Raw genomic sequence first — 56105 nt, 5'->3', positions numbered from 1 at the left:
GCGGGCAAGACGACCACCACCGAGCGGATCCTCTTCTACACCGGCGTCAGCTACAAGATCGGTGAAGTCCACGACGGCGCTGCCACCATGGACTGGATGGAGCAGGAGCAGGAGCGTGGCATCACGATCACCTCTGCTGCCACCACCTGTCACTGGCCGCTTGAGGACAACGACTACACGATCAACATCATCGACACCCCGGGCCACGTCGACTTCACGGTCGAGGTGGAGCGCTCGCTGCGCGTCCTCGACGGTGCCGTCACGGTGTTCGACGGTGTCGCGGGTGTCGAGCCGCAGTCCGAGACGGTGTGGCGTCAGGCCGACCGTTACGGCGTGCCGCGCATCTGCTTCGTGAACAAGCTCGACCGCACCGGTGCCGAGTTCCACCGCTGTGTCGACATGATCTCGGACCGCCTTGGTGCGCAGCCGCTGGTCATGCAGCTTCCGATCGGCGCCGAGGCCGACTTCAAGGGTGTCGTGGACCTGGTCCGCATGAAGGCGCTCGTGTGGTCCGCCGAGGCCGCCAAGGGCGAGATGTACGACGTCGTCGACATCCCGGCCACGCACGCCGAGGCCGCCGAGGAGTGGCGCGGCAAGCTGCTGGAAGCCGTCGCGGAGAACGACGAAGAGCTGATGGAGCTGTACCTGGAGGGCCAGGAGCCCACCGAGGAGCAGCTGTACGCGGCGATCCGTCGCATCACCATCGCGTCCGGCAAGTCCAGCGACACCACGGTCACCCCGGTGTTCTGTGGCACCGCGTTCAAGAACAAGGGCGTCCAGCCCCTGCTCGACGCGGTCGTGCGCTACCTCCCGACCCCGATCGACGTCGAGGCCATCGAGGGCCACGACGTCAAGGACCCCGAGGTCGTGGTCAAGCGCAAGCCGTCCGACGACGAGCCGCTGTCCGCGCTGGCGTTCAAGATCATGAGCGACCCGCACCTCGGCAAGCTCACCTTCGTCCGGGTCTACTCGGGCCGCCTGCAGTCCGGCACCGCGGTGCTGAACTCCGTGAAGGGCAAGAAGGAGCGCATCGGCAAGATCTACCGCATGCACGCGAACAAGCGTGAGGAGATCGAGTCGGTGGGCGCCGGCGACATCGTCGCCGTGATGGGCCTGAAGCAGACCACCACCGGTGAGACGCTGTCCGACGACAAGAGCCCGGTGATCCTGGAGTCCATGGACTTCCCGGCGCCGGTCATCCAGGTCGCGATCGAGCCCAAGTCCAAGGGTGACCAGGAGAAGCTGGGTGTCGCCATCCAGCGTCTCGCGGAGGAGGACCCCTCCTTCCAGGTTCACTCGGACGAGGAGACCGGCCAGACCATCATCGGTGGTATGGGCGAGCTGCACCTTGAGGTGCTGGTCGACCGTATGCGCCGTGAGTTCAAGGTCGAGGCCAACGTCGGCAAGCCGCAGGTCGCTTACCGTGAGACCATCCGCAAGGCGGTCGAGCGGGTCGACTTCACGCACAAGAAGCAGACCGGTGGTACCGGCCAGTTCGCCAAGGTGCAGATCGCGATCGAGCCCCTTGAGGGCGGCGACGCGTCGTACGAGTTCGTGAACAAGGTGACCGGTGGTCGTATCCCGAAGGAGTACATCCCTTCGGTCGACGCCGGTGCGCAGGAGGCCATGCAGTTCGGCATCCTCGCGGGCTACGAGATGACGGGCGTCCGCGTCACGCTCATCGACGGCGCCTACCACGAGGTCGACTCCTCCGAGCTGGCGTTCAAGATCGCCGGTTCGCAGGCATTCAAGGAGGCCGCGCGCAAGGCCAGCCCCGTGCTCCTTGAGCCGATGATGGCCGTCGAGGTCACCACGCCCGAGGACTACATGGGCGACGTCATCGGTGACATCAACTCCCGCCGTGGCCAGATCCAGGCCATGGAGGAGCGTGCCGGTGCCCGTGTCGTGAAGGGCCTGGTTCCGCTGTCGGAGATGTTCGGCTACGTCGGCGACCTCCGCAGCAAGACGTCGGGTCGCGCGAGCTACTCGATGCAGTTCGACTCCTACGCCGAGGTTCCCCGGAACGTCGCCGAGGAGATCATCGCGAAGGCCAAGGGCGAGTAACGTACCCCGTTCACACGCTTTAGGCTTGACGTCGACCGCCGGGGAGACTCGGACACCAGGGAGACCCGGAAACGGAGAACCCCGGCGGGCGGCACCCCAGCAAAGATCACCTGGCGCCGATGAGTAAGGCGTACAGAACCACTCCACAGGAGGACCCCAGTGGCGAAGGCGAAGTTCGAGCGGACTAAGCCGCACGTCAACATCGGCACCATCGGTCACATCGACCACGGTAAGACGACCCTCACGGCCGCCATTACCAAGGTGCTGCACGACGCGTACCCGGACCTGAACGAGGCCTCGGCCTTCGACCAGATCGACAAGGCTCCTGAGGAGCGCCAGCGCGGTATCACCATCTCCATCGCGCACGTCGAGTACCAGACGGAGACGCGTCACTACGCCCACGTCGACTGCCCCGGTCACGCGGACTACATCAAGAACATGATCACGGGTGCGGCGCAGATGGACGGCGCCATCCTCGTGGTCGCGGCCACCGACGGCCCGATGCCGCAGACCAAGGAGCACGTGCTCCTGGCCCGCCAGGTCGGCGTTCCGTACATCGTCGTCGCCCTGAACAAGGCCGACATGGTGGACGACGAGGAGATCCTGGAGCTCGTCGAGCTCGAGGTCCGTGAGCTCCTCTCCGAGTACGAGTTCCCGGGCGACGACCTGCCGGTCGTCAAGGTCTCGGCGCTCAAGGCCCTCGAGGGCGACAAGGAGTGGGGCAACTCCGTCCTCGAGCTCATGAAGGCCGTCGACGAGAACATCCCGCAGCCCGAGCGTGACGTCGACAAGCCGTTCCTGATGCCGATCGAGGACGTCTTCACGATCACCGGTCGCGGTACGGTCGTCACCGGCCGTATCGAGCGCGGTGTCCTCAAGGTCAACGAGACCGTCGACATCGTGGGCATCAAGCAGGAGAAGACCACCACCACGGTCACCGGCATCGAGATGTTCCGCAAGCTGCTCGACGAGGGCCAGGCCGGTGAGAACGTCGGTCTGCTCCTCCGTGGCATCAAGCGCGAGGACGTCGAGCGCGGCCAGGTCATCATCAAGCCCGGTTCGGTCACGCCGCACACCGAGTTCGAGGCCCAGGCCTACATCCTGTCGAAGGACGAGGGTGGCCGTCACACCCCCTTCTTCAACAACTACCGCCCGCAGTTCTACTTCCGTACGACGGACGTGACCGGCGTCGTGACCCTCCCCGAGGGCACCGAGATGGTCATGCCGGGTGACAACACCGAGATGAAGGTGGAGCTCATCCAGCCCGTCGCCATGGAAGAGGGCCTGAAGTTCGCCATCCGTGAGGGTGGCCGGACCGTGGGCGCCGGCCAGGTCACCAAGATCAACAAGTGAGCTTGTCGACCTGACCTGGTGGCTCCAGCGTGAGCTGAGCTCCTGAAGGGGCCCGTACGACTTCGGTCGTACGGGCCCCTTCGCTGTCCGGGCGGACGCCTGCCGGTCCGCCGGTCCGTCGGTTCCGAAAACTACTCGACGCCGCCGACCCATTCCCCCCACGAGAAGCTCCCTCCACCATTTGTCACGCCGCTGAGCAAATTCGGGACGACGCGTTCGAGGGGTGTGGCTCGTCGGCCCCGCGCCTGGAGTACGAGGTCAGCCTGCTGTCGACGGGGGCGGCGGGGCCGACGAGGGAGGTGACGATCTGGGCGTACGTGTCGCCGAGGAACCCGGCCCTGGCCACGGACGGCCTGCGCTACGCGGTTTCCTTCGACACCGACACCCCGCAGACGGTCGACATCAACACGGTCACCGGCGCCGACGACGGGGGTCGCCTGTTACTCCAGCAGCAGGCGGACCAGCTGGTCGAGTTGCTCGGCGTCCGGGAGTCGGGGTCATTCCGTGACGCTCGCCGAGTCCCCGCTGCGGGCGGCAGGGATCGTCCCGTCGGCGATCAGTTCGCCCACCGCGTCGGCGCGCTCGCGGACGAGGTAGTCCATGGCATGCTCGGTCGAGGACTGGTACTCCAACTGCTCGCCGTAGAAGCGCAGCCGTTCCTGGCAGTCCTCGATGATCTCGCCCCACGTCTTGACCCAGATGCGGAACCTGGGCTGGGAGAGTGCGCACCCCGGCATTCGGTCGTGCTGGTGGGCCAGTTGCCGCAGCCCCTCGTCCATGCTGTGGCCGACCAGCCAGAAGTCCCAGGTCACGGCTGTATCACGGAACCTGTCGGCTGTCACGACGGCTTGGGCGTAGCTGTTGATCTGCCCGAACTCGGTCATGGTCAGGAGCGTTCTCGGCCTCTTCAGCTCGACGACGAGGTGGTGCCGCTCACCCTTCCCGCGCCTTGCCGACTGGGAGAGCATGAGGTCGACCCGGCCTCGACGGCCGCCCTCCCGCAGTACGGTCTGTTCCGGTACGAGATCCTCGCGCCCGAGAAGGGCAGTGCTGCCGCAGGACCTCATCCAGGCTGCGGTCGCTGGCGTGCAGACCGTATTCCTCGCCGAAGACCCAGCACTCCTTCTCCAGCATGCGGTGCAGTTCGCCGTGCTCCCTCACCTGCTGCCTGGCCTCCCTTTCGAAGACCAGGTGCTCCAGGGCGGCCAGGAAGTCCAGTCGGTTGGTGGCCGTCGTGGACGCCTTGACGAGGGCGGACAGCGGTGTGCGGTCCAGCAAGCGGGCCAGTTCGTCCTGTTCCTGCTTGGAGAGGGTGAACAACTCCTCGGCGATCCGCAGCACGTCCCCTGGCTCGTGAGCCAGCACGGACCGCAAGAACGCAAAGGTGGTCTTACGGGCGCCCGTGAGCTTGGGCAAGTGCCGGACGACGGTGGTGGCCACGGCGTCGAAGGTCTCTCGCTCGGCCTGCTCGCGTTCGTCGGCGGGCTCTCCCACGTACGGGTAAATGTGCTCCTGCTGCCACTGCCGGACCTGCTCCTGCCGACGTTCGTCCCCGCGTGAATGGAAATGCGCCCTCAGACGTTCGCGGGCTGCCGCGACGACCTCCGCAGGTGCGCCGTCGGGGGTCCACTCGGCGAAGGCGAGTTCGTCGGCGTCGAGCTCGTCGAACCCGGACCAGCTGAGATGAGCGGTGAACTCGAAGCCCGGGGCCTGAATGCCCGGTTTCAACTTGACCCGTGACATCCCCTCGCCGTCGCAGAGGAAGAGAGCACGGGTCACCGGCCTGCGCCACTCGATGACCTTCAGGTGAGCGGGCTCGCTGTCCCGCTCCTCGCACACCGGCAGGGTGTGGTTGCGTACGTGGAGTTGTTCCGACGAGGGGTCCAGCTCGCGGCCGTCGTACTCGATGCGGACATCCGGATACTTCTCCAGGTACGTGGCGAACGCCGTGGTCAGCGATGATCTGGCGCGATCTTCCGCGAGCACGTTCAGGCCCTCGCCGCCGAACGCTTCGAAGAGAGTGCCGACCGGATCGCTGGTTGCCTCCGATTCACTGATGTCGAACTCGTCCATGGAACGCCGATCGGCCTCGATCAGCAGCCGCTGCCGCGTTCCCATGCCCTCGCTGATACTGGTCCAGCGCACCTGGCTGCCCAAGGCGAAGGCGCGGACCCGACCCCTTTCGTTCTTGCCGTGCAGAGCACGCTTTTTCACCGGCGTGCCCTGCGCACGCTTCTTCCAGGAGGCGCCAATGGGACGGAAGTACTCCTCGCAGTGCTCCGGGGACATCCCACTGCCGTCGTCCTCTACGCGGACCCTCTCCACGCCACCGAGGTCGTTGCGTTCCAACGTGACGACGATGCGGCCGGCGTCGGCGTCGAGGGCGTTCCAGATCAGCTCCTCGACGGCACCAACCGGATGGTGCAACCGTGCCCGCTCCGCGATGTGCTCCCGGCTGGTCTCCAGCCGTACTTTCACCATGGGCTCGGACCCTTCTGCCATGTACGCCCCACTTGAGAGGTCAGTCTGCCTTCCCGACGTGGTGTTACGCCCGCGACTGCCGTGAAATCACCCGGCGGCCGGTCCCCGTACTCCGCGAAGGGCGCACTCAGTAACTGAGCCGCGCCCCCAGCACCACCAACAGCCGCTCCCTCAGCAGGCGCCGGGCCGGTTCGTGTGACATCCAGAGCAGCTTGTGACGGGTGCCGTCGGTCATCCGGACCGCCATGCCGGACGTGGTGATGCCCCCGTGCAGGCGAGCCTGCGCTATGTCGGCGAGCGGGATCAGCTTATTGGTGCGGTGGCCGGTCAGAACGGCCTCCGGGTCGTAGGCGGCCAAGCGGTACGGGTCGGGGGCCGTCACGCCGGCGCCGCCAAGAGAGTTCACCACCGTGGCCATGAACCCGCTGCGGACGCGGACCAGGGCGTCCGGGAGCAGCCAGAGCTCCCCATGGATCCAGTCCAGCCAGCCGGTGGTGCAGGAATTCGCCAGCAGCCGGGCGGGGAGCAGCCGGACGCGGGAGGCGCGGACGGCGGCCTCGTCGAGAAGGCTGCTCCACTCGTCGAGGGACCTGACCCGGTGCCCCTCCGCCAGGCCCTGGGAGTCCGAGACGAAGTGGATGTGCGCCCAGCCTCCGTGGTGCACCTCGACGACCAACTCGACCCGCCAGCCGGGCGAGGCGACCTGGGCACCCACACGATCCCCGTCTTCTCCCCAGAGGACGGGAGACACCCGGAGCCCGGCAGCCAGCCACTGGTGTCTGTGCGTCTCCAGTCGTGCCGCGGCCTCGGCCAGGTCCATTCGCTGTCTCACCCCGCCGATCATGCCGGAGCCGTCCAGGGACTGACCGGCGCGGGAACGGGGACCTTGGGCCCGGGACTCATCCATGACGCGCTGGAGCGGATCACCGAACGGCGGGCGGAACTCGATGCGGCGCGCATTCTCCCTACGGCACTTCACCGGACCGGTCCGGAAGCCACCGGGTGGATACGGAGCCGATACCGGCCGCTGCCCGTGCCGCCCCAACAGCACTGTTCCGCACATGAGTTGGAAACCCGAACCGGACGTCTCCGGCGCGCCCTGGCCCGAAGCTCAAGGAGTCAAGAAAATTCCTTTACTTCGCCTGCCGCTGTGTAAAACTTGAGCCGAGCGCTCACGGGGGGCGCTCTTTTTGGGGTATTCATGGCTCGAATACATTCGATACGCACGCTTGCTGTGGCCGGACTCGCCGCGACCGTATTGACCAGCGGATCAGCGGTGGCCGCCCAGCCCTCGGAGGCCACGGCCAGCGCGAGGACGGCAGGCGGGGCAGAGGCCGAGGCCGCCGAGGTGACCGAGGAGACCGCCAGACTCTTCAAGACGATGGCCGAGGCAGTCATCGAGCGGCGGACAGCGGCGCTGCTGGACACGCCGGCAGCCGCCGCTCTCACCGCCCCGCTGGCCACCAGTACGCGTGGGCCGGTGCACCTCAGCGCCGCCTCCGTTCTGGAGGAGAACGCCGTCCTCGAGGAACTGGCCGACTTCAAGGAGGAGTTGGCGGAAATCCCGGAGGCTTACACCGCCGCCGAGACTGTGACCGACATCGACTCGGTCACGGTCGTCGGCGACACCGCCACGGTTCTGGTGACCGAGGACACCGCCCTCACCTACAAGCAGATCCACGGCGACGAGCCGCCCACCACGGAGTTCCAGGCCGAGCACCGGTTCGTCTACACCCTCGGCGCGGACGGCACCTGGGCGCTCACCGCCACCGAACCTCAACACGAGCGGGCCCGCCCCCGTCAACCAGGTGGCGGTGGCACCGGCCGACTTGGACATGCCGTATCCGGCCGAGGAACCGGACGTCGAGGACGGTACGGAGGAGCCGGACGACGAGCTGGAGCCCCTGCCCGGCACCGGCGAGAAGCCGACCGACACCGCCGAGGACCCGGCGCCGCTGGCTGGCCCGGTCTCCGCGGCTACCCGGAGAGAATCCGCGGGGAACGGCGTCGCGGAGTCGAAGCAGGGCACCGTCAGTGCGGCTCTGGCCGCCGGGTACAACTACTCGGCGATGGCCAAGTACGCGGAGAAGTACTGGAAGAACTACAACTCGGCCTACCGCAGGTTCAACGGCAAGGGCGGTGACTGCACCAACTTCATCAGCCAGTCGCTGCGGGCCGGTGGGTGGAAGAACAAGAGCGGCTGGTACCGCAACGCCAAGTACTGGTGGTACAACTCCGGCAACCAGACGTACTCCTGGACCGGCGTCGACCACTGGGCGACCTTCGCCAAGAAGAGCGGCCGGACCTCCATCCTCGGCAATGTCTACAGCATGGGGATCGGGGACATCCTCCAGATGGACTTCAACCGGGCCGGTGGCAAGGACCACTCGATGATCGCCACCTACCGGGCCAACGGGCAGCCGTATCTGACGTACCACAGCAGCAACACCTACCGCCGCTCGATGGACAGCATCGTCAAGGCGTACCCCAAGGCTACGTACTACGCGCATAGGACATGATGTGACATCCCCCCACACCCCCCGCTCCCGCCGGACGTCTCGCGCCCCGGCCGTCCTGGCGCTGGCCTGGGGGGTGGTGGCCGTCGCCGTCACCGGATGCTCTTCCGGTGACGGCGACGGGTCGGACGGGCCCGACACCGATGCCCTCGAAACCTTCCTGACCAGCTATGTCGACGAGCTGAACACGGAGGACACCGAAGGGCTCGCGAAGCTGCTCGGACCGCCGCACGGCGAGACGGACGCGCGGGCCCGGCTCGCGGAGTACGGAGGGCGGGACTGGCAGGTGACCTGGAGCCACCGCAGTGAACTGGCGGGGGTCTACAAGGTCCGGATCAAGGGCACCGCCCGGAAGGACCGCCGGCCGGTCGACGTGAGCGAGGTCTTCGTCTGGGAGGACGACCACTGGAGCATGGCCCCGCTGGCCGACGGCTCGACGCCCCCGGGGTCATCGAGCACGGAGCGGCCCGCCTCGTGATCCCGTAGACCCGCGAGCCCGCGAGCGCACAAGACGCCATCCGCCGGTCGATCGATCGAAGGCGACTCCCGCGAAGGCGACTCCTGCGTCGAGATCGCCACCGCCACCCCCACCACCGTCCACAGCCGCGACTCCAAGAACATGGGCGGCCCTCAGCCCACGCTCACCCCGGACGCGTGGGCGGACTTCGTCACGTACACGTCCGAGGGCCGGCCCCATCGCTTCGTCCGCAGGCGTGTGCAGCGGGTGCCGAGGGCCGTCAGGAACGCGGTGGGCAGGAAGACCGCGTCGCAGGCGACCATGGCCAAGGAGAGGAAGGGGATGCCCATCACCACCGCGATCCCCAGGTGCTCAAGGACCATGACGGTCAGCAGCACGTTCTTGACCTTGCGGTGGGCGAGGGTGAAGGGGAAAGCCACCTGCACGATGACCGTTCCGTAGGTCAGCAGCAGAACCACCACGGTGTTGGCGGCGAGGATCGCGGAGAGCCAGGGAAACGGCGCGAAGTACTCCAGATTCAGGGCGTAGTGGAGGGCGCTGCCCTCCTGCCACCGTGAGCCCTGCACCTTGTACCAGCTGGCTGTGGCGTAGATCAGGCAGACCTGTGCGGCGATCGTCAGCATCGCCGCGTTGTGCAGCATGGACGCGGCCGCGTCCAGCAGTGCGCGGCCCTCGGTTTCGGGGAACCACCGGTTGGCGGCGTACCACAGCCCCTGGACACCCCACAGGGTCCAGAGCACGAGGGGCCATCCCGTTTCCGGGCCGAACGCCACCAGCAGGAACAGACCGGTGGCCGCCCACAGGGCGACTCCTGTGCGGTCGTCGGACGGGGAGTCCTTCTGCCGTCCGGCGCGGGCGCGCCGTGCGTCCAGCGACCAGACCTGGGCGCAGCGAGTGAAGACCAGGTAGATCACCATGATCCGGAGGATGTTGTCGCCGCCGTCACCCAGCAGGGGGTTGCGGTTCTCCAGCGAGAGCGTCCCGACCATCAGCAACACGCACATGGTCCTGGTGCGCCAGCCCACCAGCACCGCGAGGGCCGAGGCGATGGTCAGGACGTAGACGATCTCGAACCAGGCCTGTCCACCGGACCAGTGCAGCACGCTGAATGTCTCGTCCAGGTGCCCCAGTTCAAGTGCCCTCTCGTACGAGAGGGGGCTGCGGTCGCCGTACATCACACGGCGGTGTGGCCATTCCCGGAGCAGGAAGGCGGCGATGACCAGGGACAGGCCGATACGGAAGACGGCGGCCTGATAGGGCGCACGGGTGGTGCACGCGAAGTGTCCCCATCGCGCGACGGCCTCGCGGACGCGTTCCGCGAGAGACCGCCGACGAGGTGCCGGTGCCTCGGGTCGGCTTGTCACGGGCGTTACGGTGCTCAACTCACAGCCCCTTGTAGTCCTGGTCGGTCACCGGCCACCACGGAAGTACGCGGTAGGCGGTCGTGTCGGACGGCTCTTCCGTACTCCACGACGGGGGCCGCACCATCGTGTAGCGACCCGCGATCTGCACACCGACGATCCGCTCGCCCCGCCACGCGCGTCCGACCCGCTGGAGCACGATGCGCTTCAGATAGTCGACGGCGATTTCACCGCGGGCGTTCTTCGGCCGGTCGTCCGAGCCCAGCCGGGAGTCGACGTTGTCCCACGCCCGGCGAACCATGTCCTGGTGCACATGGCTCGGTGCGAGGCTGCCCTGGATCTCGGCCACGTCCTGGGCCGTGATGTTGATCCACTCCGAGAGCCGAGGGGAGGCGCCGTCGTCGCCGACGGTCCGCAGCCGGGCACCGATGGCGTCGTTGCGCTGCTTGGGGTTGGGTGCGAACAACTTCCAGTCCTGCCCGAACTCGGGCTGGACATAGGACCGGATCACTTCTCCGTACTCGGCCTTGACGGCGTTGGGCGGAGCCAGGGTCAGGAAGATCATCGTCAGGTGCACCAGCAGGGCGCCGACCAGGCCGACGGCCGTTGCCGCCAGTACGGCCACCGACGCTTTCGACCACCGGTGCTCGGTGCCGCTGTCCGTCGAGAGGGCCGGGGGGCCGCCTTCGGGGGAGTGGGCTCCCTCGGCTCCTGACGTGGGGGCAGGGGGAAAGCCCCCGCCGGCGCCGGGGCGTGGAGGGGGCAGCTGCGTCAAAGCCGCACTCGTCGAACGACGGGCGGCGGGTTCGCTGGAGGGTTCCATCACGTTCCTTCTGGTGGTCGGCCCGTGTGGCGGGAAACCGGTCGCCACACGGGCCGCGCCTGACGCGCCGCGTGTGAATTCTTGAGCGGCGTCAGGTGGAGCTGGGCGATTTCAGCAGTGGCCGCTGGGCGATTCAGCGACCGCTTTTCGCTCAGTCCTCGTCGAAGTCACAGTTGTTGACGCGCTCTCCGGTGAAGTTGATGTCGGGGTGCGCATCGCTCAGTGCGTCGGCGATGTCGTTCAGAACTTCGCCGCGAGGGCGCACGTAGTACATGGCGAACTCGTTTGCGTTCTGGGGATCCCAGATGTCCACCAGTCGTGGGTCTTCCGGCGCGCCCGCGTCGATACCCGCCTGAGTCCGCGCGAGGGTGTCGGAGTACGGAGGCGTGGGCAGGTCGCTCCAGGTCGGGGTCGCCGGGTCGAACCCGGCCTCCTGCCACCGGCCCTGCAGAATCCCCTGGTTGAACCAGAACCCGGGCGAACACCACTCGGGCTCGCCGTTGCCGTTGATGACGCCGTTGTCACCGCCGTCGACCAGTCCGATGAGCCCCGTCGTCAGCCCGATGTCCCCGATGATCTTCGGTGCGAAGACCAGCTTCTGCGTGCAGAAGCCGAAGTCGTGGCCCTTGCAGCTGTGGATGAGCTGGTACCTGTTGCCCTTCCCCTTCTTGCCCTTCTCGTGCTCCCTCTCGTGCCCGTCGCCGGATGCCGGCGACAGCGTGCTGCTCTGGGCGTGCGCCGCCCAGGGCCGCTCCCAGCCCATTGCCTGAGAGGCGGTGACGGTGCCCAGCGTGACGGTGAGCGCCGAGGCGCCCACGAGCACAGCTCGAATGGCCCGCATGTCACTCCTTTCCCTGTTTTCCGCGCGGGATTTCAGCTCCCACGCGTTCATGCGGCGAGAGCAATGCGGGTCAGGGAAATCAAACAATGCGGCGGGGGTGCGCCTATAAGGAAATAAAGAATGCGCCAGGTGGGCGGTTTCTCATCACATTTACTGATCGCATATGTGCCTGTCGGGTGATAATTGAGTGGTCAATTGTCTATGCGTTCGCCACGCGCGGGATCGGAAAGCCGGCGGCGTTGGAGGCGCACGGTGTGGGTCGTCCGCCGCGCAGTCGACCGTGCTCGGTGCGTGCCCCGGGTTTGCCCCATGTCACTCTCCGGGTACCCTCTACGCCTCGATTGGCGGAGCCCCCGCCCCGTGTGGCAGACTGTCGGAGTTGCTCGGTCGAGTGTTGATGCTGCGCGCCTCCCGCCGGGAGGACCGGAAGCGAGTCCCACGGTACTCGTCGTCCTAACTGCCTGAGGGCAGCACTGGGGCGGACGTACGGGAATCTTCCGGGAAGTGTCAGTGCGGCGCCGACCAGGCACCCGGTGGGCCTCTCGCTCCCGGCTTGCGGTTCCGGTGGGGCCGTGCTTTCCCAGCAGGGATGTTCGATACGTGGGACATCTGTGTCAGCGAGAGCGCGACACGCCCGACCGCGTGGGTCGGAGGAAAGGGCTGGAACGCCGGGTTCCAGAGCGTTACGAGAGACAGGACTACTGAGTAGCCATGGCGGGACAGAAGATCCGCATCCGGCTCAAGGCCTACGACCACGAGGTCATCGACTCCTCGGCGAAGAAGATCGTCGAGACGGTGACCCGCACTGGTGCGTCGGTCGCGGGCCCGGTGCCGCTGCCCACTGAGAAGAACGTGTACTGCGTCATCAAGTCGCCGCACAAGTACAAGGACTCGCGCGAGCACTTCGAGATGCGCACGCACAAGCGCCTGATCGACATCCTCGACCCGACCCCCAAGACCGTTGACTCTCTGATGCGACTCGACCTCCCGGCCGGTGTCGACATCGAGATCAAGCTCTGAGGCCGGTGATCTGAAGATGGCTAAGCAGATCAAGGGCATCCTGGGCGAGAAGCTCGGCATGACGCAGGTGTGGGACGAGAACAACCGCGTTGTTCCCGTCACCGTCGTCAAGGCCGGGCCCAACGTCGTCACCCAGGTCCGTACGAATGACTCCGACGGCTACGAGTCGGTCCAGATCGCCTTCGGCGAGATCGACCCGCGCAAGGTGAACAAGCCCCTCAAGGGCCACTTCGCCAAGGCCGACGTCACCCCGCGCCGCCACCTCGTCGAGATCCGCACCGCGGACGCCTCCGAGTACACGCTCGGCCAGGAGATCACCGCCGAGGTGTTCGAGGCCGGTGTCAAGGTCGACGTGACCGGCAAGAGCAAGGGCAAGGGCTTCGCCGGTGTCATGAAGCGCCACAACTTCCATGGCCTCGGCGCCGGTCACGGCACCCAGCGCAAGCACCGCTCCCCCGGTTCCATCGGTGGCTGCGCCACCCCGGGCCGTGTGTTCAAGGGCCTCCGCATGGCGGGTCGTATGGGCAACGAGCGGGTCACCACCCAGAACCTGACCGTCCACGCCGTTGACGCGGAGAAGGGTCTGCTGCTCATCAAGGGCGCGGTTCCCGGTCCGAACGGCGGCCTCGTCCTGGTCCGCACCGCGGCCAAGGGGGCCTGAGGTAACCGATGAGCACTGTTGACATCCTTTCGCCGGCGGGCGACAAGGCCGGTACCGTCGAGCTCCCCGCGGAGATCTTCGACGTAGAGAAGATCAGCGTTCCGCTGCTTCACCAGGTCGTCGTCGCACAGCTGGCCGCTGCCCGCCAGGGCACGCACAAGACCAAGACGCGTGGCGAGGTCCGTGGTGGTGGCAAGAAGCCTTACCGCCAGAAGGGCACCGGTCGCGCCCGCCAGGGTTCGACCCGCGCACCGCAGTTCGCCGGTGGTGGCGTCGTGCACGGTCCCGTGCCGCGCGACTACTCGCAGCGGACCCCGAAGAAGATGAAGGCCGCGGCCCTGCGCCACGCCCTCACCGACCGGGCCCGCCACAACCGCATCCACGTCGTCTCCGGCGTGGTCGAGGGCGAGGTCTCCACCAAGGCCGCCAAGAGCCTGTTCGGCAAGATCAGCGAGCGCAAGAACCTGCTCCTGGTCGTCGAGCGCGCTGACGAGGCCGCGTGGCTCTCCGCCCGCAACCTGCCCCAGGTCCACATCCTGGAGCCGGGCCAGCTGAACACGTACGACGTTCTCGTCTCGGACGACGTGGTCTTCACCCAGGCCGCCTTCGAGTCCTTCGTGTCCGGCACGCCCAGTGCCGAGCGGAACACTGACACCGAAGGGAGCGAAGCCTGATGGCCACGCGTCACCCGAGCATCGCCTCGAAGGCCGCCAAGGCCGCCAAGGCCGCGCGCGTCGCCAAGGCGAAGCGCCAGGCCACCGAGGGCAAGAACACCGTCGAGACCCCGCTGAGCAAGTCCTTCACGGACCCCCGTGACGTGCTGCTCAAGCCGGTCGTCTCCGAGAAGAGCTACGCGCTCCTCGACGAGAACAAGTACACGTTCATCGTCGACCCGCGTGCCAACAAGACCCAGATCAAGCAGGCCGTCCAGGCGGTCTTCGAGGTCAAGGTCACCGGGGTCAACACGATCAACCGCCAGGGCAAGCGCAAGCGGACCCGCACGGGGTACGGCCAGCGTGCCGCCACCAAGCGCGCGATCGTGACCCTCGCCGAGGGCGACCGTATCGACATCTTCGGCCAGGTCTCCTAACGGAGATCCGGTCCGATATCGGACGAGGACTGAGAAATGGGTATCCGCAAGTACAAGCCGACGACTCCGGGCCGTCGTGGCTCCAGCGTCGCCGACTTCGTCGAGGTCACGCGGTCCACGCCGGAGAAGTCGCTGGTCCGCCCGCTGCACAGCAAGGGCGGCCGTAACAATTCCGGTCGTGTGACCGTGCGCCACCAGGGTGGTGGCCACAAGCGCGCCTACCGCGTCATCGACTTCCGTCGCCATGACAAGGACGGCGTGCCGGCGAAGGTCGCGCACATCGAGTACGACCCCAACCGCACCGCGCGCATCGCGCTGCTGCACTACGCCGACGGCGAGAAGCGCTACATCCTCGCCCCGCGCAACCTGCAGCAGGGCGACCGCGTCGAGAACGGTCCCGGGGCCGACATCAAGCCCGGCAACAACCTGGCGCTCCGCAACATCCCGGTCGGTACCACGATCCACGCGATCGAGCTCCGTCCGGGCGGCGGCGCCAAGTTCGCCCGCTCCGCCGGTGCCTCCGTGCAGCTGCTCGCGAAGGAGGGCCAGATGGCCCACCTCCGTATGCCGTCCGGTGAGATCCGCCTGGTGGACGTGCGCTGCCGCGCCACCGTCGGTGAGGTCGGCAACGCCGAGCAGTCCAACATCAACTGGGGCAAGGCCGGCCGCAAGCGCTGGCTGGGCGTCCGCCCGACCGTTCGCGGTGTGGCGATGAACCCGGTTGACCACCCCCACGGTGGTGGTGAGGGCAAGACCTCCGGTGGTCGCCACCCGGTCAGCCCCTGGGGCCAGAAGGAAGGACGTACTCGTTCGCCCAAGAAGGCGTCGAACAAGTACATCGTCCGCCGCCGCAAGACGAACAAGAAGCGCTAGGAGCGGGTTCAGATGCCGCGCAGTCTCAAGAAGGGGCCCTTCGTCGACGACCACCTGATCAAGAAGGTGGACGCACAGAACGAAGCCGGTTCCAAGAACGTCATCAAGACCTGGTCCCGTCGCTCGATGATCGTCCCGGCCATGCTGGGCCACACGATCGCGGTGCACAACGGCAAGACCCACATCCCGGTGTTTGTCACCGAGTCCATGGTCGGCCACAAGCTCGGCGAGTTCTCGCCGACGCGCACCTTCCGGGGTCACGTCAAGGACGACCGGAAGTCGAAGCGCCGCTAACGCGGGGTGAATGACCATGACAGACACTGAAGGGACAACCATGGAAGCCAGGGCCCAGGCGCGGTACATCCGCGTCACGCCCATGAAGGCCCGCCGAGTGGTGGACCTCATCCGTGGCATGGACGCCACGGAGGCTCAGGCGGTCCTGCGTTTCGCCCCGCAGGCCGCGAGCGTGCCGGTCGGCAAGGTGCTGGACAGCGCCATCGCCAACGCCGCGCACAACTACGACCACACCGACGCCGACAGCCTCTTCATCTCCGAGGCGTACGTCGACGAGGGCCCGACCCTGAAGCGGTTCCGTCCGCGTGCCCAGGGCCGTGCCTACCGGATCCGCAAGCGGACCAGCCACATCACCGTGGTCGTCAGCAGCAAGGAAGGAACCCGGTAATGGGCCAGAAGGTAAACCCGCACGGGTTCCGGCTCGGTGTGACCACGGACTTCAAGTCCCGCTGGTACGCCGACAAGCTGTACAAGGACTACGTCAAGGAAGACGTCGCCATCCGTCGGATGCTGACGTCCGGCATGGAGCGCGCCGGCATCTCCAAGGTTGAGATCGAGCGCACCCGTGACCGTGTCCGCGTGGACATCCACACCGCGCGTCCCGGCATCGTCATCGGCCGCCGCGGCGCCGAGGCGGACAAGATCCGCGGGCAGCTCGAAAAGCTGACGGGCAAGCAGGTCCAGCTGAACATCCTCGAGGTCAAGAACCCCGAGACCGACGCTCAGCTGGTCGCCCAGGCCGTCGCCGAGCAGCTGTCCTCCCGCGTCTCCTTCCGCCGCGCCATGCGCAAGAGCATGCAGTCGGCGATGAAGGCGGGCGCCAAGGGCATCAAGATCCAGTGCGGTGGCCGCCTCGGCGGCGCCGAGATGTCCCGCTCGGAGTTCTACCGCGAGGGCCGCGTGCCCCTGCACACGCTCCGCGCGAACGTCGACTACGGCTTCTTCGAGGCCAAGACGACCTTCGGCCGCATCGGTGTGAAGGTCTGGATCTACAAGGGCGACGTCAAGAACATCGCCGAGGTCCGCGCCGAGAACGCCGCTGCCCGCGCCGGCAACCGCCCGGCCCGTGGCGGCGCCGACCGCCCGGCCCGTGGTGGTCGCGGTGGCGAGCGTGGCGGTCGCGGTCGCAAGCCGCAGCAGCAGTCGGCTCCGGCCGCCGAGGCCCCCAAGGCCGACGCGCCCAAGACCGACGGGCCGGCTGAGAGCACCGGAACGGAGGCCTGACCGAAATGCTGATCCCCCGTAGGGTCAAGCACCGCAAGCAGCACCACCCGAAGCGCCGCGGTCAGGCCAAGGGTGGTACGACGGTCGCGTTCGGCGAGTACGGCATCCAGGCCCTCACGCCGGCCTATGTGACCAACCGCCAGATCGAGGCGGCCCGTATCGCCATGACCCGCCACATCAAGCGTGGCGGCAAGGTCTGGATCAACATCTACCCGGACCGTCCGCTGACCAAGAAGCCCGCCGAGACCCGCATGGGTTCCGGTAAGGGTTCTCCCGAGTGGTGGGTCGCGAACGTGCACCCGGGCCGGGTCATGTTCGAGCTGTCGTACCCCAACGAGAAGATCGCCCGTGAGGCGCTGACTCGTGCGGCCCACAAGCTGCCGATGAAGTGCCGGATCGTCAAGCGCGAGGCAGGTGAAGCGTGATGTCGGCCGGTACCAAGGCGTCCGAGCTGCGCGAGCTGGGCAACGAGGAGCTTGTCGCCAAGCTTCGCGAGGCCAAGGAAGAGCTGTTCAACCTCCGCTTCCAGGCGGCGACGGGCCAGCTCGAGAACCACGGTCGGCTGAAGGCCGTCCGTAAGGACATCGCGCGGATCTACACCCTGATGCGTGAGCGCGAGCTGGGCATCGAGACGGTGGAGAGCGCCTGATGAGCGAGAACAACGTGACTGAAGAGCAGACTGCCGCCCGCGGCTTCCGCAAGACCCGTGAGGGCCTTGTCGTCAGCGACAAGATGGACAAGACCGTCGTCGTCGCCGTCGAGGACCGTGTCAAGCACGCGCTGTACGGCAAGGTCATCCGCCGTACCAACAAGCTCAAGGCGCACGACGAGCAGAACGCCGCGGGTGTCGGTGACCGCGTCCTCCTCATGGAGACCCGGCCGCTGTCCGCGACGAAGCGCTGGCGCGTCGTCGAGATCCTCGAGAAGGCGAAGTAATCAAGCGGGGGCTCCGCCCCCGCTGCCCCTCGCCGGGGGCTCCGCCGCCAGGTGTGCGGCCCCCGGCGTGGGTTTTCACCTGCAGAGGCCCAAGTAATTCCTGCGGGAACTACCCGCAGGACAGTTCCGCCAGGCTTGCAGGCCGACCCGAAAGGTCCCTGCGGGAACCGGCAGACGATCAGGAGATAGACGTGATCCAGCAGGAGTCGCGGCTGCGTGTCGCCGACAACACTGGTGCGAAGGAGATCCTTTGCATCCGTGTGCTCGGTGGTTCCGGTCGCCGCTACGCGGGCATCGGTGACGTCATCGTCGCCACCGTCAAGGACGCGATCCCCGGTGGCAACGTGAAGAAGGGTGACGTCGTCAAGGCTGTCATCGTTCGCACCGTCAAGGAGCGCCGCCGTCCGGACGGCTCGTACATCCGCTTCGACGAGAACGCCGCCGTCATTCTGAAGAACGACGGCGACCCTCGCGGCACCCGTATCTTCGGCCCCGTAGGCCGTGAGCTGCGCGAGAAGAAGTTCATGAAGATCATCTCGCTCGCGCCGGAGGTGCTGTAAGCATGAAGATCAAGAAGGGCGACCTGGTCCAGGTCATCACCGGCAAGGACAAGGGCAAGCAGGGCAAGGTCATTGCCGCTTACCCGCGCGACGAGCGCGTCCTGGTCGAGGGTGTCAACCGGGTCAAGAAGCACACCAAGGCCGGCCCCACGGCTCGCGGTTCGCAGGCCGGTGGCATCGTTACGACCGAGGCGCCGATCCACGTCTCCAACGTCCAGCTGGTCGTTGAGAAGGACGGCAAGAAGGTCGTGACCCGCGTCGGTTACCGCTTCGACGACGAAGGCAACAAGATCCGCGTTGCCAAGCGGACGGGTGAGGACATCTGATGGCTACCACCACCACTCCGCGTCTGAAGACGAAGTACCGCGAGGAGATCGCGGGCAAGCTGCGTGACGAGTTCAAGTACGAGAACGTCATGCAGATCCCCGGCCTCGTCAAGATCGTGGTCAACATGGGTGTGGGCGACGCCGCCCGCGACTCCAAGCTGATCGAGGGCGCCATCCGCGACCTCACCACGATCACCGGTCAGAAGCCGGCCGTCACCAAGGCCCGCAAGTCCATCGCGCAGTTCAAGCTGCGTGAGGGACAGCCGATCGGTGCCCACGTCACGCTCCGTGGCGACCGCATGTGGGAGTTCCTTGACCGCACCCTGTCGCTCGCGCTCCCGCGCATCCGCGACTTCCGCGGTCTGTCCCCCAAGCAGTTCGACGGCCGTGGCAACTACACCTTCGGTCTCACGGAGCAGGTCATGTTCCACGAGATCGACCAGGACAAGATCGACCGCGTCCGGGGTATGGACATCACCGTGGTCACCACGGCGACCAACGACGCTGAGGGCCGCGCGCTCCTTCGTCACCTCGGCTTCCCCTTCAAGGAGGCGTGAGCGAGATGGCGAAGAAGGCTCTGATTGCCAAGGCTGCTCGCAAGCCGAAGTTCGCCGTGCGTGGCTACACCCGCTGCCAGCGGTGTGGACGTCCGCACTCCGTGTACCGCAAGTTCGGCCTGTGCCGTGTGTGCCTTCGTGAGATGGCTCACCGCGGCGAGCTGCCGGGCGTGACCAAGAGCTCCTGGTAGTCCCGTAGTTCGGGACTCCAGAGGCTCTCGGTAAGCAAAGGGCTCTGGTCAGGTGCCCACCCTTCCATGGCTTAGGCTTGGGGGGTTGGGCGCCTGATTGCCGCCCGTACGACTTACTACGCCGTAGGTCCACCGCGCCGCACCCGCCCCGTCTCGGATCGGGGAGAGGGATGGCGCACCAGGAAACCCCGGCGAGAGAGGCCGAAGGCCACTTCATGACCATGACTGATCCGATCGCAGACATGCTTACGCGTCTGCGGAACGCGAACTCGGCATACCACGACTCCGTGACGATGCCGGCATCGAAGATCAAGTCGCACATCGCGGAGATCCTCCAGCAGGAGGGCTTCATCACGGGCTGGAAGGTCGAGGACGCCGAGGTCGGCAAGAACCTCGTCCTGGAGCTGAAGTTCGGCCCCAACCGTGAGCGCTCCATCGCGGGCATCAAGCGGATCTCCAAGCCCGGTCTCCGGGTTTACGCGAAGTCCACCAACCTGCCGAAGGTGCTCGGCGGCCTCGGCGTGGCGATCATCTCCACGTCGCACGGGCTCCTCACCGACAAGCAGGCCGGCAAGAAGGGCGTAGGCGGAGAAGTTCTCGCCTACGTCTGGTAGCGGAAGGGAACGGAGGAAACAGCTATGTCGCGCATCGGCAAGCTCCCCATCGCGGTTCCCGCCGGCGTGGACGTCACCATCGACGGCCGCACGGTCTCGGTCAAGGGCCCCAAGGGCGAGCTGACCCACACCGTCTCGGCGCCGATCGAGGTCGTCAGGGGTGAGGACGGCGTCCTGAACGTCACCCGCCCCAACGACGAGCGTCAGAACAAGGCCCTGCACGGCCTGTCCCGCACGCTGGTGGCGAACATGATCACCGGCGTGACCCAGGGTTACGTGAAGAAGCTCGAAATCAGCGGTGTCGGTTACCGCGTGACCGCCAAGGGCTCGAACCTCGAGTTCGCGCTCGGCTACAGCCACCCGATCACCGTCGAGGCGCCCGAGGGCATCACCTTCAAGGTGGAGGCCCCCACCCGTTTCTCGGTCGAGGGCATCGACAAGCAGAAGGTCGGCGAGGTTGCGGCCAACATCCGCAAGCTGCGCAAGCCCGACCCGTACAAGGCCAAGGGCGTCAAGTACGAGGGCGAAGTCATCCGCCGCAAGGTCGGAAAGGCGGGTAAGTAAGCCATGGCATACGGGCAGAAGATCCTCAAGGGCGACGCCTACAAGCGCGCCGCGATCAAGCGCCGCCACATCCGGATCCGTAAGAAGGTCTCCGGTACGGCCGAGCGCCCTCGCCTGGTCGTGACCCGCTCCAACCGCCACATCGTGGCCCAGGTGATCGACGACCTCAAGGGGCACACCCTTGCGTCGGCGTCCACCCTGGACACCTCGATCCGCGGTGGCGAGGGTGACAAGTCCGCGCAGGCCAAGCAGGTCGGCGCCCTGGTCGCCGAGCGTGCCAAGGCCGCGGGCGTCGAGGCTGTCGTATTCGACCGTGGTGGCAACCAGTACGCCGGGCGCATCGCCGCTCTGGCGGACGCCGCCCGCGAGGCCGGACTCAAGTTCTGAGTCCTGGTTCCGTAGCTAGCGGAAACAGAGAGAGGTAATTCCAATGGCTGGACCCCAGCGCCGCGGTGGCGGCGCCGGTGGCGGCGAGCGGCGGGACCGGAAGGGCCGTGACGGCGGTGCGGCTGCCGCCGAGAAGACCGCGTACGTTGAGCGCGTCGTCGCGATCAACCGCGTCGCCAAGGTTGTGAAGGGTGGTCGTCGCTTCAGCTTCACCGCGCTGGTCGTGGTGGGCGACGGTGACGGCACCGTGGGTGTCGGATACGGCAAGGCCAAGGAGGTGCCGGCCGCCATCGCCAAGGGCGTTGAGGAGGCCAAGAAGCACTTCTTCAAGGTCCCCCGCATCCAGGGCACCATCCCGCACCCCATCCAGGGTGAGAAGGCTGCCGGTGTCGTGCTCCTCAAGCCGGCTTCGCCGGGTACCGGTGTGATCGCCGGTGGTCCCGTGCGTGCCGTCCTGGAGTGCGCCGGTATCCACGACGTGCTGTCGAAGTCGCTCGGCTCCGACAACGCCATCAACATCGTGCACGCGACCGTGGCGGCCCTGCGGGGCCTGCAGCGTCCCGAGGAGATCGCGGCCCGCCGTGGTCTGCCGCTCGAGGACGTCGCCCCCGCGGCTCTTCTCCGTGCGCGTGCCGGGGCGGGTGCGTAGGTCATGGCGCAGCTCAAGGTCACGCAGGTCAAGTCCTACATCGGCAGCAAGCAGAACCACCGTGACACCCTGCGGTCGCTTGGTCTCAAGGGGATCAACACCGTGGTCGTCAAGGAGGACCGCCCCGAGTTCCGCGGTATGGTGCACACCGTCCGCCACCTCGTGACGGTCGAGGAGGTCGACTGATCATGGCGGAGCAGAACCCGCTCAAGATCCACAACCTCCGTCCCGCCCCGGGCGCCAAGACCGCCAAGACCCGTGTGGGTCGTGGTGAGGCGTCGAAGGGTAAGACGGCCGGTCGTGGTACCAAGGGCACCAAGGCTCGTTACCAGGTTCCGGAGCGCTTCGAGGGCGGCCAGATGCCGCTGCACATGCGCCTCCCGAAGCTGAAGGGCTTCAAGAACCCGTTCAAGACCGAGTACCAGGTCGTGAACCTGGACAAGCTCGCCTCCCTCTACCCCGAGGGCGGCGAGGTCACGGTGGCCGATCTGGTCGCCAAGGGCGCCGTTCGCAAGAACAGCCTTGTCAAGGTCCTCGGCCAGGGCGAGATCTCCGTGGCGCTGCAGGTGACGGTCGACGCCGTCTCCGGCTCCGCCAAGGAGAAGATCACCGCCGCCGGCGGCACCGTCACCGAGTTCGTCTGAACACATCAGACGTGCCGATGACTTGAGCGATCCCGACCGGGGATACCCCACAAATGGGGTATCCCCGGTTGGTCGTTCCAAGCGGGGCAGTCTCGCCGGTAAGGTGGCCTGCACTGCCAACTTTGACAGGGGGCTCCTCACGGGGCACTCGAAGCGGTAGTTGACCGTTACCTATTCGTCGAACCTCAAGACCGTCACCCTTGACGCAGTAGCGCGGGGGTCGCAGGAGGCACCGTGCTCACCGCGTTCGCCCGGGCGTTCAAGACGCCCGACCTGCGCAAGAAGCTGCTCTTCACGCTCGGCATCATCGTGATCTACCGGATCGGTACGCATATCCCGATCCCGGGCGTCGACTACACCGCCGTTCAGTTCTGCATCGATCAGGCGAGTACCAACACGGGTCTGTTCGGTCTGGTCAACATGTTCAGCGGTGGCGCACTGCTGCAGATCACGATCTTCGCGCTCGGCATCATGCCGTACATCACGGCGAGCATCATTCTCCAGCTGCTGACCGTGGTGATCCCGCGTCTGGAAGCCCTCAAGAAGGAGGGCCAGGCCGGTACGGCGAAGATCACGCAGTACACGCGCTATCTGACCGTGGCGCTGGCCGTCCTCCAGGGCACCGGCCTGGTGGCCACCGCCCGCAGCGGCTCCCTGTTCAGTACGTGCTCGCTGGGCGGCCAGATCGTCCCCGACAAGTCGATCTTCACCACCCTCACGATGGTCATCACCATGACCGCCGGTACGGCCGTCGTGATGTGGCTCGGTGAGCTCATCACCGACCGCGGCATCGGCAACGGCATGTCGATCCTGATGTTCATCTCGATCGCCGCCACCTTCCCGTCCGCGCTGTGGGCCATCAAGCAGGAGGGTGACCTCGCGGGCGGCTGGATCGAGTTCGGCACCGTGGTCGCCGTCGGCCTCGTCGTGATCGGCCTGGTGGTCTTCGTCGAGCAGGCTCAGCGCCGTATTCCCGTCCAGTACGCGAAGCGCATGATCGGCCGCCGGTCCTACGGCGGCACATCGACGTACATTCCGCTGAAGGTCAACCAGGCGGGCATCATCCCTGTGATCTTCGCCTCGTCGCTGCTCTACATCCCGGCACTGATCGCGCAGTTCTCCGGTGGAACCGCCGGCTGGAAGATCTGGGTCGAAGAGAACCTCGCGCAGCCGGACGCTCCGCTGCACATGGTCCTCTACTTCTTCCTGATCATCTTCTTTGCGTTCTTCTACGTGGCCATTTCCTTCAACCCCGAGGAAGTAGCCGACAACATGAAGAAGTATGGTGGCTTCATCCCGGGCATCCGGGCTGGCAGGCCGACCGCTGAGTACCTGAGCTACGTACTCAACCGGATCACCTGGCCGGGTTCGCTGTATCTGGGCATGATCGCTCTCGTGCCGACGATGGCGTTGGCGGGTTTCGGGGCAAACCAGAACTTCCCGTTCGGTGGCACCAGCATCCTGATCATCGTGGGTGTGGGTCTGGAGACGGTGAAGCAGATCGAGAGCCAGCTCCAGCAGCGCAATTACGAAGGGTTCCTCCGCTGATGCGAATCGTCCTCGTCGGGCCGCCCGGTGCCGGCAAGGGAACGCAGGCCGCGTTCCTTGCCAAGAACCTGTCGATCCCGCACATCTCCACGGGCGACCTCTTCCGTGCCAACATCAGCCAGAAGACGGAACTGGGCAAACTCGCGAAGTCCTACATGGACGCGGGCAACCTGGTCCCGGACGAGGTCACCATCGCGATGGCCAAGGACCGCATGGAGCAGCCCGACGCGGAGCACGGCTTCCTGCTCGACGGCTTCCCGCGTAACGTCTCGCAGGCCGAGGCGCTGGACGAGATGCTGAAGTCCGAGTCCATGAAGCTGGACGCGGTCCTGGACCTGGAGGTCCCCGAGGACGAGGTGGTCAAGCGGATCGCCGGCCGCCGCATCTGCCGTAACGACTCGGCGCACGTCTTCCACGTCACGTACAAGGCGCCCGAGCAGGACGGCGTCTGCGACGAGTGCGGCGGCGAGCTGTACCAGCGCGACGACGACTCCGAGGAGACCGTGCGCAAGCGACTGGAGGTCTACCACACGCAGACCGAGCCGATCATCGACTACTACCGGGCCCAGGGCCTGGTCGTGACGATCTCGGCGCTCGGCAAGGTGGACGAGGTCACCCAGCGCGCGATGGATGCGCTCAAGCAAGGGGACGACGGCAAGTAGCCGTCTGCGGTACATCGCGGCCGCGGTGCCCTTCGAGGGTGCCGCGGCTGCTTTTTGCGGCTGAGAGCCTGTGTCATATCCCCGGCCGGGCGCCCGCCGTCCGACCGGGTATATGACACAGGCTCTGAACCGCCGCCGCTCTCGCGGACGTGGTGATTCGCCGTCGTGGTTGCCCAATTGGTGGTTGCGGCACACTTAACCCCAGACATGCTTACCGGAAGTAGGAGAGGCGACAGCCTGATGGTGCAGATCAAGACCCCCGAGCAGATCGCGAAGATGCGGGCGGCGGGGCTGGTCGTCGCCGCCATCCACGCGGCCACTCGTGAGGCCGCGGTGCCGGGTGCGACGACGAAGGACCTCGACGAGGTGTCCCGCAAGGTGATCGCCGAGCACGGGGCGAAGTCGAACTTCCTGGGGTACGGCGGGTTTCCGGCGACGATCTGCACGTCCGTGAACGAGGTCGTGGTGCACGGGATCCCGTCCGACGAGGTGGTCCTCAAGGACGGCGACATCATCTCGATCGACGCGGGCGCGATCGTGGACGGGTGGCACGGGGACGCGGCGTACACGGCGTTCGTGGGGTCCGGTCACGCTCCTGAGCTGATCGAGCTGTCGCGGGTGACCGAGGAGTCCATGTGGGCCGGGATCGCCGCGATGAAGCAGGGGAACCGGCTGGTCGACGTCTCCCGGGCCATCGAGACGTACATCCGGCGGCAGCCGAAGCCGGGCGGTGGCAAGTACGGCATCGTCGAGGACTACGGCGGCCACGGGATCGGCACCGAGATGCACATGGATCCGCACCTGCTGAACTATGTGGACCGGCGGCGGGGGAAGGGCGCGAAGCTGGTGCCCGGGTTCTGCCTCGCCATCGAGCCGATGGTTTCGCTGGGCACGCCGAAGACCGAGGTGCTGGAGGACGACTGGACCGTCATCACGGCGGACGGTACGTGGTCGTCCCACTGGGAGCACTCGGTGGCTCTGACGGCGGACGGCCCGCTGGTGCTGACGGCTCCTGACGGGGGCAAGACGAAGCTGGCGGAGTACGGGGTTACTGCGGCGCCCGACCCACTGGCCTGAGCGCAACGCCGCTGGCAGAGGGCGGTGGTGGACGGCGCTGTCGGGGGGCGAGGATCTGGGAGGCGATGGCGTCCCGCCAGCTCCGCTGGGCGGTGTAGGGGATCAAGGCGCCGGAATCCGTAGGACCGCATGAGCGGGCCCTACGGCCCCGGGCCTTGGCCCGTCCCGGTCTTCACGGTCATGTCCGGTGCCTCTCGTGCTTCTTCGAACAAGCTGTGACAAAAAGCTGTGTTCTAAATATCGAACGACGTTCGTTATGCCGGGCAAACGGTAGAGGGGTGGCCGGAGGCGGTCAAGGGACTGGACGTGGATCCGTGTCCGAGGTCGGCCGCCGGACGCCGCCGTCGAACTGATTCGTGCAGGGGTCTTGCCCGGCGCCGTGCGGGCACCCAAAATGATGCGCCAGTCGCGGGTCTCTGCTGAGCCGCATGTATCCCCGCACGCATTCCCCGCATCTCCCCCGCATCTCCCCCGCATCCAACCTCACAAAGGTCTCAAGGCGGCGGCATCGTCGAACCGGTTCGAATCAGGCCCGGCGATGCCGCTGTCGAACCGGTTCGACAGCTATTCCGACCCCGCACGGGACAACTCAGGAGCAGCAACGATGGTGCTATCGAGAGCAGGACGCGCACGCCCCGGCGTGCGAAGAACACTGGTCGCCGCGGTGAGCGTCGGTCTGACGGTCGCGGGCCTCACAGTGCCGGCGACGGCCGCCGAGGCGCCCGACCCGGTGCTCCACTACACGTTCGACACCGACGACCTGAGCACCGGAACCGTCACCGACAGCTCGGGCAACGGACTCGACGGGACGCTGGTCAACGGGTCGACCGCCGCCCTGGTCGGCGGCGCCGGCCAGGGTTCGGCGCTGGAGCTGCCCGGCGGGGCGTCCGGCTCCGACGGCGCCCATGTCCGGCTGCCCCGCCAGGCGCTGGCCGGTGCCACGGACCTGACCGTCTCCGCCCGCGTGAAGTGGGACGGCACCACACAGCCGTGGCAGTGGATCTACGCCCTCGGCAAGAACACCACCCAGTACCTGTTCACCACCCCGTACAACAACGACCAGCGGCTCCGCACGGCCGTCACCACCGGGGGCGCCGGCGGCGAGGCCAAGGTCACCGGGTCCGCCGCGCTGCCCGCCGGCCAGTGGAAGACCCTCACCGTCACGCTGGACACCGCCGAGGACCGCATCACCACCTACCTGGACGGCGTCGCCGTGGCATCCGCGACGACCACGGTCAGCGCGGCCGAGCTGATCGACGACTCGACCACGTTCGCCGGCTACCTCGGCAAGTCCTTCTACCCGGATCCCCTCTTCGACGGCGCCGTCGACGACTTCGCCGTCTACCACGCGGCGCTGACCGCCGAGCAGGTCGCGCAGACCGTGGGGGAGACCCCGCAGGTGACGGGTCTGACGCGGGACGCCTTCGAGGTGCGCACCTCCACGGACACCGCCCCCGACCTGCCCGCCACGGTGTCCGCGACGTTCTCCGACGACTACGACCGGGACGTGGCCGTCGCCTGGGACGAGGTCGACCCCGCCGACTACGCAGCGCCGGGCACCTTCACCGTGCGGGGCACGGCCGCCGGCCGAGCGGTCACCGCGAACGTCACCGTGGTCCGCGAAGGGCACATGGCCATCGACCTCGCCACGGACACCGGCCCGTTCCACGGCGGCGCCTCCGGCACCCTCTACGGCCTGTACGGGCAGGACGTCCCGACGAACAACCTCATCGAGGGCATGCACCTGCGGACGGTCTCGACCAAGGCGCAGGACGGGCCGCAGCACCCCGGCGCCGACGCGCTGGAGGTCGTCAAGCCGCTCGCGGACAGCACCGACGGTGACGTGTACATCTACATGACCGACATCCACCGCGGCTTCCCCTACCAGTGGCCGGGCGACACGCCTCAGGAGAAGCTCCGGCTGTACAAGGAGAAGATCGCGGGGCAGGTCGACCAGGTCCTCCAACTGCCCGAGGAGTACCAGGACAACATCGTCTTCGTGCCCTTCAACGAGCCCGAGGGCAACATGTTCGGCACCGGCCAGTGGAGCTACAACAGGGTCAGCTGGCTCAACAACCCGACCGACTACTTCGCCGCCTGGGACGACGTCCACGCGCTGATCAAGGGCAGGATGCCGGATGCCCGCATCGCCGGACCCAACACCAGCGTCCTGTACGACCAGGTCAAGGGCTTCCTCCAGCACACCGTCGAGGCCGGCACCGTCCCCGAGGTCGTCACCTGGCACGAGCTGAGCCACCCTGAGCGGGTCCGCAGCAGCGTCAGGAAGTACCGGGGCTGGGAGAGGGAGGTCTTCGCGGGCACCGAGCACGAAGGCAAGCAACTCCCCATCAACATCAACGAGTACGCCTTCAACTACCACACCTCGGTGCCCGGCCAGATGATCCAGTGGGTGTCCGCGATCGAGGAGTCGAAGGTCGACGCCGACATCGCGTACTGGAACATCGACGGCAACCTCTCCGACTCCGCCGTCCAGGCGAACCGCGGCAACGGCCAGTGGTGGCTGCTCAACGCCTACGGCAGCATGACCGGCCACACCGTCGAGGTGACCCCGCCGTTCCCCGGCCAGAACTACACGATGCAGGGCGTGGCGACCCTCGACGAGGAGAGGAAGCAGGCGCGGGCGCTGTTCGGCGGCTCCGACGGCAAGGGGTACGTCGAGTTCGGCAATGTGCCCGAAGATTTCAGTGGCACCGTGCACGCCTGGGTGCGTGAGATCCCGTGGACCGGGCAGATCGGCGACTCCGCCCAGCCCGAGATCGTCGCCGAGCGGACCATCGAGGTGCGCGACGGCACCGTGGGCTTCGACTTCGGCAACGGCGACCTGCCGGCCCTGCAGGAGTCGTCCGCGTACGAGATCGTGCTGACGCCGGCCGGCGACGGCGAGGCGGCATCGGTCCCGCCGGCCCTGTGGAACGGCAGCTACGAGGCCGAGGACGCCGCCCACACCGGCTCCGGCTACAGCAGGAACGGCCCCGAGGGCTCGCCGTCCGACGTGTCCAAGTTCTACACCTCCGGCCGCTACAACGTCGGCGGCCTGCGCACGGGTTCGGATTTGGAGCTGGACTTCACCGTCGACGTCCCGCAGGACGGCACCTACGACCTGAGCGTCTTCGCCAACTCCCTCAACACCTTCGGCCTCGTCAAGGAGCAGGGCCCGACCAACGTGTTCCTCCGCGTCGACGGCGGCGCCGAGCAGGAACTGTCGCTGCCGCTGGGCTACAAGTGGGTGGTCTGGGACCACGCCGACACCACCGTCGAGCTGACCGAGGGCGAGCACACCATCACGCTCGCCGCCCGCAGCCTCGACGGCGAGCGGACCACGAAGGGCGACGCGATCGTCGACCGGATCACGCTGTCCCTGCCCAACCCCGAGGCACAGCGCACGGTCTACGAGGCGGAGCTGGCCACGCTGGACGGCGCCCGGGCCGTCTACGACCTGCCGCCCACCGTCAGGAAGGACGCATCGGGGTCGGGCGCCGCGGCGGTCGCGCAGGGCGACAGCGCCACATTCTGGGTGTACTCCCCGGCCGATGCCGAGTCGACCATCACCGTGGACACCCTCGGCTGGGGCGCGGCACAGCTGGCCGTGAACGGCCAGGACGTGCTGCGGGTGTCGCCGGGTACCCGCGCGGCGGCCGTGTCCCTCTCCGGCGGCGTCAACAAGGTCACAGTCACCGGACTGGCCCGGACCACGCTCGTCGACCGGATCACGGTCGAACAGACCTCCGGCACGCTGAAGCCGACCGTCTACGAGGCCGAGGACGCCGAACTCGCCGGCTCCGCCGGGACCGCGCAGCTGTCCCTGGCCAGTGGCGGCACCGCGGTACGCGGCGTCGGCGGCGAGCCGGGCAACGGCAACACCGCGACGTTCAAGGTGACGGCCGACGAGGCGGGCCTGTACGCGATGCGCATCCGGTACTCCAACCCCGAGCAGTCGGAGGCCACGCACTACAACCCCGACCCGCTCACCCGGCATGCGGACATCTCCGTCAACGGCGGTCAGGCCCGGCACGTGCAGTTCCCGCACTCGTTCCACGAGAACAACTTCTGGGAGCTCACCGTCCCGGTGCGGCTGGACGAAGGCAGCAACACGATCACCTTCAGCTCCCAGGAGCTGCCCAACTTCGACGGTGAGTCGTACGCCTCGGACACCTGGCCCGGCATCCTGCTGCGCTCGCAGTACGCACCCGTGCTCGACAGGATCACGGTCGTCCCGTACGCGGCAAGGACGGGCGAACGGCCGTGACATTAGGCAGGCCGAGCGGACAGAGGCAAACAGGCCGAACAGGCCGAACGGGCCGAACAGGCCAAGGTCACCAAGGAGGCAACGTGGTCACGATCGGCGACATCGCACAGGCCGCCGGCGTTTCCCGCAGCACCGCGTCCTACGCGCTCTCCGGCAAGCGGTCGATCTCCGCGGAGGTGCGGCAGCGCGTGCGGGACGCGGCGCGGGAGCTGGGCTACACGCCCAACGCCGGCGCCCGCGCCCTCGCCACCGCGGAGACCATGGTCATCGGCCTGCTGGCCCAGTTCCACGAGGACGAGTTCGCCCCGGCCATGCTGCAGTACATCGTCGGCGTCTCCGACACCGCGCGGGAGTTGGGTTACGACACTCTCCTGGTCACCGAGGCGGACGGTGCCCGCGCGCTGCGCCGGATCACCCGCTCCCGCATGGTCGACGGCGTCGTGCTGCTCAACGTGGCGCAGGACGACGCCCGGTTGCCGCTGCTGAGGGCCGCGTCCCAGCCCGGCGCGCTGGTCGGGCTGCCCGGCGACTGCACCGGAGTCGACGTCTTCGACCTCGACTTCGAGGCGGCGGGGCGGCTGATGGTCGACCACATGCACCGGCTGGAGCACCGGGAACTGATCCTGGTCTCACAGCCGGAGCATGTGGTCGAGCGCGGCGGTGCCTATGTGTGGCGGCTGCAGGACGCGGTCCTGCAGCAGGCCAGGGCCCGCGGTATCCGGCTGCACGCGGTCTTCGGCGAGTCGCGGCAGCCGGAGGTCGGGCGGGCACTGCACGCGCTGCTGGACGCCTACCCGTCCGCGACCGGCCTGCTGCTCAACAACGAGGCCGCCGCCGCGGCCCTGCCGTCCGTGCTGCACGCGCGCGGACTCCAGGCGCCGCGGGACCTGTCCGTCATAGGGCGCTACTCCGACGAGTTCGCCCGCATGTTCTCCCTGCCGTTCTCGTCCATCGAGAGCGCACCGGACCAACTCGGCGAGATGGCGGTGCGCCAGCTGGTGCGCCGGATCGTCTCCCCCCAGTCCAGGGATGAGCCGCACGTCGTGCGGCTCATCCCGCCCGAGCTCGTCGACCGGGGAAGCACCGGTCCACCTCCCACGGCGGGCTCATGTTCATCCACGCAAGGAGGAAACCAGTGATACGTCTCAAGAGACCCGCACGTGCCGTGGGTGTGCTCGGTGCCGTCGTCCTCGCCATGGCGGGGCCGGTCGCCTGCTCCTCGTCCGGGACCGGCGGCGGCAGCGCGCAGGCGAGCGACACCTACACCTGGTGGGACCCGTACCCGCAGCACAAGACGTCGTCCGACTGGGGGAAGCGGGTCGCCAAGTGCGGCGACGAGGCCGGTGTCACCATCGAGCGCACCGCGTACGACACCACCCAGCTGACCAACCAGGCGCTGCTGGCGGCCCAGGAGGGCACCGCGCCGGACATCATCCTGCTGGACAACCCCGCCGTCTCCACCCTCGCCGACACCGGCATGCTCACCACGATGGACGAGTTCGGCCTCGACACCTCCGGCATCGACGAGAACCTGCTGGCGGCCGGCGTCGTGGACGACGAGGCGTACGGGATCCCCGTCGGCGCCAACACCCTCGCCATCTACTACAACGAGAGCATCCTCGACGACGCCGGCGTCGACCCCGCCTCGATCAAGGACTGGGCCTCGCTGAACGCCGCGCTGGAGAAGGTGACCGGGGCCGGCAAGAAGGGCATCACGTTCGCCGGGATCGGCACCGAGGAGGGTTCGTTCCAGTTCCTGCCGTGGTTCTGGGGCGCCGGGGCCGACCTGCGCGACCTCGACTCGCCCGAGGCGGCGGAGGCGCTCGAACTGTGGACCGGGTGGCTGAAGGACGGCCACGCGCCCGACTCCGTCATCAACAACTCCCAGAACACCACCTGGGAGGAGTTCCTCACCGGCGACTTCGGCTTCGTCGTCAACGGCACCTGGCAGGTCAACAGCGCCGCCGAGGCGGGCTTCCCCACCGGCGTCATCCCGATCCCCGGCAAGGACGGCGGTGCCGCTCCGACGCCCACCGGCGGCGAGTTCATCACCGCACCCGCGCAGGACGACACCGGCCGGTACGAGGTCACCAAGAAGATCGTCGAGTGCATGACCACCCCCGAGGGCATGGTCGAGACGGCGAACACCTTCGCGTACTACATCCCGCCGACCGAGGCAGGCCAGGAGCAGCTGCTCAGTGACAACGCCGAGCTCCAGCCGTGGGTCGACGCCGTACGCACCGCCAAGGGCCGCACCAGCGACAACCTCGGCACCGACTACCCGAAGATCTCCGAACCGCTGTGGACCGCCGTGCAGAAGGCCCTCAGCGGATCCATGGACGTGAAGGAGGCACTGAGCCAGGCCCAGTCGACCGCCGAGGACGAGACGGCATGAGGTTGGGCACCACACCGGCCGCGCCCGCGGAGCGCGCCGGCGGAGACGGGGGCGGGGCGCCGGGAGGCGCCGCGCCGTCCACGCCGCCTGCCGCCGCACGGGCGCGCCCGCCGGTGGGGGCGTGGTGGCGCTCCCCCCGGTGGGCCGCGTTCGCCTTCCTCGCCCCGCTGCTGGCGTACCTGCTGGCCTTCTACGCCTATCCGCTGTACCGGAACCTCGACCTCAGCCTGCACGACTACACCGTCAGGTCGTTCGTGCAGGGCGGCGCCGAGTTCACCGGACTGGCCAACTACCGCGACGTCATCGGTTCCGACGCCTTCGGCCCGGCGCTATGGAACACGTTCCTGTTCACCTTCGTCTCGATCGCCGCGCAGTACGCCATCGGCCTGGCACTGGCCGTCTTCTTCCGTGACAGCTTCCGGCTCTCCGGGCTGCTGCGCGCCCTGTTCCTGGTGCCCTGGCTGCTGCCGCTGATCGTCTCGGGCTCCACCTGGGCGTGGATGCTCAGCAGCGAGCACGGCATCGTCAACGCGGCCCTGGAGGCCTTCGGGATCGGCCAGATCAACTGGCTGACCTCCCCGGACTGGGCGCTGACCGCCGTGATCATCGCGAACATCTGGCTCGGCGTCCCGTTCAACCTCGTCATCCTCTACTCCGGGCTGCAGAACATCCCGGGCAGCCTGTACGAGGCGGCGTCGCTCGACGGGGCAGGCGCCTGGCAGCAGTTCTGGCGGATCACCTTCCCGCTGCTCCGCCCCGTCTCGGCGATCACACTGCTGCTCGGCCTGGTCTACACGCTCAAGGTCGTGGACGTGATCTGGATCATGACCACCGGCGGTCCCGGCGACTCCTCCACGACGCTGGCCGTCTGGTCCTACCGGGAGGCCTTCGGCACCGGGCTGCCGGACTTCTCGCCCGCGGCCACCATCGGCAACCTGCTCATCCTCATCGCCCTGGCCTTCGGCTTCCTCTACCTCCACCTCCAGCGTCGACAGGAGCAGTCATGACGGCGTACCGGACGCGGGCGGGAACCTGGTGGAAGACCGCGCTCGGGATCTTCTTCACCACGCTCATGCTCTTCCCCGTCTACTGGATGGTCAACGTCTCCCTGACCAGGACCGAGGACATGCGCGCCGACCCGCCGCACTGGTTCCCGTGGGACCCGACGCTCCAGGGCTACACCGACGCGCTGCGCGACCAGCTCCCGGCCCTGGTCACCAGCCTGGGCATCGGCCTGGGCTGCGTGCTGCTCACCCTGCTGATCTCCGCGCCCGCCGCCTACTCGCTCGCCAAGCTGCGCCCACGCGGGGCGGGCACGATCGGCTTCCTGCTGCTGGTCGCCCAGATGATCCCCGGCGTGGTCATGGCGGTGGGCTTCTACGCCGTCTACGTACGGCTCGGCTGGCTCAACTCCGTCTGGGGCCTGATCCTCGCCGACTCGACCATCGCCGTCCCGTTCGGCGTCATGGTGCTGACCACCTTCATGTCCGGCATCCCGCAGGAGCTGATGCACGCCGCGAAGATCGACGGGGCGAACACCTGGCGGACCTTCCGCTCCGTGATCCTGCCGCTCAGCCGCAACTCCGTGCTGACGGTCTCGCTGTTCGCCTTCCTGTGGGCGTGGTCGGACTTCATCTTCGCGTCCACCCTCAACCGCAACGGGGACGCGATCCCCATCACCCTCGGGATCTACGCCTACATCGGCAACAACACCACCCAATGGAACTCGATCATGGCGACCGCAGTCGTCGCGTCCGTCCCCGCGGCCGTGCTGCTCGTCGTCGCTCAGCGCTATGTCGCCGGCGGTGTGACCGCGGGCGCGGTGAAGGACTGATGTGCTCATGGTGACCTTCCACCCGTCCGCGGCCGCCCTGGAGGTGCGCCACCGGCACGAGGTCCTCACCATCGAGGCGTGGGGCGCCGACAGCGTCCGGGTACGCGCCGCGCCCTACCGGCTCCCGGCCGAGAGCCACGGCGCCCTCGACGAACAGCCACCGCCCTGCGACCCTCCCCGGATCGGCACCGCCGAGGACCACGCCACCTTCGTCCACGGCGAGCTGACCGTGCGCGTGGACTTCGACCGGCGCGCGGCCTACCCCGAGCCGCTGCTGACGTTCTCCCGCACGAGTACGGGGGCCGAGCTGCTGGCCGAGAACCGGGAGCACTTCTGGCTGCCGGGGGCGCGGGTCTTCCACGGCAACCGCTCCGGCGCCTACGAGGTCCACCAGCAGTTCGCCGCGTACGAGGACGAGCGGCTGTACGGGATGGGCCAGCGCACCCACGGCCGGCTCGACCTCAAGGGCCTCGCCCTGGACCTCGTCCAGCGCAACGGCGAGGTGAACATCCCCTTCGTGCTCTCCAGCCGCGGCTACGGGCTGCTGTGGAACCTGCCCGCCGTGGGGCGCGCCGAGTTCGCCGCCAACGCCACCCGCTGGCAGGCCGCCCAGGCCCGCGAGATCGACTACTGGTTCACCGCCGCCCCCACCCCCGCCGCGATCCTCGCCCGCTACGCCGACGCCACCGGGCACGCGCCCGAACTGCCGCAGTGGGCGAGCGGCTTCTGGCAGTCCAAGCTCCGCTACCGCGACCAGGACGAACTGCTCGCCGTCGCCCGGGAGCACCGGCGCCGCGGCCTGCCCCTCTCCGTCATCGTCGCGGACTACTTCCACTGGTCGGCGATGGGTGACTACCGCTTCGACGAGACCGAGTGGCCCGACCCCAGGGCGATGGTCGAGGAGCTGGCCGAGCTGGGTGTCGAACTGATGGTCTCCATCTGGCCGACCGTCTCGCCCCTGTCCGAGCACTACGCCGACTACCGCGACCGCGGGCTGCTCGTCGGCACCGACCAGGGGGTGGAGTTCCACCAGACCATCCAGGACAAGGGCATGACCGCGCCGACGCCCGTGGCCTTCTACGACCCGACCAACCCGCAGACCCGCGCGTACGTCTGGGACCTGACCCGGCGCAACTACCTCGACCTGGGCATCCAGGTGTTCTGGCTGGACGCCTGCGAGCCCGAGCTGAACCCGGCGCACCCGGCGAACATGGCGCTGTACGCCGGTCCCGGCGCCGAGGTCGCCGGCATCTACCCGCGGGACAACGCCCGCCTGTTCGCCGAGGGGATGGCCGCGGCGGGCCGGGAGCCCACCGTGCTGCTGTGCCGTTCGGCGTGGGCGGGCGCGCAGAAGTACGGCGCCGCGGTGTGGTCCGGCGACATCCCCGCCACCTGGGAGTCCCTGCGGCAGCAGATCCGGGCCGGACTGAACATCGCCGTCTCCGGCATCCCGTGGTGGACCACCGACATCGGCGGCTTCCACGGCGGCGACGCCCGCGACGAGGCGTACCGGGAGCTGATGATCCGCTGGTTCCAGTTCGGCGTGTTCTGCCCGCTGTTCCGGCTGCACGGCGACCGCGAGCCCCGCACCCCCACCTCGTACGCGCAGTCCGGCGGCCCCAACGAGGTCTGGTCGTACGGGGAAGAGGCGTACCGGATCATCTCCGGGCTGCTGCACCTGCGCGAGCGGCTGCGCCCCTACATCCACGAGCAGATGCGCACCGCCGCACGGACCGGGCTGCCGCCGATGCGCCCGCTGTTCGTGGACCACCCGCACGACGAGCGCGCCTGGGCGGTGGACGACGCGTTCCTGTTCGGCCCGGACATCCTCGTCGCGCCCGTCGCGCAGGCCGGGCAGCGTGCCCGGGAGGTCTACCTCCCGGCCGGCACCCGGTGGACCGACGCCGCGAGCGGCGAGGTCCACGACGGCGGGCGCACCGTGGAGGCGGCCGCGCCGATCGACCGCATCCCCGTCTTCACACGCGAGGGCGCCAACGTGCCGCTGCCGGCCGCGCACACGACCACGGGAAGAGGAACACAGGCATGACGACAAGCGAGACCACGGCCGGCGAGACCACGGCCGACGGCGCACGCAGACGCGCCGCCGATCCGTGCGGCGGCCGCCCGGTCGTCCCGGCCCGCGGCCCGCAGCGCCCCCTCGGCATGGACGAGGTGGCCGTCACCGGCGGCTTCTGGGCGACGCTCCAGACGACCAACGCCACCGCGACCCTCACCCACTGCGAGGAGTGGATGGAGCGACTCGGCTGGCTCGCCAACTTCGACCGCGTCGCGGACGGCACCACCGGGCCCGACCGGCCCGGCTGGTCCTTCTCGGACTCCGAGGTCTACAAGCTCATCGAGGCCCTGGCCTGGGAGTACGGCCGGTCCGGCGACGCGGCGCACGACACCGCCGTACGACGGCTGACCGCACGCATCGCCCGGGCCCAGGACACCGACGGCTACCTGGGCACCTGCTTCGGCCACGCCGGCCAGCCGCCCCGCTACAGCGACCTGGAGTTCGGGCACGAGCTGTACTGCACCGGCCATCTGCTCCAGGCGGCGGTCGCCCGGCTGCGCACGGTGGGCGCGGACGAGTTGGTGGCCGTCGCCCGCCGGGCCGCCGACCACGTCTGCGCCGCCTTCGGACCCGACGGACTGCCGGGTGTCTGCGGCCATCCGGAGATCGAGGTGGGCCTGGCCGAGCTGGGGCGCGCCCTCGGCGAGGAGCGCTATGTGGAGCAGGCGCGGCTGTTCCTGGACCGCCGCGGCCACCGGACCCTGAAGGACATCCCGTTCGGCCGCGCCTACTTCCAGGACGACGAGCCGATCCGTACCGCCGCCACCTGGCGCGGCCACGCCGTACGCCAGCTCTACCTGTCGGCCGCAGCGGTCGACGTGGCGGTGGACCAGGGCGACGCCGAGCTCTTCGCCGCCGTCGAGCGGCAGTGGGCGAACGCGGTGGCGCGGCGCACGCACCTGACCGGCGGCATGGGCTCGCGCCACCAGGACGAGGGATTCGGCGAGGACTGGGAACTGCCCCCGGACCGGGCCTACTGCGAGACCTGCGCGGGCGTGGCCTCGGTGATGGTGTCCTGGCGGCTGTACCTGGCCACCGGGAACCTGCGGTACGCCGACCTGATCGAACGCACCTTCTTCAACGTGATCGCCACCTCGCCGCGCTCGGACGGCCGGGCCTTCTACTACGCCAACCCGCTCCAGCAGCGGGCGGCCGGAGGGCCCGGCGACGACGGCGCGGTGAGCCTGCGGGCGGAAGGCGGGAGCCGGGCCGCCTGGTTCGACGTGTCGTGCTGCCCCACCAACGTCGCCCGCACGCTGGCCACCTGGCACACCTACCTGGCCACCGCCGGACAGCGGGACCTGACGCTGCTCCAGTACGCCGACGCCCGGATCAGGACCGAGCTCGGGGACGGGCGCACGGTGGACCTCGACATCGAGACGGCCTACCCGCGGGACGGCCTGGTCACCGTGCGGGTCGTGCGGGCCCCCGAAGGACCCGTGGCCCTCCGGCTGCGGGTACCCGGCTGGGCCGCCGGCGCCGTGCTGGAGGAGGGCGGTCGGCGGCGCCCGGCGGAACCCGGGACGGCGGCGGTCGTGGACCGGCCGCTGGTGGCCGGCGAGGAGATCCGGCTCCACCTGCCCACGGCGCCGCGCTACACCTGGCCGGACCGCCGTATCGACGCGCTGCGCGGCTGCGTGGCCGTCGAGCGCGGACCGCTGGTCTACTGTGCCGAGTCCACCGACCTGCCCGTCGGCCTCGACCTGGCCGACCTCACGGTGGACGGCACCGCCGCCCCGGCGGAACGGGACGGCCGCGTCCTGCTCCGCGCCTGGCCGACCACCCCGCCGGGCCCGGACCGGCCCTGGCCCTACGAGACGGCAGCGGACCCGGGGAGCGAACCCTGGGAACCCGCACAAGCCCTGGAGCTGGCGCTCACCCCGTACCATCAGTGGGCGGAACGCGGCCCCTCGGCGATGCGCGTCTGGCTTCCCGTGGTGCCCCGGAGATGAGGCTGCCCGACGCCCTTAAGCCGCTAAGCCGCGTGCGGGTCGGTTGCGGGTTGGTTAAGGATCTCCGTGGTGGGGCATTCTCTCTCGATTCGTCTTTCCAGAAGCCCTGACGTAGACTGACTCGTCGGCTCTCGTGTATCCGCATGTCCATGTGCGGTCTGCATGGAGTCGATCAAGGTAGTCGATTCGAAGGGCGAAGCGTGGCCAAGAAGCAAGGTGCCATCGAGATCGAGGGCACTGTCGTCGAGTCTCTGCCGAACGCCATGTTCAAGGTCGAGCTCCAGAACGGCCACCAGGTCCTGGCACACATCAGCGGCAAGATGCGTATGCACTACATCCGTATCCTCCCTGACGACCGGGTCGTGGTGGAGCTGTCTCCGTACGACCTGACGCGTGGCCGGATCGTTTACCGATACAAGTAGGACTTGGGCGGGTCTCGCACCCGCCCCCGCGGCCGGAAGGGTCGTGGTCGGACAGGCTCGCCCTGTCAAACTCCCCGGAGTGATCCAGGGGAGCCACTCGGGGCATGCCCGGAGTGAACTTCAACGGTACAAGTAGATCTTTGCCCGCTCCCGCCCTCCTGGGCGGGGCAATGACCCGGAGAACCTCACCACATGAAGGTCAAGCCGAGCGTCAAGAAGATCTGCGACAAGTGCAGGGTGATCCGCCGTCACGGTCGGGTCATGGTCATCTGCGAGAACCCGCGCCACAAGCAGCGCCAGGGCTGACGCACGACCGACCGCACCCTCTGCATCGAGATCGCAGAGTTTCGCGCGACGCGAGCTGAATATGTTCATACGCAGGACCCGGGCGCCTGAAGGTGCCTGACACCCCCGGTTCGGAGGCCGGGGACCCAGTTCGTACCGAATCTTCCCGAGCAGACGAGGGAGGAGGACGGCGGGTGGGAATCGGTTCTGTGGAAGACCTCCGAAGATCAAACTGGAGCCATTGAATGGCACGCGTTTCCGGTGTTGACATCCCGCGCGAAAAGCGTGTGGAGGTCGCCCTCACCTACGTGTTCGGCATCGGCCGGACCCTCTCGCAGCAGACGCTGGCCGAGACCGGCGTCAACCCGAACACTCGCGTTCGTGACCTCTCCGAGGAGGAGCTGGTCCGGATCCGCGAGTACGTCGACAACAACATCAAGACCGAGGGTGACCTCCGTCGCGAGGTCCAGGCCGACATCCGCCGCAAGGTGGAGATCGGCTGCTACCAGGGTCTGCGGCACCGCCGCGGTCTGCCCGTCCGCGGTCAGCGCACCAGCACCAACGCTCGCACTCGCAAGGGCCCGCGTCGCGCCATCGCCGGCAAGAAGAAGCCGGGCAAGAAGTAGTCCGCAGCGACACTCGCCGTCCAGCGGTCTTCGCTGTAGGACCGACCACCTCCCGTAGGAGTTATAGATGCCCCCCAAGGGTCGTCAGGGCGCTGCCAAGAAGGTGCGCCGCAAGGAAAAGAAGAACGTCGCTCACGGCCACGCGCACATCAAGAGCACGTTCAACAACACCATCGTTTCGATCACGGACCCGTCCGGCAACGTGATCTCCTGGGCCTCCGCCGGCCACGTCGGCTTCAAGGGTTCCCGGAAGTCCACGCCGTTCGCCGCGCAGATGGCCGCCGAGTCGGCTGCCCGCCGCGCCCAGGAGCACGGCATGCGCAAGGTCGACGTGTTCGTCAAGGGCCCGGGCTCCGGTCGCGAGACCGCCATCCGTTCGCTCCAGGCGACCGGTCTTGAGGTCGGCTCCATCCAGGACGTCACGCCTACGCCGCACAACGGGTGCCGTCCGCCGAAGCGTCGTCGGGTCTGACCCGGTCAGACACAGCGGCCTCTCCGCGTGAGCGGAGGCGACCCGCGTCGTCGCGGTTGATCGCGTACGGCCGCTTGTCGGTTTGAGGCTTTCGGGCGGTACGGCTCCGTAAAAGGGCCGTATCGCCCGTACCCTTGCAGTACCCGTCCCTTTCGCCGGGGGCGGTTCCGTCGGGCGTCAAATAGCGGGCGTCCACGACTGAAGGATCTACACATGCTGATCGCTCAGCGTCCCTCGTTGACCGAAGAGGTCGTCGACGAGTTCCGCTCCCGGTTCGTGATCGAGCCGCTGGAGCCGGGCTTCGGTTACACCCTCGGCAACTCCCTGCGCCGGACCCTCCTGTCCTCGATCCCCGGTGCGGCTGTCACCAGCATCCGCATCGACGGCGTTCTGCACGAGTTCACCACCGTGCCGGGCGTCAAGGAGGACGTCACCGACCTGATCCTCAACATCAAGCAGCTGGTCGTGAGCAGTGAGCACGACGAGCCCGTCGTGATGTACCTGCGCAAGCAGGGCCCGGGTCTGGTCACCGCCGCCGACATCGCGCCCCCGGCCGGTGTCGAGGTGCACAACCCCGACCTCGTCCTCGCCACGCTCAACGGCAAGGGCAAGCTGGAGATGGAGCTGACCGTCGAGCGCGGTCGCGGTTACGTCTCCGCCGTGCAGAACAAGCAGGTGGGCCAGGAGATCGGCCGTATTCCGGTCGACTCGATCTACTCGCCGGTTCTCAAGGTCACGTACAAGGTCGAGGCCACCCGTGTCGAGCAGCGCACCGACTTCGACAAGCTGATCGTCGACGTCGAGACCAAGCAGGCGATGCGTCCGCGTGACGCCATGGCCTCCGCCGGTAAGACGCTGGTCGAGCTGTTCGGGCTGGCCCGTGAGCTCAACATCGACGCCGAGGGCATCGACATGGGTCCGTCCCCGACGGACGCCGCCCTCGCCGCGGATCTGGCGCTGCCGATCGAGGAGCTGGAGCTCACCGTTCGGTCGTACAACTGCCTCAAGCGTGAGGGCATCCACTCCGTGGGTGAGCTGGTCGCGCGCTCCGAGGCCGACCTGCTCGACATTCGCAACTTCGGTGCGAAGTCGATCGACGAGGTCAAGGCGAAGCTGGCCGGTATGGGCCTGGCGCTCAAGGACAGCCCGCCTGGATTCGACCCGACCGCTGCCGCCGACGCGTTTGGCGCGGACGACGACGCGGATGCCGGGTTCGTCGAGACCGAGCAGTACTAAGCGCTCCGCGGGGAGGCCGTACTGAGTCTGCGGGCCGGTTGTGGCTGGTCGCGCCCACGCGACGGAGTCGCATATCGACACCGCCCCGCGCCCCTTCCAGGCCCCTTCGGGGGCCTGGATCTCCGACAGGCGACCGCCTGCTCGGATACTGACCTCGGTACCTGATACGGCCGGGGCAGACACCTAGGAGAAACACGATGCCGAAGCCCACCAAGGGTGCCCGTCTGGGCGGCAGTGCCGCGCACGAGAAGCTGCTCCTCGCGAACCTGGCGAAGGCGCTCTTCGAGCACGGCCGTATCACCACCACCGAGGCGAAGGCCCGCCGCCTGCGCCCGTACGCCGAGCGTCTGGTCACCAAGGCGAAGAAGGGCGACCTTCACAACCGCCGTCAGGTGCTCCAGGTCATCACGGACAAGAGCATCGTGCACACGCTCTTCACCGAGATCGGCCCGCGTTACGAGAACCGTCCGGGTGGCTACACCCGTATCACCAAGATCGGTAACCGCCGTGGCGACAACGCGCCCATGGCCGTCATCGAGCTGGTCGAGGCGCTGACGGTGCAGCAGACGGCGGTTGGCGAGGCCGAGGCCGCGACCAAGCGTGTGGTCAAGGAAGACGTCCTCAAGAAGGACCTCAAGAAGGAGGAGGCCGCCCCGGCCGAGTCCGCCGAGGCCGTCGAGGACGCCAAGGCCGAGGCTCCGGCCGAGGAGTCCAAGGACGCCTGAGGCTGAACCTCGCATGGAGCGGGTCCGTCCCCTGGGGGCGGGCCCGCTTCCGCGTTGCTGAGAGGATCTAGGGGTGAGTGACGAAGTACAGCCCGGGTTCGTGCGGGTGCGGATGGATCTGTCGTACGACGGGACCGGGTTCTCCGGGTGGGCCAAGCAGGCCGGGGGACGGCGGACCGTGCAGGGCGAGATCGAGGATGCCCTGCGTACGGTTACACGGTCCCGGGAGACGTACGAGCTGACCGTGGCCGGGCGCACCGATGCCGGTGTGCACGCGCGGGGACAGGTCGTCCATGTCGATCTGCCCCGGGAGGTCTGGGGCGAGCATCACGGGAAGCTGCTCAAGCGGCTCGCCGGGCGCCTGCCCAAGGACGTACGGGTGTGGGCCCTCAGGGAGGCGCCCAGCGGCTTCAACGCCCGGTTCTCCGCGATCTGGCGGCGGTACGCCTATCGTGTCACCGACAACCCCGGCGGTGTCGATCCGCTGCTGCGCAGTCATGTCCTCTGGCACGACTGGCCTCTTGACGTCGATGCGATGAACGAGGCGGCCCAACAGCTACTGGGTGAGCATGACTTCGCCGCGTACTGCAAGCGGCGCGAAGGGGCCACGACCATCCGTACGCTCCAGGAGCTGAGCCTGGTGCGCGGGGATGACGGGATCGTCACCGCCACGGTGCGGGCCGACGCCTTCTGTCACAACATGGTGCGGTCGTTGATCGGCGCGCTGCTGTTCGTGGGGGACGGGCATCGCGGGGCGGATTGGCCGGGCAAGGTGCTGGCGGCCGGCGTACGGGACTCTGCCGTGCATGTCGTACGGCCGCACGGGCTGACGTTGGAGGAAGTCGGTTACCCCGCCGACGAGTTGCTGGCCGCGCGGAACAAGGAGGCGCGGAACAGGCGGACGTTGCCCGGGACGGCAGGGTGCTGCTGACACCCGGCCGCGGGCCCTTGCCGGCCTTGCCCGCCACGACGTCCGAGTCGGGGTTTGCCGACCCGACCCGACCCGATCCGGGCCGCGTCCAGGCGGCTTCAGCCGGTCAACGAGATCACCGTCAACTGGAACCCGGCGTCGGCTGGAACTCGGCTCCGGCTGGAACTCGGCTCCGGCCTGGATGAGCGCATTCGCTCGCGGCCGGTGTGGCCGGTCGACCGTGACGGCTAGCTGGTACAGCAGGGTCCGGCTCACCACCGTGCTCGGCCCGACCGGCAGCACACCAGACCCCGCCGTCGCGGCGGCGGGTGCGTGCGCTCGCACCGGCTCCGGAAGACACGGTGCGACGGTGCGGGTTACTCGTTGGCCGCCGCCGACGCCTGTGCCTCGCCGCGGCGGCGGATCTGGCGGAAGGTGAACTCGGCCAGGTCGTCGCCGGTGTCGAAGACGGCGGTGTCCTTCTCCGTCACGTCCTTGCCGTTGGTGAAGCCGGCGAGGGTGAAGTAGGCGTAGCGGCCGTAGGAGTTGGTGGTGGAGCGGCAGATCGCCGTACGGCAGAAGGCGCCGATGCCGTCGCCGGGGAGCGAGGTGACGATGCTCTTCTTGTCCGCCTCCTGCTTGGCCTTGGTCGCCTGGGCCTCGGTGTTGAACAGGGCGACGCCGACCGTGACGGCGATGCCGTCCTTGGCGTAGGTGACGCGCATGACGCGGTTGCAGCCGTTGTCCTTGAGGACCTTGTCGAGGGTGCCCTGGACGGCGGAGGCGCACTTCTTCGTGGAGGCGGTCAGGCCCTTGGTGTAGACGGTGTCGCCCATGGTGAGCCGGTTGCCCGGGAAGAGGGTCTCCGGGCTGAGGTCGGCCTTGTCCTTCTTCGCGCTGGAGATGAATTCCTTCGGGTCCAGCGGGGGAGGGGCGGAGGTCGGGGCGAACGTCGGGTCCGGTTCGGCGCTCGTGCTCGGGATGTCCGCGGTGGCGGGCAGGCCGTTGGTGGGTCTGTTCGGGGTCTCGGTGCCGCTGTTCGCGTTCACGACGGCTACGGCTACGGCGGTGCCTATCGCGAACGTGGCGAAGGCGCCGCCGACGATCATCAGCAGGCGGCGGCGCCTGTTGCGCGACTCCGACGCCTCGGCGAGTGCCGCCCAGTCCGGAGTCCGGCTGCTCTGGTCGGCCCACTGCGGTTGCTGCGAACCCGGGGTCCAGGGATCCCACTGGGGCTGGCCTTGCCCATAACTCATGAGCCGCATTTTAGACGGGCGTTGGGGCATGGTTTTGCGTCTCGCGGGTTACTTGAGCCCCAAGCGTGATCTGGAGGGCGCGGGCAAAGCCGACATCTGGGGGTGCTCCGGGGCGTCTGGGCACGCGGGAGCTTTTTCCTCGCCCCCGCCGCCCCTGCCCTATCCCATCCCCCAGGGGCTCCGCCCCTTCGACCCCGGCCAAGGGGCTGCGCCCCCTTGGAACCCCCGGAGGGCAGGCCTCGGGCCTTCAGCCGGGGCCTGCCAGGGCCTTCGTCGGGGCTTGGCCTCGGGGCTGTGGCTGGGGGCGGCTGGGAGGGGGCGGCTGGGGGTCCGGCCGGGGGCGCGTTTCAGGTCTCCGGTGGGGGTGTGCCGTGGTGCCGTCCGGTGGGGGTGTGTCTTGGGTCCTTGGCTGGGGTGCGTCGCGGTTTGCTGCTGCACGGCTTGGCCCCGGGCCTCCGGCGAGGGCCGGTCTCGGCGCCCTCCGGCGGGGTTGGCCTCGGGGCTTCGGCGGGGCTGTCCCGGGTCCCGGGCCTGTAGACGGGGCTGTCCCGGGGCCCCGGGGGCGGCCTCGGCGCCTCTCCAGAGGGGGCACCCCAGGGTCCCAGTGGACGCCCCCTTGCCGGGGGCAGACCGTCGCCCCGGCGGCGCGTGGCGGGTCGGGCGGGGCGGGCGTGGCCGGCCGGTGGGGAGTGGGCTGGTTCATGGGGGCGGGCTCGTTTTGACCAGGTCGGGGCAGCGCGGGTATTCTGCACTTTCGTTATGTGTATTGGCTTGCTCATTCTCACGTGAGGGGCCCTTACACCGGTCCGCCGGGCCGATGACCAGCGACCAGCACGCGGTTTGCGTCACCGCAGTGCGGTCAGGGCTGTCGTGATCGTCTTCGGTGACCTTGTCAGGAACCTCACTGAAGAAGCGAAGGCTACGAACCGTGCGTACGTACAGCCCCAAGCCCGGCGATGTGACGCGTCAGTGGCACGTCATCGACGCCCAGGACGTTGTCCTGGGCCGTCTGGCCACCACTGCCGCCACCCTTCTGCGCGGCAAGCACAAGCCGATCTACGCGCCGCATGTCGACACCGGTGACTTCGTCATCATCATCAACGCCGACAAGGTGCACCTGTCCGGCAACAAGCGGACCCAGAAGATGGCGTACCGCCACTCCGGTTACCCGGGTGGTCTGCGCTCCGTCCGTTACGACGAGCTGCTCGACAAGAACCCCGAGAAGGCCGTCGAGAAGGCCGTCAAGGGCATGCTCCCCAAGAACACCCTGGGCCGTCAGATGCTCTCGAAGCTGAAGGTCTACTCGGGCGACCAGCACCCGCACGCTGCCCAGCAGCCGGTGCCGTTCGAGATCACCCAGGTCGCGCAGTAAGTCCGGCCACCCCCTAAGACCGAAGAGAATCTGAGGAGAATCGTGGCCGAGACCACTGCTGAGCAGCCGCTCGACGAGACCGTCGACATCGACAGCTACACCACGGAGACCGAGGTTCCGCTGGAGGGTGAGTACACCTCCGAGTCCCTCGGCTCCCAGTTCGGCGAGCCCCAGCCGGCCGCCGGCCTGGGCCGTCGCAAGAACGCCATCGCCCGCGTCCGGATCGTCCCGGGCTCCGGCAAGTGGAAGATCAACGGGCGTACGCTCGAGGACTACTTCCCGAACAAGGTCCACCAGCAGGAAGTCAACGAGCCCTTCAAGGTGCTCGAGCTGGAGGGCCGCTACGACGTCATCGCCCGTATCTCCGGCGGCGGTGTCTCCGGCCAGGCCGGTGCGCTCCGTCTCGGTGTCGCCCGCGCCCTGAACGAGGCCGACGTCGACAACAACCGCGGTGCGCTGAAGAAGGCGGGCTTCCTCCGCCGTGACGACCGTGCCGTCGAGCGCAAGAAGGCCGGTCTGAAGAAGGCCCGCAAGGCCCCGCAGTACAGCAAGCGCTAATCGCGCATCGCGCGGCGCGCGTCCAGTTACGCGCGCCCCGCGTCCGCTGTTTCGCAACGATCGCCCCGACGGCACGCTCTGTGCCGTCGGGGCGGTTCGTTTACCGGGAACGGTGCTTATCACAGGCTTATGCGACAGAGGGGCTTAAGCAGCAGAAGGCTTATGCCGCAGCCTGGGGACCCGGACACTCGGTAAGAGCCGCACATTCTCAGCAATTCGGAGGACACCAGTGGGACGACTCTTCGGCACGGACGGCGTGCGCGGTGTCGCCAACGCGGACCTGACGGCCGAGCTGGCGCTCGGGCTCTCGGTCGCGGCGGCCCACGTACTGGCCGAGGCGGGTACGTTCGAGGGCCACAAGCCGGTGGCGGTGGTCGGGCGGGACCCGCGCGCGTCCGGGGAGTTCCTGGAAGCCGCCGTGGTCGCAGGCCTGGCCAGCGCGGGCGTGGACGTCCTGCGCGTCGGCGTGCTGCCGACGCCGGCCGTGGCGTATCTGACCGGCGTGCTCGGCGCCGACCTCGGTGTGATGCTCTCCGCCAGTCACAACGCCATGCCGGACAACGGCGTCAAGTTCTTCGCACGCGGCGGGCACAAGCTCGCGGACGAGCTGGAGGACAGGATCGAGGCCGTGTACGAGGAGCACCGCACCGGGGCCCCCTGGGACCGGCCCACGGGCGCGGGCGTCGGCCGCGTGACGTCGTACGACGAAGGCCCCGACCGGTACGTCGACCACCTCCTCTCCGTCCTGCCCCACCGGCTCGACGGGCTCAAGGTCGTCCTCGACGAGGCGCACGGGGCCGCCGCCCGCGTCTCGCCCGAGGTCTTCAGGCGCGCCGGGGCCGAGACCGTCACCATCGGCGCCGAGCCCGACGGGCTCAACATCAACGACGGCTGCGGCTCCACCCACCTGGCCGCCCTGAAGGCGGCCGTCGTCGAGCACGGCGCCGACTTCGGCATCGCGCACGACGGCGACGCCGACCGCTGCCTCGCCGTGGACCACGAGGGCAACGAGGTCGACGGGGACCAGATCCTCGCCGTGCTCGCGCTGGCGATGCGGGAGCGTTCCGTCCTGCGCTCCGGCACCGTCGTCGCGACCGTCATGTCGAACCTGGGCTTCAAGCTCGCCATGGAGCGCGAGGGCGTCAAGCTCGTCCAGACCGCGGTCGGCGACCGGTACGTCCTGGAGAAGATGAAGGAGCACGGGTACACCCTCGGCGGCGAGCAGTCCGGGCACGTCATCATCCTGGACCACGCCACCACCGGCGACGGCACGCTCACCGGGCTGCTGCTGGCGGCCCGGGTCGCCCAGTCCGGCCGTACGCTCAAGGACCTCGCGTCCGTCATGGAGCGGCTGCCGCAGGTGCTGATCAATGTGCCCGACGTCGACAGGTCCCGGGTCGGCACGTCCGCCGAGCTCGCGGCCGCCGTCGCCGACGCCGAGCGTGAACTCGGGTCCACCGGGCGGGTGTTGCTGCGGCCGTCGGGGACGGAGCCGTTGGTGCGGGTGATGGTCGAGGCGGCGGATATTGATCAGGCTCGGTCTGTGGCTGGGCGGTTGGCTGATGCGGTGAAGTCGGCGTTGGGGTAGGGCGGGGCCGGGTAGGGGGTGGGGTTCTGTGGTTGGCGGGCTGCTTGTTGTCAGTGGCTGGTCGCGCCCACGCGGCGGAGCCGGAGGATGTCACAGCCCCGCGCCCCTGCCGGGCGCGTTTACAGCTTGCGTAGGCTCAGGCGCTGGACCTTGTGGTCGGGGCCCTTGCGGAGGACCAGGGTGGCGCGGCCGCGGGTCGGGGCCACGTTCTCTGTCAGGTTCGGCTTGTTGATGGTGCGCCAGGTCGTGCGGGCGTAGTCGAGGGCCTCCTCCTCCGACACCTGGGTGTACCTGCGGAAGTAGGAGGAGGGGTTCTGGAAGGCCGTGGCGCGCAGCTTCCCGAACCGGTTCAGATACCAGCGCTCGATGTCCTCGGTGCGGGCGTCGACGTACACGCTGAAGTCGAAGTAGTCGGCGAGGCCCACGCGGGTGCGGCCGTCCTTGCCGGGGAGGGCGGGCTGCAGGACGTTCAGGCCCTCGACGATCAGGATGTCGGGGCGGCGGACGGTGAGCCGCCGGCCGGGGACGATGTCGTAGATGAGGTGTGAGTAGACGGGGGCCGTCACCTCGCCCTTGCCCGCCTTGATGTCGGCGACGAAACGGGTCAGCGCGCGGCGGTCGTACGACTCGGGGAAACCTTTCCGCGACATCAGGCCGCGGGCTTCCAACTCCTTGGTGGGCAGCAGGAAACCGTCCGTGGTGACCAGTTCGACGCGCGGGTGCTCGGGCCAACGGGAGAGCAGCGCCTGGAGGAGGCGGGCGACCGTGGACTTGCCTACGGCGACCGAGCCCGCGACGCCTATGACGAACGGGGTGCCGGACTGGGAGCCCTGCTCGCCGAGGAAGGTGTTCAGCGCGCCGCGCAGGCCGTCCGTGGCCTTCACGTACAGGTTGAGCAGGCGCGACAGCGGCAGGTAGATGTCCCGTACCTCGTCGAGGTCGATGACGTCGCCCAGGCCACGCAGCTTCTCGACCTCCTCGGCGGTCAGCGGGAGCGGCGTCTTGTCGCGCAGCGCGCTCCACTCGGCACGGGTGAGGTCGACGTAGGGAGTCGCCTCCGGCTTGGGCCGGTGGGCGCTCCGCGGCAACGAAGTAACCGATGAGATCACAGTCCATTGTTAACGGAGTTCGAACCGGGCGGCGGGGTGGGGTCCGTCACGCGGGGCTCTCCGTGGGGAACGGGTGTGCGGAAAATGTGCCGAAGGTATGGACCGCGTGTGGTGGGCGGAGTTACCGTCCCCGGTGCCGGAAGCGAGCCGCCTTCCGGGAGTCGTGGGGTGTGGGGTGGCGATGGCCATGCGTATGCGTATACGTGTTCGTGGTCTCATACGTCGTCGCCGTCGGTCTACGCGCGCTGAGTGGTCCTCCGCCTTCTCCGGGCGTGTCCACAGCGAACTCGCGGCCGATCTGCCGGACGAGGACCTGGGCGAGTACCTCGGCGACTGCCTCGACATGTACCGGATGGGCAGTAAGCCGCGGTGCGAGGAGGCCGAGTACCTGGAGATGGTGCAGGAGGCGATCGACCGGATCGAGCGGGGGGAGTGAGGGGAGCGAGGGGAGCGAAGGCTTCCCCGAGGGCTTTCCTGAAGGTTTCTCTGCGGTCTGAGGAGCGGCTGAGGAGCGGCTGAGGTCGGCTGCTGAGGTCAGCCGCTGAGGTCAGTCGCGGACGTCCCGCCACGCCGCCGGGATCGCGTCCGCCACGTCGTGGGCTCCGGCCGGGGCGCCGTTCGAGGCGTAGCGGCCCGCCAGTCCGTGCAGGTACGCGGCGACGCTCGCCGCGTCCAGGGCGGGCAGGCCCGCGGCCAGGAGGGAACCGGCGAGGCCCGAGAGGACGTCGCCGCTGCCCGCGGTGGCGAGCCAGGGGGTGCCGGTGGGGTTGACGCGTACGGGATCGCTGTCGGGGGTGGCGATCAGGGTCGTCGATCCCTTGAGGAGCACGGTGGCGTCGTAGAGCCGGGCGAGGTCCCGTACGGCGGACAGGCGTGCCCCTTCGACCTCCTCGCGGGAGACGCCCAGCAGGGCGGCGGCCTCTCCGGCGTGCGGGGTCATGAGGGTGGGGGCCGTGCGGGCGCGCACGGTGTCGCGGTCGGCGAGGCGGAGGCCGTCCGCGTCGAGCAGCACGGGTACGTCGGTGGCGAGCACCTCGGCGACGGGGCCCGGGTCGTCCCCGGCGCCCGGGCCCACGACCCAGGCCTGGACCCGGCCGGCCTGCTTCGGGCCCTTCTCCGAGACGAGGGTCTCCGGGAAGCGGGCGATGACCGCGTCCCCGGCCGGGCCGACGTAGCGCACGGCGCCCGCTCCGCCGCGCAGGGCGCCCGAGACCGCGAGGACGGCGGCGCCCGGGTAGCGGGCGGATCCGGCGGCGATGCCCACGACACCCCGGCGGTACTTGTCGCTCTCGGCCGAGGGGTGGGGCAGCAGGGCGGCCACGTCGGCGTGCTGCAACGCCTCCAGGTCGGCGTCGGCGGGGAGGTCGAGGCCGATGTCGACCAGGCGTACGGTGCCGGCGTGTTCGCGGGCCGGGTCGATGAGCAGGCCGGGCTTGTGCGTGCCGAAGGTGACGGTCAGATCGGCCCGGACGGCCGCGCCGCGCACCTCGCCGGTGTCCGGTTCGATGCCGCTCGGCAGGTCCACGGCGACGACGGCCGCCCGGGACGCGGCGGCGAGTTCGGCGAGGGGCGCGGCGTCGAGGCGCAGGCCGCCCTTGCCGCCGATGCCCACGATGCCGTCGACGACGAGGTCGGCGTGGTGGAGGGCGGTGGCCGCCTTGTCGGTGGCGGTCGTGGTGCCGCCCGCGCGGCGGAGGGCTGCCAGGCCGCCCGGGTGGGTGCGCTCCGGGTTGAGCAGCACGGCCGTGACCCCCGCCCCACGCCGGGCCAGCCTCGCCCCCGCGTACAGGGCGTCACCACCGTTGTCCCCGCTGCCGACCAGGAGGACGACCCGCCTTCCGTACACCCGTCCGAGCAGATCCGCACAGGCAGTGGCCAGGCCTGCGGCGGCGCGTTGCATGAGGGCGCCTTCGGGGAGGCGGTCCATGAGGGTGCGTTCGGCGGCGCGGACGGTTTCTACGCGGTGGGCGGTTCGCATAGGGCGAGTCTTCCGCACCTGGGGGCGGCTGTCCCAGTGGTTCGGCCGCCGGGTGCCGTCGGTTGCCCCCTGGGGTTGCCGTCGGTTGCAGTCGTCAGCCGAGCTTGGCCAGCTGGGCGTCGATGACGGCGGTCGGCAGGCCGAAGTCCTTGCCGCTCAGCGCCGCACCGAAGTTGGTGCTGGAGAAGGTGGCCAGCGTGTTGCCCTGCCGCACGACCACCAGCTTGTACGGCAGCGTCTCCCCGTCCCCTTCCCTGGTCACGGTCCAGGCCGCGGCTTCGTCCCCGCCGGAGAAGCTCTCCTCGGCGATCTTCGTGACCTTGTCCTCCTCGCCGTCGGTGGTCCCGGCGAATCCGTCGGCGCACTTCTCGGCGGCGGTGCGCAGCGCGGCGACGGCCTCCTCGGCCTCGCTGTCCTCGTACGAGAACAGCGAGGCCGCCGTGGCCACCACGTTCATGCTCGCGGCGAGCTGCTCCTCGGGTGACATCTCGGCGAGTTCCTCGTCCGAAGGCTTTGTGGGCTCGGATCTCACGATCCGCTGGGCCTTCGCGGCCGGCTCGCCGACCGGCAGGGCGTTCACGGCATATGCGAGTGGCTCGCACGCGGCGTTCTCCACGCTGACCTCCTCGGCGTCCGGGATGTCGGCGGTCGCGGCCTTCTCGACCGTGTGCCCCTCGACGTCCTTGTCCGCCAGCGCGAGCTTTTCCAGCTCCGCGGTCGTCAGCACTTCGGCCGCCGGAGAGGTGGTAGCGCTCTCCTCCGCCGTGGCCTTGTCCTGGGCCGCGCCCGCGTCCGCGGACTCGTCACCACCGCAGGCGGTGGCCAGCAGGGCCAGACAGGCCACGGCGGCGGCAGCGGCGGTACGGCGGAGGGGTGTGGCTCTCATGGTGAGTGCCTTTCCGTGAAGTGGGTCAGTCGCGCAACCTGCCGGTGCCGGTGCCGGTGCCGGTGGCGGTGGAGTGGGTCTTCAGGGCCTCGACGAAGGGGGCGAAGGCTCCGGTCGGGAAGGTGAGGGTGGCCCTGGCCGGGGCCTTGGAGTCGCGGATAGCTATGTGGGTGGGGGAGTTTGCGATCTCCACGCAGGAGTTGCCGTCACCGGCGCCGGAGTAGGACGACTTCCGCCAGTTGTCGGGGGTGGTCACCGTGCGCCTCACACTTCCTTGGCCAGCCTGTGAATGAACTCACGCGAACGCTCGGCGTCGAGTGACGCGGCCTCCAGTCTACGGAAAAGTGTTCGAAGGACGTTGAGCTGGGCCTCGGAATCCATGAACGTCGCGGCGTGAGGTGCGTCGCCAACGGCTGAGTCCAGCTTGGGTACAGCGCCGCCTGCCATCATCATCGCGGCCCAGGACCCGCCGAAGCCGTCCAGGTCGAAGGGGATGACACGTACGGTGACGTGGTCCTCCTCGGAAAAAGCGAGAAGGCTGGCGAGTTGAGCTTGCGAGGCAGCGCGGTCGTCGACTCGGATGCGCAGTGCCGCCTCGTGGATGATCGCCTCGTACGGTGTGGGATCGGCGCCTTCGAGGATCACCTTGCGTCGCATCCGATGCTGGACGCGCAACTCCAGTTCCTCATCGGGGAGTTCCGGGATCCTGTCGGAGAAGATGGCGCGGGCGTACCCCTCCGTCTGCAGTAGGCCGGGGATGTAGAGGAACTGGACCTCTCGCAGGAACGTGGCGTGGTGCTCAAGTTCCGCGAGGTCGAGGAAGGGGGTGGGCAGCCGCCCTCGGTACTCTTCCCACCAGCCGCGCGTCCGATCGGTCGCCATGGTAACCAGCGCATCGACGAACGCTTCGTCCGTGCACACGTAGTGGGCTGCAAGGCGGCGCAGTCGCTTCTCGCTCACACCTGTGAGGCCCGACTCGATCTGGCTGATCTGTGCGGAACCCACCCCGAGCAGTGCCGCCGCCTCGCGGGCTGTGAGACCTGCCGCGTCGCGGAGCCTGCGCAACTCGACCGCCAGGCGCATCTGACGTGCCGTTGGCTCGCGCCTCAATGCCATCGAATGCTCCTCCCAATGCGCCTGTAGGCGCGCCTCGTTCGGGGGTCAGGTTACGCGACCGGCTTGCAAAACTTAAAAAGCTAGGTCTACCTTCAGTGATGCGACGCACACGCTGCGGAACGCCGGGACCCCCGGAAGCGCACCACTCCGTCCTGCCATGACGGCTGCGGCACTGCCACCGCCCGCCACCGCCGCGCATCCCCGACTCTCCTTCACCCACCCGACAGGAGTTCACGCATGCCCGAAACCGGCCCCTGGGAGTACTCCCTCTCCATCCCCAACGACCTCCGTGCCGTCACCGTCAGCCGCCGTACCCTCCGCCTGATCCTCACCCTGCACGGCCTGATCGGCCTCGTCGACGTCGCTGAACTGCTCGCAGCGGAGCTGGTGGGCAACGCCGTACGCCACACCAAGGGCCCCGCCATCCTGCGCGTGCGCTGGTCGGCCGGCGTCCTGCGCATCGACGCCTGGGACGCCGACCCTGAACCACCCCAACCGCCACAGCCGTTCGACCAGGTCACCGACCTGGAGGACGGCAGGGGAATGGCGCTGATCCGAGCCTGCGCCGACGCATGGGGCTGGCAGCCACTGACCCGACAGGGCCACCGCGGCAAATACGTATGGTGCGAACTGGCCACCGCCCAGACAGCCGTGGGGCGCCCGGCGTGAGCATCAGCGGGGTCGGTATCGATGTGGTCGAGACCGACCGGTTTGAGGCGTCGCTGCGGCGCACCTCCGGGCTGGCGGAACGGCTGTTCCAGGAGAGCGAGTTGCTGCTGCCCAGCGGGGAGCGCAGGGGCGTGGCCTCGCTGGCTGCCCGCTTCGCCGTCAAGGGGCCCCGGCCAAGGCGCTCGGCGCACCGCAGGGCCTGCACTGGACCGGCGCCGAGGTCTTCGTCGAGGACACCAGGGCACCCAGACTGCGGGCGACCGGCCACGGTGGCGGCGCGGGCGGCGGAACTCGGGTGCGGTCGTGGCACGTGTCGCTGAGCCATGACGCGGGGGTGGCGTCGGCGGTGGTGGCGGAGGGGTAGCGGGCGTACACGAACCGGGCCGGGCCCTGACCTCGCCCATCGACCAGACCGAGGGCCCACGGCGACACGCCGATCGCCTCGTGCCGTGGCCCGCAACGGCAAAGGCGCCGGAACACAGCCCGCACCACGCACCCGGCGACCGTGTCCGCGCCTGCGTCCGCGAAGGTGGTGTACGGCAACTCGCCGCGACGTCTGCTCAACTGTGTGCTGAGTCTCATCGACTGGGCCAGCGACCTGGGGTCTCACGGGATCTCGGTGAGACTCGGCACACAGTTGGCGGTGCCGGGCGGAACCGTTTCGAGGACTGTCAGCCTTGACCCGCACCCGCACCCGCACCACGGACCACAGCGATCACGACGACCACCGGGCTACCCTAAGAAACCGCTCTCCAACTGGCACCAGCCGCCCGGCCGGTACGTGGTTGTGGCCGCTACGTGATCATGACGGTCATGTCCCTGGCGGTCCAGCTGCGGAACACACCGTCGGCGAGGACGAGCTGCTGCACAAGATCGCCAGCACGTCAAGACCACCACATCGCATCTGAGACGCTCCCAGCCGCTCACCTCGGCCGAAACCCGTCAACTCCTCGATAGCTCAGCCGATGGAGCTGCTGACGACGGGCTTGGCGCCATGCTTGACCTGCTGGGTGCGGTCGTACAGCAGTTGCATGACCGCTTGGGCTCGCTCCTTAGTGGCGGTCAGTTCTGAATAACCCACAGCCGACACCCACAGCACAGTGGTGCCCGTGCGGGCCTTCACGGAAAACAGTGTGATGTGGCTGCCCTCCATTTGTGAGTCAAGCTTCTGCCGCGTGGCCAGACGCTCATCGCCGAGTGAGTCGGGCAGCGCGAGTTCCGTTCCGTCCAGGTTCAGCCCGGCGTAGACATCTCGCGCGGCGTCGTTGCTGGTGCAGGAGTACATCGTGAAATTGAGCCGGACCCACTCATCACAGGTCTTGCCTCCTCGTGTCAGATCCATCGACCCAATAGCCACGGCGTCAGGGCAGCCATTAATGATGACGCCTTCGCACGCTCGACGGTCGGTGGTGACCAGTGGCTCGCCGATACTCTCCCAGCCGGCCAGTTCAGCCGCGCTACTAAGGATCTCCCGAACATGGCGCACACGCAGAAATCTGACGGCTCCGGCAGCCGATGATGTAGTCGTGGCCTTGGGGCCGGACGTGTCCGTTGATATGGGCGAGCGTTGTCCGCCGGCTCCCGCACCTGATTCGCACTCGGCAATCAGCAGCCCTATGGCGACCGCTCCCGCCGCCCTCCGTGCCCGTCGTCTGCCACTGCCGTCTCCCATGCGCCCAACCTCTATTAGCACGTGCGCGCCTCCCCGCCCGCTCGGCCAGGGCTTCGCCCACGTTGGTCATCAATACCTTGCAGGCGTTTCCATCAGCCAACTTCCAGCTTGAAAAGCAAGATGCCAAGAAGCGCTTCACGCACCCTGGACGACTTTCTCTATTCCACTGACCAAGGGGATCCGAATCCCTCAGGAAATCCGTTCAGGAAGTCTGATACGGCACCAACAGCTTGATCGCGGATAATCAGATCAGATCGCTTTAAGATGCCCATCTGACCACCACGGACAAGCTGGATTTCCCCCGTACCGGCCCCAGAATCGTGCAGCTGAACAATCTCTGCATCAGCCGACTCTCTTGTGACCAGGTAAAGATCCGGACCCCTCGCAATCGACAAGTATCGAAAGGGCTCGTCCTCCGTCACGGAAATCTCAGTGCGTCGATAGCCATCCAGCTCTGCAACCGATTGAGAGATCCGCTCCAGCGAGGGGTTGTCAACTTTCCCAGTCGCGCGTCTTGGAGCGGTACCTTCCATCTCCTGCCAGTGTGATCACGACGATCTACCTCAGCGATCTTGGTATGGATGGTCTTCGAGTTGCGTTGATTGTATGGATTCCAGAAGGCGTGTGAACCAGAAGCTCATCAACGCCTATACCGCGCATCAAGGACCCAACTCCACCAGTCGCGCCACATGAGCGGCAGAAGTCTCGATCCACATGCAAGACCGCTCTCGCCCCAGTCGCCAGCCATCGCTCCAAGTTCGATACCTCACATATCGCCTGCGGCTACTTCGGCGGACCGCACGTCCGCTACCTGATCTTTAATGCGTGAGGTAGCAAGGTCACGTTTGGGTCGGACCAATGGTCAGGCCGGTCTCGGTGAGGCAGCCGTCGACGAGGTGCGGGCGG

The 56105-nt window shown here is 68.2% G+C and carries 61 protein-coding genes and 3 pseudogenes (1 of these 64 running past the window's edge); 51 read left to right on the top strand and 13 right to left on the bottom strand.

Features of this window, described 5'->3' with window-relative positions:
* The 3 genes and pseudogenes from fusA to ACWD3C_RS19240 form a co-directional block, all read left to right on the top strand.
* Positions 1-2064: the 3' portion of an elongation factor G gene (gene fusA / locus ACWD3C_RS19250; protein WP_451145363.1), read on the top strand. Its footprint begins 63 nt before the window's first position; 2064 of the gene's 2127 nt are visible here — the last part of the coding sequence; its start codon lies beyond the left edge, outside the window; the stop codon is at positions 2062-2064.
* A gap of 159 nt (positions 2065-2223) precedes the next feature.
* On the top strand, positions 2224-3417 hold the full coding sequence (gene tuf, locus ACWD3C_RS19245) for an elongation factor Tu (protein WP_030839706.1): 1194 nt from the start codon (positions 2224-2226) through the stop codon (positions 3415-3417).
* 83 nt (positions 3418-3500) lie between these two features.
* Positions 3501-3848, top strand: a pseudogene (locus tag ACWD3C_RS19240) (hypothetical protein); the annotation flags it as partial.
* 66 nt (positions 3849-3914) lie between these two features.
* On the opposite strand, the gene ACWD3C_RS19235 reads toward ACWD3C_RS19240, so the two are convergent.
* The 3 genes from ACWD3C_RS19235 to ACWD3C_RS19225 all read right to left on the bottom strand — a co-directional run bounded on the left by ACWD3C_RS19235 (position 3915) and on the right by ACWD3C_RS19225 (position 6730).
* Entirely contained in the window at positions 3915-4301 is a 387-nt protein-coding gene (locus ACWD3C_RS19235; protein ID WP_451145361.1) for a hypothetical protein, read from the bottom strand.
* Between the two features lie 49 nt (positions 4302-4350).
* Entirely contained in the window at positions 4351-5919 is a 1569-nt protein-coding gene (locus ACWD3C_RS19230; protein WP_451145359.1) for an ATP-binding protein, read from the bottom strand.
* 106 nt (positions 5920-6025) lie between these two features.
* The gene (locus ACWD3C_RS19225; protein ID WP_451145357.1) at positions 6026-6730 is read right to left on the bottom strand and encodes a hypothetical protein; all 705 of its coding nucleotides are present in this window, start codon (positions 6728-6730) and stop codon (positions 6026-6028) included.
* A gap of 976 nt (positions 6731-7706) precedes the next feature.
* On the opposite strand from ACWD3C_RS19225, the gene ACWD3C_RS19220 reads away from it, so the two are divergent.
* The 3 genes and pseudogenes from ACWD3C_RS19220 to ACWD3C_RS19210 all read left to right on the top strand — a co-directional run.
* Positions 7707-8417: an amidase domain-containing protein gene (locus tag ACWD3C_RS19220; protein ID WP_451145355.1), complete on the top strand. Its 711-nt coding sequence runs from the start codon at positions 7707-7709 to the stop codon at positions 8415-8417.
* A 1-nt stretch (position 8418) separates the two neighbouring features.
* Positions 8419-8892, top strand: a complete 474-nt coding sequence (locus tag ACWD3C_RS19215) for a hypothetical protein (RefSeq protein WP_451145353.1) — start codon at positions 8419-8421, stop codon at positions 8890-8892.
* 54 nt (positions 8893-8946) lie between these two features.
* Positions 8947-9102, top strand: a pseudogene (locus ACWD3C_RS19210) (DUF397 domain-containing protein); the annotation flags it as partial.
* On the opposite strand, the gene ACWD3C_RS19205 reads toward ACWD3C_RS19210, so the two are convergent.
* The 3 genes from ACWD3C_RS19205 to ACWD3C_RS19195 all read right to left on the bottom strand — a co-directional run bounded on the left by ACWD3C_RS19205 (position 9045) and on the right by ACWD3C_RS19195 (position 11917).
* Entirely contained in the window at positions 9045-10256 is a 1212-nt protein-coding gene (locus ACWD3C_RS19205; protein WP_451145351.1) for an HTTM domain-containing protein, read from the bottom strand. The pseudogene ACWD3C_RS19210 and the gene ACWD3C_RS19205 sit on opposite strands and share 58 nt — an antisense overlap.
* Before the next feature lie 19 nt (positions 10257-10275).
* Complete coding sequence (locus ACWD3C_RS19200; RefSeq protein ID WP_451145349.1) at positions 10276-10878, bottom strand: DUF5819 family protein; 603 nt, start codon at positions 10876-10878, stop codon at positions 10276-10278.
* A gap of 349 nt (positions 10879-11227) precedes the next feature.
* Positions 11228-11917 (bottom strand): hypothetical protein, encoded by a 690-nt coding sequence (locus tag ACWD3C_RS19195; protein WP_451145347.1) that lies wholly within the window; start codon positions 11915-11917, stop codon positions 11228-11230.
* 711 nt (positions 11918-12628) lie between these two features.
* On the opposite strand from ACWD3C_RS19195, the gene rpsJ reads away from it, so the two are divergent.
* The 39 genes from rpsJ to ACWD3C_RS19000 all read left to right on the top strand — a co-directional run bounded on the left by rpsJ (position 12629) and on the right by ACWD3C_RS19000 (position 43247).
* A complete protein-coding gene (gene rpsJ, locus ACWD3C_RS19190) occupies positions 12629-12937 on the top strand; it encodes a 30S ribosomal protein S10 (RefSeq protein ID WP_003948644.1) in 309 nt (102 codons plus the stop codon).
* 16 nt (positions 12938-12953) lie between these two features.
* Positions 12954-13598 carry a 50S ribosomal protein L3 gene (rplC, locus tag ACWD3C_RS19185; protein ID WP_451145345.1) on the top strand — a complete coding sequence of 215 codons (645 nt, stop codon included), beginning with the start codon at positions 12954-12956 and terminating at the stop codon, positions 13596-13598.
* An 8-nt stretch (positions 13599-13606) separates the two neighbouring features.
* Positions 13607-14272, top strand: coding sequence for a 50S ribosomal protein L4 (gene rplD / locus ACWD3C_RS19180; protein WP_451145343.1), 666 nt, complete (start codon positions 13607-13609; stop codon positions 14270-14272).
* On the top strand, positions 14272-14688 hold the full coding sequence (gene rplW, locus ACWD3C_RS19175; protein ID WP_451145341.1) for a 50S ribosomal protein L23: 417 nt from the start codon (positions 14272-14274) through the stop codon (positions 14686-14688). Before rplD ends, rplW begins: the two co-directional genes overlap by 1 nt.
* Before the next feature lie 36 nt (positions 14689-14724).
* Positions 14725-15561: a 50S ribosomal protein L2 gene (gene rplB, locus ACWD3C_RS19170; protein ID WP_030046376.1), complete on the top strand. Its 837-nt coding sequence runs from the start codon at positions 14725-14727 to the stop codon at positions 15559-15561.
* A 12-nt stretch (positions 15562-15573) separates the two neighbouring features.
* Positions 15574-15855 carry a 30S ribosomal protein S19 gene (gene rpsS / locus ACWD3C_RS19165; RefSeq protein ID WP_007384069.1) on the top strand — a complete coding sequence of 94 codons (282 nt, stop codon included), beginning with the start codon at positions 15574-15576 and terminating at the stop codon, positions 15853-15855.
* A 40-nt stretch (positions 15856-15895) separates the two neighbouring features.
* Positions 15896-16243, top strand: a complete 348-nt coding sequence (gene rplV, locus ACWD3C_RS19160; RefSeq protein WP_003974262.1) for a 50S ribosomal protein L22 — start codon at positions 15896-15898, stop codon at positions 16241-16243.
* The gene (gene rpsC, locus ACWD3C_RS19155; RefSeq protein WP_451145339.1) at positions 16243-17079 is read left to right on the top strand and encodes a 30S ribosomal protein S3; all 837 of its coding nucleotides are present in this window, start codon (positions 16243-16245) and stop codon (positions 17077-17079) included. Before rplV ends, rpsC begins: the two co-directional genes overlap by 1 nt.
* 5 nt (positions 17080-17084) lie before the next feature.
* On the top strand, positions 17085-17504 hold the full coding sequence (gene rplP, locus ACWD3C_RS19150; protein ID WP_190037507.1) for a 50S ribosomal protein L16: 420 nt from the start codon (positions 17085-17087) through the stop codon (positions 17502-17504).
* Positions 17504-17728 (top strand): 50S ribosomal protein L29, encoded by a 225-nt coding sequence (rpmC, locus tag ACWD3C_RS19145; protein ID WP_017949657.1) that lies wholly within the window; start codon positions 17504-17506, stop codon positions 17726-17728. The genes rplP and rpmC overlap by 1 nt, the downstream gene beginning before the upstream one ends.
* The gene (gene rpsQ, locus ACWD3C_RS19140; protein ID WP_451145336.1) at positions 17728-18015 is read left to right on the top strand and encodes a 30S ribosomal protein S17; all 288 of its coding nucleotides are present in this window, start codon (positions 17728-17730) and stop codon (positions 18013-18015) included. Before rpmC ends, rpsQ begins: the two co-directional genes overlap by 1 nt.
* A 191-nt stretch (positions 18016-18206) precedes the next feature.
* Positions 18207-18575 carry a 50S ribosomal protein L14 gene (rplN, locus tag ACWD3C_RS19135; protein WP_003998823.1) on the top strand — a complete coding sequence of 123 codons (369 nt, stop codon included), beginning with the start codon at positions 18207-18209 and terminating at the stop codon, positions 18573-18575.
* Positions 18576-18577: 2 nt separating this feature from the next.
* Positions 18578-18901: a 50S ribosomal protein L24 gene (rplX, locus tag ACWD3C_RS19130; protein ID WP_016434629.1), complete on the top strand. Its 324-nt coding sequence runs from the start codon at positions 18578-18580 to the stop codon at positions 18899-18901.
* On the top strand, positions 18901-19458 hold the full coding sequence (gene rplE, locus ACWD3C_RS19125) for a 50S ribosomal protein L5 (protein ID WP_007494758.1): 558 nt from the start codon (positions 18901-18903) through the stop codon (positions 19456-19458). Before rplX ends, rplE begins: the two co-directional genes overlap by 1 nt.
* A gap of 5 nt (positions 19459-19463) precedes the next feature.
* Positions 19464-19649 (top strand): type Z 30S ribosomal protein S14, encoded by a 186-nt coding sequence (locus ACWD3C_RS19120; RefSeq protein WP_049567381.1) that lies wholly within the window; start codon positions 19464-19466, stop codon positions 19647-19649.
* Positions 19650-19864: 215 nt separating this feature from the next.
* Complete coding sequence (gene rpsH / locus ACWD3C_RS19115; protein ID WP_007384075.1) at positions 19865-20263, top strand: 30S ribosomal protein S8; 399 nt, start codon at positions 19865-19867, stop codon at positions 20261-20263.
* Positions 20264-20287: 24 nt separating this feature from the next.
* On the top strand, positions 20288-20827 hold the full coding sequence (gene rplF, locus ACWD3C_RS19110; RefSeq protein WP_451145333.1) for a 50S ribosomal protein L6: 540 nt from the start codon (positions 20288-20290) through the stop codon (positions 20825-20827).
* A 3-nt stretch (positions 20828-20830) separates the two neighbouring features.
* Positions 20831-21214, top strand: coding sequence for a 50S ribosomal protein L18 (rplR, locus tag ACWD3C_RS19105; RefSeq protein WP_208777378.1), 384 nt, complete (start codon positions 20831-20833; stop codon positions 21212-21214).
* A gap of 43 nt (positions 21215-21257) precedes the next feature.
* Positions 21258-21863, top strand: a complete 606-nt coding sequence (rpsE, locus tag ACWD3C_RS19100; protein WP_362090617.1) for a 30S ribosomal protein S5 — start codon at positions 21258-21260, stop codon at positions 21861-21863.
* Positions 21864-21866: 3 nt separating this feature from the next.
* A complete protein-coding gene (gene rpmD, locus ACWD3C_RS19095) occupies positions 21867-22049 on the top strand; it encodes a 50S ribosomal protein L30 (protein WP_451145330.1) in 183 nt (60 codons plus the stop codon).
* Between the two features lie 2 nt (positions 22050-22051).
* Entirely contained in the window at positions 22052-22507 is a 456-nt protein-coding gene (rplO, locus tag ACWD3C_RS19090; RefSeq protein ID WP_451145328.1) for a 50S ribosomal protein L15, read from the top strand.
* A gap of 234 nt (positions 22508-22741) precedes the next feature.
* The gene (gene secY / locus ACWD3C_RS19085; RefSeq protein WP_451145326.1) at positions 22742-24055 is read left to right on the top strand and encodes a preprotein translocase subunit SecY; all 1314 of its coding nucleotides are present in this window, start codon (positions 22742-22744) and stop codon (positions 24053-24055) included.
* Positions 24055-24717, top strand: a complete 663-nt coding sequence (locus ACWD3C_RS19080; protein ID WP_451145324.1) for an adenylate kinase — start codon at positions 24055-24057, stop codon at positions 24715-24717. Before secY ends, ACWD3C_RS19080 begins: the two co-directional genes overlap by 1 nt.
* Before the next feature lie 240 nt (positions 24718-24957).
* Positions 24958-25794: a type I methionyl aminopeptidase gene (gene map, locus ACWD3C_RS19075; RefSeq protein ID WP_451145322.1), complete on the top strand. Its 837-nt coding sequence runs from the start codon at positions 24958-24960 to the stop codon at positions 25792-25794.
* A 640-nt stretch (positions 25795-26434) separates the two neighbouring features.
* Positions 26435-30061, top strand: coding sequence for a LamG-like jellyroll fold domain-containing protein (locus ACWD3C_RS19070; RefSeq protein WP_451145320.1), 3627 nt, complete (start codon positions 26435-26437; stop codon positions 30059-30061).
* An 83-nt stretch (positions 30062-30144) separates the two neighbouring features.
* Positions 30145-31200, top strand: a complete 1056-nt coding sequence (locus tag ACWD3C_RS19065) for a LacI family DNA-binding transcriptional regulator (protein WP_451145318.1) — start codon at positions 30145-30147, stop codon at positions 31198-31200.
* Entirely contained in the window at positions 31197-32456 is a 1260-nt protein-coding gene (locus tag ACWD3C_RS19060; protein WP_451145316.1) for a sugar ABC transporter substrate-binding protein, read from the top strand. The genes ACWD3C_RS19065 and ACWD3C_RS19060 overlap by 4 nt, the downstream gene beginning before the upstream one ends.
* Positions 32453-33463 carry a carbohydrate ABC transporter permease gene (locus ACWD3C_RS19055; protein ID WP_451145314.1) on the top strand — a complete coding sequence of 337 codons (1011 nt, stop codon included), beginning with the start codon at positions 32453-32455 and terminating at the stop codon, positions 33461-33463. The genes ACWD3C_RS19060 and ACWD3C_RS19055 overlap by 4 nt, the downstream gene beginning before the upstream one ends.
* Positions 33460-34290, top strand: a complete 831-nt coding sequence (locus tag ACWD3C_RS19050; protein WP_451145312.1) for a carbohydrate ABC transporter permease — start codon at positions 33460-33462, stop codon at positions 34288-34290. The genes ACWD3C_RS19055 and ACWD3C_RS19050 overlap by 4 nt, the downstream gene beginning before the upstream one ends.
* 7 nt (positions 34291-34297) lie before the next feature.
* Positions 34298-36337 (top strand): glycoside hydrolase family 31 protein, encoded by a 2040-nt coding sequence (locus tag ACWD3C_RS19045; RefSeq protein WP_451145310.1) that lies wholly within the window; start codon positions 34298-34300, stop codon positions 36335-36337.
* Positions 36334-38319, top strand: a complete 1986-nt coding sequence (locus tag ACWD3C_RS19040) for a glycoside hydrolase family 127 protein (RefSeq protein WP_451145308.1) — start codon at positions 36334-36336, stop codon at positions 38317-38319. Before ACWD3C_RS19045 ends, ACWD3C_RS19040 begins: the two co-directional genes overlap by 4 nt.
* 200 nt (positions 38320-38519) lie before the next feature.
* Positions 38520-38741 (top strand): translation initiation factor IF-1, encoded by a 222-nt coding sequence (gene infA / locus ACWD3C_RS19035; RefSeq protein WP_003948620.1) that lies wholly within the window; start codon positions 38520-38522, stop codon positions 38739-38741.
* Between the two features lie 192 nt (positions 38742-38933).
* Positions 38934-39047, top strand: coding sequence for a 50S ribosomal protein L36 (gene rpmJ, locus ACWD3C_RS19030; protein ID WP_003998809.1), 114 nt, complete (start codon positions 38934-38936; stop codon positions 39045-39047).
* Positions 39048-39271: 224 nt separating this feature from the next.
* Positions 39272-39652 carry a 30S ribosomal protein S13 gene (gene rpsM / locus ACWD3C_RS19025; RefSeq protein WP_451145306.1) on the top strand — a complete coding sequence of 127 codons (381 nt, stop codon included), beginning with the start codon at positions 39272-39274 and terminating at the stop codon, positions 39650-39652.
* Between the two features lie 67 nt (positions 39653-39719).
* Complete coding sequence (gene rpsK / locus ACWD3C_RS19020) at positions 39720-40124, top strand: 30S ribosomal protein S11 (RefSeq protein ID WP_003956432.1); 405 nt, start codon at positions 39720-39722, stop codon at positions 40122-40124.
* A gap of 213 nt (positions 40125-40337) precedes the next feature.
* Entirely contained in the window at positions 40338-41360 is a 1023-nt protein-coding gene (locus ACWD3C_RS19015; protein ID WP_003966937.1) for a DNA-directed RNA polymerase subunit alpha, read from the top strand.
* A gap of 197 nt (positions 41361-41557) precedes the next feature.
* Complete coding sequence (rplQ, locus tag ACWD3C_RS19010) at positions 41558-42085, top strand: 50S ribosomal protein L17 (RefSeq protein WP_451145304.1); 528 nt, start codon at positions 41558-41560, stop codon at positions 42083-42085.
* Between the two features lie 73 nt (positions 42086-42158).
* Positions 42159-43016 carry a tRNA pseudouridine(38-40) synthase TruA gene (truA, locus tag ACWD3C_RS19005; protein WP_451145302.1) on the top strand — a complete coding sequence of 286 codons (858 nt, stop codon included), beginning with the start codon at positions 42159-42161 and terminating at the stop codon, positions 43014-43016.
* 54 nt (positions 43017-43070) lie between these two features.
* Entirely contained in the window at positions 43071-43247 is a 177-nt protein-coding gene (locus ACWD3C_RS19000) for a hypothetical protein (RefSeq protein WP_451145300.1), read from the top strand.
* Between the two features lie 125 nt (positions 43248-43372).
* Here the strand turns inward: ACWD3C_RS19000 and ACWD3C_RS18995 are convergent, their stop codons facing one another.
* A complete protein-coding gene (locus ACWD3C_RS18995) occupies positions 43373-44251 on the bottom strand; it encodes a hypothetical protein (protein WP_451145299.1) in 879 nt (292 codons plus the stop codon).
* Between the two features lie 928 nt (positions 44252-45179).
* On the opposite strand from ACWD3C_RS18995, the gene rplM reads away from it, so the two are divergent.
* The 3 genes from rplM to glmM all read left to right on the top strand — a co-directional run bounded on the left by rplM (position 45180) and on the right by glmM (position 47769).
* Positions 45180-45623: a 50S ribosomal protein L13 gene (gene rplM, locus ACWD3C_RS18990; RefSeq protein WP_451145297.1), complete on the top strand. Its 444-nt coding sequence runs from the start codon at positions 45180-45182 to the stop codon at positions 45621-45623.
* 42 nt (positions 45624-45665) lie between these two features.
* Positions 45666-46181, top strand: a complete 516-nt coding sequence (rpsI, locus tag ACWD3C_RS18985; protein ID WP_451145295.1) for a 30S ribosomal protein S9 — start codon at positions 45666-45668, stop codon at positions 46179-46181.
* Positions 46182-46410: 229 nt separating this feature from the next.
* Positions 46411-47769 (top strand): phosphoglucosamine mutase, encoded by a 1359-nt coding sequence (glmM, locus tag ACWD3C_RS18980; RefSeq protein WP_451145293.1) that lies wholly within the window; start codon positions 46411-46413, stop codon positions 47767-47769.
* A gap of 119 nt (positions 47770-47888) precedes the next feature.
* Here glmM and coaA read toward each other — a convergent pair whose 3' ends face one another.
* Positions 47889-48878, bottom strand: a complete 990-nt coding sequence (gene coaA / locus ACWD3C_RS18975; protein ID WP_451145291.1) for a type I pantothenate kinase — start codon at positions 48876-48878, stop codon at positions 47889-47891.
* 193 nt (positions 48879-49071) lie between these two features.
* Between coaA and ACWD3C_RS18970 the strand changes: the two genes are divergently transcribed.
* Entirely contained in the window at positions 49072-49314 is a 243-nt protein-coding gene (locus tag ACWD3C_RS18970) for a hypothetical protein (RefSeq protein WP_451145289.1), read from the top strand.
* 111 nt (positions 49315-49425) lie between these two features.
* Here ACWD3C_RS18970 and ACWD3C_RS18965 read toward each other — a convergent pair whose 3' ends face one another.
* The 4 genes from ACWD3C_RS18965 to ACWD3C_RS18950 form a co-directional block, all read right to left on the bottom strand.
* A complete protein-coding gene (locus ACWD3C_RS18965) occupies positions 49426-50856 on the bottom strand; it encodes an NAD(P)H-hydrate dehydratase (protein WP_451145287.1) in 1431 nt (476 codons plus the stop codon).
* Positions 50857-50950: 94 nt separating this feature from the next.
* Positions 50951-51742: a hypothetical protein gene (locus tag ACWD3C_RS18960; protein WP_451145285.1), complete on the bottom strand. Its 792-nt coding sequence runs from the start codon at positions 51740-51742 to the stop codon at positions 50951-50953.
* Positions 51743-51767: 25 nt separating this feature from the next.
* Positions 51768-51998: a DUF397 domain-containing protein gene (locus ACWD3C_RS18955; protein ID WP_451145283.1), complete on the bottom strand. Its 231-nt coding sequence runs from the start codon at positions 51996-51998 to the stop codon at positions 51768-51770.
* An 8-nt stretch (positions 51999-52006) separates the two neighbouring features.
* Positions 52007-52858, bottom strand: a complete 852-nt coding sequence (locus tag ACWD3C_RS18950; protein ID WP_451145281.1) for a helix-turn-helix domain-containing protein — start codon at positions 52856-52858, stop codon at positions 52007-52009.
* A gap of 237 nt (positions 52859-53095) precedes the next feature.
* On the opposite strand from ACWD3C_RS18950, the gene ACWD3C_RS18945 reads away from it, so the two are divergent.
* Both ACWD3C_RS18945 and ACWD3C_RS18940 read left to right on the top strand, forming a co-directional pair.
* Entirely contained in the window at positions 53096-53527 is a 432-nt protein-coding gene (locus ACWD3C_RS18945) for an ATP-binding protein (protein WP_451145279.1), read from the top strand.
* A pseudogene (locus ACWD3C_RS18940) lies at positions 53524-53891 on the top strand (holo-ACP synthase). The gene ACWD3C_RS18945 and the pseudogene ACWD3C_RS18940 overlap by 4 nt, the downstream one beginning before the upstream one ends.
* A 594-nt stretch (positions 53892-54485) precedes the next feature.
* Here ACWD3C_RS18940 and ACWD3C_RS18935 read toward each other — a convergent pair.
* Entirely contained in the window at positions 54486-55013 is a 528-nt protein-coding gene (locus tag ACWD3C_RS18935) for a hypothetical protein (protein WP_451145277.1), read from the bottom strand.
* Between the last annotated feature and the right edge of the window lie 1092 nt (positions 55014-56105).

Source organism: Streptomyces sp. NPDC002845, assembly GCF_053591955.1.
This window is presented reverse-complemented; position numbering and strand designations above follow the sequence as displayed.

Bases quoted from the DNA above. Each gene is read 5' to 3' on its own strand.
- ACWD3C_RS19080 (WP_451145324.1), top strand. From the start codon at position 24,055: ATGCGAATCGTCCTCGTCGGGCCGCCCGGTGCCGGCAAGGGAACGCAG.
- ACWD3C_RS18970 (WP_451145289.1), top strand. From the start codon at position 49,072: ATGCGTATACGTGTTCGTGGTCTCATACGTCGTCGCCGTCGGTCTACG.
- rpsH (WP_007384075.1), top strand. From the start codon at position 19,865: ATGACCATGACTGATCCGATCGCAGACATGCTTACGCGTCTGCGGAAC.
- ACWD3C_RS19120 (WP_049567381.1), top strand. From the start codon at position 19,464: ATGGCGAAGAAGGCTCTGATTGCCAAGGCTGCTCGCAAGCCGAAGTTC.
- rplE (WP_007494758.1), top strand. From the start codon at position 18,901: ATGGCTACCACCACCACTCCGCGTCTGAAGACGAAGTACCGCGAGGAG.
- ACWD3C_RS18960 (WP_451145285.1), bottom strand. From the start codon at position 51,742: ATGAGAGCCACACCCCTCCGCCGTACCGCCGCTGCCGCCGCCGTGGCC.
- ACWD3C_RS18945 (WP_451145279.1), top strand. From the start codon at position 53,096: ATGCCCGAAACCGGCCCCTGGGAGTACTCCCTCTCCATCCCCAACGAC.
- rplR (WP_208777378.1), top strand. From the start codon at position 20,831: ATGGCATACGGGCAGAAGATCCTCAAGGGCGACGCCTACAAGCGCGCC.
- rpmD (WP_451145330.1), top strand. From the start codon at position 21,867: ATGGCGCAGCTCAAGGTCACGCAGGTCAAGTCCTACATCGGCAGCAAG.
- map (WP_451145322.1), top strand. From the start codon at position 24,958: ATGGTGCAGATCAAGACCCCCGAGCAGATCGCGAAGATGCGGGCGGCG.
- rplB (WP_030046376.1), top strand. From the start codon at position 14,725: ATGGGTATCCGCAAGTACAAGCCGACGACTCCGGGCCGTCGTGGCTCC.
- ACWD3C_RS19045 (WP_451145310.1), top strand. From the start codon at position 34,298: ATGGTGACCTTCCACCCGTCCGCGGCCGCCCTGGAGGTGCGCCACCGG.
- ACWD3C_RS19230 (WP_451145359.1), bottom strand. From the start codon at position 5,919: ATGGCAGAAGGGTCCGAGCCCATGGTGAAAGTACGGCTGGAGACCAGC.
- rplF (WP_451145333.1), top strand. From the start codon at position 20,288: ATGTCGCGCATCGGCAAGCTCCCCATCGCGGTTCCCGCCGGCGTGGAC.
- rpsJ (WP_003948644.1), top strand. From the start codon at position 12,629: ATGGCGGGACAGAAGATCCGCATCCGGCTCAAGGCCTACGACCACGAG.
- rplV (WP_003974262.1), top strand. From the start codon at position 15,896: ATGGAAGCCAGGGCCCAGGCGCGGTACATCCGCGTCACGCCCATGAAG.
- rpmJ (WP_003998809.1), top strand. From the start codon at position 38,934: ATGAAGGTCAAGCCGAGCGTCAAGAAGATCTGCGACAAGTGCAGGGTG.
- ACWD3C_RS19050 (WP_451145312.1), top strand. From the start codon at position 33,460: ATGACGGCGTACCGGACGCGGGCGGGAACCTGGTGGAAGACCGCGCTC.
- rplD (WP_451145343.1), top strand. From the start codon at position 13,607: ATGAGCACTGTTGACATCCTTTCGCCGGCGGGCGACAAGGCCGGTACC.
- rplP (WP_190037507.1), top strand. From the start codon at position 17,085: ATGCTGATCCCCCGTAGGGTCAAGCACCGCAAGCAGCACCACCCGAAG.
- ACWD3C_RS19055 (WP_451145314.1), top strand. From the start codon at position 32,453: ATGAGGTTGGGCACCACACCGGCCGCGCCCGCGGAGCGCGCCGGCGGA.
- ACWD3C_RS19195 (WP_451145347.1), bottom strand. From the start codon at position 11,917: ATGCGGGCCATTCGAGCTGTGCTCGTGGGCGCCTCGGCGCTCACCGTC.
- rpmC (WP_017949657.1), top strand. From the start codon at position 17,504: ATGTCGGCCGGTACCAAGGCGTCCGAGCTGCGCGAGCTGGGCAACGAG.
- ACWD3C_RS19015 (WP_003966937.1), top strand. From the start codon at position 40,338: ATGCTGATCGCTCAGCGTCCCTCGTTGACCGAAGAGGTCGTCGACGAG.
- rplW (WP_451145341.1), top strand. From the start codon at position 14,272: ATGGCCACGCGTCACCCGAGCATCGCCTCGAAGGCCGCCAAGGCCGCC.
- rplQ (WP_451145304.1), top strand. From the start codon at position 41,558: ATGCCGAAGCCCACCAAGGGTGCCCGTCTGGGCGGCAGTGCCGCGCAC.
- rplO (WP_451145328.1), top strand. From the start codon at position 22,052: ATGGCGGAGCAGAACCCGCTCAAGATCCACAACCTCCGTCCCGCCCCG.
- rplX (WP_016434629.1), top strand. From the start codon at position 18,578: ATGAAGATCAAGAAGGGCGACCTGGTCCAGGTCATCACCGGCAAGGAC.
- ACWD3C_RS18965 (WP_451145287.1), bottom strand. From the start codon at position 50,856: ATGCGAACCGCCCACCGCGTAGAAACCGTCCGCGCCGCCGAACGCACC.
- ACWD3C_RS19040 (WP_451145308.1), top strand. From the start codon at position 36,334: ATGACGACAAGCGAGACCACGGCCGGCGAGACCACGGCCGACGGCGCA.
- rpsM (WP_451145306.1), top strand. From the start codon at position 39,272: ATGGCACGCGTTTCCGGTGTTGACATCCCGCGCGAAAAGCGTGTGGAG.
- rpsC (WP_451145339.1), top strand. From the start codon at position 16,243: ATGGGCCAGAAGGTAAACCCGCACGGGTTCCGGCTCGGTGTGACCACG.
- rpsQ (WP_451145336.1), top strand. From the start codon at position 17,728: ATGAGCGAGAACAACGTGACTGAAGAGCAGACTGCCGCCCGCGGCTTC.
- ACWD3C_RS19235 (WP_451145361.1), bottom strand. From the start codon at position 4,301: ATGACCGAGTTCGGGCAGATCAACAGCTACGCCCAAGCCGTCGTGACA.
- ACWD3C_RS18950 (WP_451145281.1), bottom strand. From the start codon at position 52,858: ATGGCATTGAGGCGCGAGCCAACGGCACGTCAGATGCGCCTGGCGGTC.
- ACWD3C_RS18995 (WP_451145299.1), bottom strand. From the start codon at position 44,251: ATGAGTTATGGGCAAGGCCAGCCCCAGTGGGATCCCTGGACCCCGGGT.
- rpsS (WP_007384069.1), top strand. From the start codon at position 15,574: ATGCCGCGCAGTCTCAAGAAGGGGCCCTTCGTCGACGACCACCTGATC.
- rpsE (WP_362090617.1), top strand. From the start codon at position 21,258: ATGGCTGGACCCCAGCGCCGCGGTGGCGGCGCCGGTGGCGGCGAGCGG.
- rpsK (WP_003956432.1), top strand. From the start codon at position 39,720: ATGCCCCCCAAGGGTCGTCAGGGCGCTGCCAAGAAGGTGCGCCGCAAG.
- rplC (WP_451145345.1), top strand. From the start codon at position 12,954: ATGGCTAAGCAGATCAAGGGCATCCTGGGCGAGAAGCTCGGCATGACG.